Origin of the sequence: Vibrio sp. BS-M-Sm-2 (assembly GCF_041504345.1) — a bacterium.
Lineage (GTDB): Bacteria > Pseudomonadota > Gammaproteobacteria > Enterobacterales > Vibrionaceae > Vibrio > Vibrio satsumensis.
Genome location: NZ_CP167894.1, coordinates 1,845,487 through 1,903,157, shown reverse-complemented (window position 1 = coordinate 1,903,157; position 57,671 = coordinate 1,845,487). Strand labels below are relative to the sequence as shown.

The 57,671-nt window shown below is 45.5% G+C and carries 50 protein-coding genes, 4 tRNA genes, 3 rRNA genes and 1 riboswitch (2 of these 58 only partly in view); of the genes, 34 read left to right on the top strand and 23 right to left on the bottom strand.

What is annotated here, in order from left to right; genetic code table 11:
• The 10 genes from mnmG to AB8613_RS08540 form a co-directional block, all read right to left on the bottom strand.
• Nucleotides 1-1,084, bottom strand: the 5' portion of a protein-coding gene (gene mnmG, locus AB8613_RS08585) for a tRNA uridine-5-carboxymethylaminomethyl(34) synthesis enzyme MnmG (RefSeq protein ID WP_372383724.1). 812 nt of this gene lie to the left of the window's left edge; the window shows 1,084 of its 1,896 coding nt (coding positions 1-1,084); the start codon lies at nt 1,082-1,084; its stop codon lies beyond the left edge, outside the window.
• Between the two features lie 481 nt (nt 1,085-1,565).
• Nucleotides 1,566-2,000: an FMN-binding protein MioC gene (gene mioC, locus AB8613_RS08580; RefSeq protein ID WP_146492797.1), complete on the bottom strand. Its 435-nt coding sequence runs from the start codon at nt 1,998-2,000 to the stop codon at nt 1,566-1,568.
• Nucleotides 2,001-2,050: 50 nt separating this feature from the next.
• A complete protein-coding gene (gene mnmE / locus AB8613_RS08575) occupies nt 2,051-3,412 on the bottom strand; it encodes a tRNA uridine-5-carboxymethylaminomethyl(34) synthesis GTPase MnmE (RefSeq protein ID WP_029235098.1) in 1,362 nt (453 codons plus the stop codon).
• A gap of 130 nt (nt 3,413-3,542) precedes the next feature.
• Nucleotides 3,543-5,165: a membrane protein insertase YidC gene (yidC, locus tag AB8613_RS08570; protein WP_060983466.1), complete on the bottom strand. Its 1,623-nt coding sequence runs from the start codon at nt 5,163-5,165 to the stop codon at nt 3,543-3,545.
• Between the two features lie 2 nt (nt 5,166-5,167).
• The gene (gene yidD / locus AB8613_RS08565) at nt 5,168-5,425 is read right to left on the bottom strand and encodes a membrane protein insertion efficiency factor YidD (RefSeq protein ID WP_004735802.1); all 258 of its coding nucleotides are present in this window, start codon (nt 5,423-5,425) and stop codon (nt 5,168-5,170) included.
• Nucleotides 5,392-5,715 (bottom strand): ribonuclease P protein component, encoded by a 324-nt coding sequence (gene rnpA, locus AB8613_RS08560; protein ID WP_017055478.1) that lies wholly within the window; start codon nt 5,713-5,715, stop codon nt 5,392-5,394. Before rnpA ends, yidD begins: the two co-directional genes overlap by 34 nt.
• A 45-nt stretch (nt 5,716-5,760) precedes the next feature.
• Entirely contained in the window at nt 5,761-5,895 is a 135-nt protein-coding gene (gene rpmH / locus AB8613_RS08555; protein WP_004735800.1) for a 50S ribosomal protein L34, read from the bottom strand.
• Nucleotides 5,896-6,101: 206 nt separating this feature from the next.
• On the bottom strand, nt 6,102-6,839 hold the full coding sequence (locus AB8613_RS08550) for an amino acid ABC transporter ATP-binding protein (protein WP_048610829.1): 738 nt from the start codon (nt 6,837-6,839) through the stop codon (nt 6,102-6,104).
• Nucleotides 6,836-7,507, bottom strand: a complete 672-nt coding sequence (locus AB8613_RS08545) for an amino acid ABC transporter permease (protein WP_009848134.1) — start codon at nt 7,505-7,507, stop codon at nt 6,836-6,838. The genes AB8613_RS08550 and AB8613_RS08545 overlap by 4 nt, the downstream gene beginning before the upstream one ends.
• 135 nt (nt 7,508-7,642) lie before the next feature.
• Nucleotides 7,643-8,392: an amino acid ABC transporter substrate-binding protein gene (locus AB8613_RS08540; RefSeq protein ID WP_060983463.1), complete on the bottom strand. Its 750-nt coding sequence runs from the start codon at nt 8,390-8,392 to the stop codon at nt 7,643-7,645.
• A gap of 310 nt (nt 8,393-8,702) precedes the next feature.
• On the opposite strand from AB8613_RS08540, the gene dnaA reads away from it, so the two are divergent.
• From dnaA to AB8613_RS08515, 5 genes are all read left to right on the top strand, one after another.
• On the top strand, nt 8,703-10,124 hold the full coding sequence (gene dnaA / locus AB8613_RS08535) for a chromosomal replication initiator protein DnaA (RefSeq protein WP_086712393.1): 1,422 nt from the start codon (nt 8,703-8,705) through the stop codon (nt 10,122-10,124).
• 81 nt (nt 10,125-10,205) lie between these two features.
• On the top strand, nt 10,206-11,306 hold the full coding sequence (dnaN, locus tag AB8613_RS08530) for a DNA polymerase III subunit beta (protein ID WP_017058809.1): 1,101 nt from the start codon (nt 10,206-10,208) through the stop codon (nt 11,304-11,306).
• Between the two features lie 53 nt (nt 11,307-11,359).
• Nucleotides 11,360-12,439, top strand: coding sequence for a DNA replication/repair protein RecF (gene recF / locus AB8613_RS08525; protein WP_017632663.1), 1,080 nt, complete (start codon nt 11,360-11,362; stop codon nt 12,437-12,439).
• 17 nt (nt 12,440-12,456) lie between these two features.
• A complete protein-coding gene (gene gyrB / locus AB8613_RS08520; protein ID WP_057622113.1) occupies nt 12,457-14,874 on the top strand; it encodes a DNA topoisomerase (ATP-hydrolyzing) subunit B in 2,418 nt (805 codons plus the stop codon).
• 503 nt (nt 14,875-15,377) lie between these two features.
• The gene (locus AB8613_RS08515) at nt 15,378-15,812 is read left to right on the top strand and encodes an Hsp20 family protein (RefSeq protein ID WP_009848140.1); all 435 of its coding nucleotides are present in this window, start codon (nt 15,378-15,380) and stop codon (nt 15,810-15,812) included.
• 128 nt (nt 15,813-15,940) lie between these two features.
• On the opposite strand, the gene AB8613_RS08510 is transcribed toward AB8613_RS08515, so the two are convergent.
• A complete protein-coding gene (locus AB8613_RS08510; protein WP_372383723.1) occupies nt 15,941-17,194 on the bottom strand; it encodes a valine--pyruvate transaminase in 1,254 nt (417 codons plus the stop codon).
• Between the two features lie 323 nt (nt 17,195-17,517).
• Between AB8613_RS08510 and AB8613_RS08505 the strand changes: the two genes are divergently transcribed.
• Genes AB8613_RS08505 through AB8613_RS08440 form a run of 14 tightly spaced genes read left to right on the top strand, consistent with a single transcriptional unit; the run spans nt 17,518 to nt 28,948 of the window.
• Nucleotides 17,518-17,754: a Flp family type IVb pilin gene (locus AB8613_RS08505; protein ID WP_048662701.1), complete on the top strand. Its 237-nt coding sequence runs from the start codon at nt 17,518-17,520 to the stop codon at nt 17,752-17,754.
• Nucleotides 17,755-17,789: 35 nt separating this feature from the next.
• A complete protein-coding gene (locus AB8613_RS08500; RefSeq protein ID WP_372384808.1) occupies nt 17,790-18,188 on the top strand; it encodes a prepilin peptidase in 399 nt (132 codons plus the stop codon).
• Nucleotides 18,189-18,196: 8 nt separating this feature from the next.
• Complete coding sequence (locus AB8613_RS08495) at nt 18,197-18,985, top strand: RcpC/CpaB family pilus assembly protein (protein WP_372383722.1); 789 nt, start codon at nt 18,197-18,199, stop codon at nt 18,983-18,985.
• 7 nt (nt 18,986-18,992) lie between these two features.
• Nucleotides 18,993-20,318 (top strand): type II and III secretion system protein family protein, encoded by a 1,326-nt coding sequence (locus AB8613_RS08490; protein WP_372383721.1) that lies wholly within the window; start codon nt 18,993-18,995, stop codon nt 20,316-20,318.
• Nucleotides 20,315-20,788, top strand: coding sequence for a hypothetical protein (locus AB8613_RS08485; protein ID WP_143691556.1), 474 nt, complete (start codon nt 20,315-20,317; stop codon nt 20,786-20,788). The genes AB8613_RS08490 and AB8613_RS08485 overlap by 4 nt, the downstream gene beginning before the upstream one ends.
• Before the next feature lie 44 nt (nt 20,789-20,832).
• Nucleotides 20,833-22,056, top strand: coding sequence for a CpaE family protein (locus tag AB8613_RS08480; RefSeq protein WP_372383720.1), 1,224 nt, complete (start codon nt 20,833-20,835; stop codon nt 22,054-22,056).
• 5 nt (nt 22,057-22,061) lie between these two features.
• Nucleotides 22,062-23,345, top strand: coding sequence for a CpaF family protein (locus AB8613_RS08475; protein ID WP_372383719.1), 1,284 nt, complete (start codon nt 22,062-22,064; stop codon nt 23,343-23,345).
• Nucleotides 23,346-23,349: 4 nt separating this feature from the next.
• Entirely contained in the window at nt 23,350-24,264 is a 915-nt protein-coding gene (locus tag AB8613_RS08470; RefSeq protein ID WP_372383718.1) for a type II secretion system F family protein, read from the top strand.
• Entirely contained in the window at nt 24,264-25,181 is a 918-nt protein-coding gene (locus AB8613_RS08465; protein WP_372383717.1) for a type II secretion system F family protein, read from the top strand. The genes AB8613_RS08470 and AB8613_RS08465 overlap by 1 nt, the downstream gene beginning before the upstream one ends.
• Nucleotides 25,174-25,938, top strand: coding sequence for a lipopolysaccharide assembly protein LapB (locus AB8613_RS08460; RefSeq protein WP_048657800.1), 765 nt, complete (start codon nt 25,174-25,176; stop codon nt 25,936-25,938). The genes AB8613_RS08465 and AB8613_RS08460 overlap by 8 nt, the downstream gene beginning before the upstream one ends.
• Nucleotides 25,928-26,413: a TadE/TadG family type IV pilus assembly protein gene (locus tag AB8613_RS08455; protein WP_372383716.1), complete on the top strand. Its 486-nt coding sequence runs from the start codon at nt 25,928-25,930 to the stop codon at nt 26,411-26,413. Before AB8613_RS08460 ends, AB8613_RS08455 begins: the two co-directional genes overlap by 11 nt.
• On the top strand, nt 26,388-26,948 hold the full coding sequence (gene tadF / locus AB8613_RS08450; RefSeq protein ID WP_048657798.1) for a tight adherence pilus pseudopilin TadF: 561 nt from the start codon (nt 26,388-26,390) through the stop codon (nt 26,946-26,948). Before AB8613_RS08455 ends, tadF begins: the two co-directional genes overlap by 26 nt.
• Nucleotides 26,949-26,950: 2 nt before the next feature.
• Nucleotides 26,951-28,258, top strand: a complete 1,308-nt coding sequence (locus tag AB8613_RS08445; RefSeq protein WP_372383715.1) for a pilus assembly protein TadG-related protein — start codon at nt 26,951-26,953, stop codon at nt 28,256-28,258.
• Nucleotides 28,259-28,306: 48 nt separating this feature from the next.
• Nucleotides 28,307-28,948 carry an OmpA family protein gene (locus tag AB8613_RS08440; RefSeq protein ID WP_372383714.1) on the top strand — a complete coding sequence of 214 codons (642 nt, stop codon included), beginning with the start codon at nt 28,307-28,309 and terminating at the stop codon, nt 28,946-28,948.
• Between the two features lie 25 nt (nt 28,949-28,973).
• Here the strand turns inward: AB8613_RS08440 and AB8613_RS08435 are convergent, their stop codons facing one another.
• The 5 genes from AB8613_RS08435 to glyQ form a co-directional block, all read right to left on the bottom strand.
• Nucleotides 28,974-30,353 (bottom strand): ATP-binding protein, encoded by a 1,380-nt coding sequence (locus tag AB8613_RS08435; RefSeq protein ID WP_372383713.1) that lies wholly within the window; start codon nt 30,351-30,353, stop codon nt 28,974-28,976.
• 1 nt (nt 30,354) lies between these two features.
• Nucleotides 30,355-31,035 carry a response regulator gene (locus AB8613_RS08430; protein WP_048657794.1) on the bottom strand — a complete coding sequence of 227 codons (681 nt, stop codon included), beginning with the start codon at nt 31,033-31,035 and terminating at the stop codon, nt 30,355-30,357.
• 116 nt (nt 31,036-31,151) lie between these two features.
• Complete coding sequence (locus AB8613_RS08425; RefSeq protein WP_372383712.1) at nt 31,152-33,239, bottom strand: alpha-amylase; 2,088 nt, start codon at nt 33,237-33,239, stop codon at nt 31,152-31,154.
• A gap of 202 nt (nt 33,240-33,441) precedes the next feature.
• Nucleotides 33,442-35,508: a glycine--tRNA ligase subunit beta gene (glyS, locus tag AB8613_RS08420; protein WP_285953984.1), complete on the bottom strand. Its 2,067-nt coding sequence runs from the start codon at nt 35,506-35,508 to the stop codon at nt 33,442-33,444.
• 2 nt (nt 35,509-35,510) lie between these two features.
• Nucleotides 35,511-36,425, bottom strand: coding sequence for a glycine--tRNA ligase subunit alpha (glyQ, locus tag AB8613_RS08415; protein WP_372383711.1), 915 nt, complete (start codon nt 36,423-36,425; stop codon nt 35,511-35,513).
• A 210-nt stretch (nt 36,426-36,635) separates the two neighbouring features.
• A riboswitch (yybP-ykoY riboswitch) is annotated at nt 36,636-36,752 on the top strand.
• Nucleotides 36,753-36,845: 93 nt separating this feature from the next.
• Here glyQ and AB8613_RS08410 point away from each other — a divergent pair.
• Nucleotides 36,846-37,400 carry a TMEM165/GDT1 family protein gene (locus tag AB8613_RS08410; protein ID WP_017058817.1) on the top strand — a complete coding sequence of 185 codons (555 nt, stop codon included), beginning with the start codon at nt 36,846-36,848 and terminating at the stop codon, nt 37,398-37,400.
• 151 nt (nt 37,401-37,551) lie between these two features.
• Nucleotides 37,552-37,806, top strand: a complete 255-nt coding sequence (locus AB8613_RS08405) for a hypothetical protein (RefSeq protein ID WP_017058818.1) — start codon at nt 37,552-37,554, stop codon at nt 37,804-37,806.
• Between the two features lie 83 nt (nt 37,807-37,889).
• Here AB8613_RS08405 and tusA read toward each other — a convergent pair whose 3' ends face one another.
• Nucleotides 37,890-38,141 carry a sulfurtransferase TusA gene (gene tusA, locus AB8613_RS08400; RefSeq protein WP_004736675.1) on the bottom strand — a complete coding sequence of 84 codons (252 nt, stop codon included), beginning with the start codon at nt 38,139-38,141 and terminating at the stop codon, nt 37,890-37,892.
• Nucleotides 38,142-38,290: 149 nt separating this feature from the next.
• Here tusA and AB8613_RS08395 point away from each other — a divergent pair, with 149 nt between their 5' ends.
• Both AB8613_RS08395 and AB8613_RS08390 read left to right on the top strand, forming a co-directional pair.
• Nucleotides 38,291-38,476: a hypothetical protein gene (locus tag AB8613_RS08395; RefSeq protein ID WP_004736674.1), complete on the top strand. Its 186-nt coding sequence runs from the start codon at nt 38,291-38,293 to the stop codon at nt 38,474-38,476.
• Nucleotides 38,477-38,632: 156 nt separating this feature from the next.
• Nucleotides 38,633-39,574, top strand: a complete 942-nt coding sequence (locus AB8613_RS08390) for a LysR family transcriptional regulator (protein ID WP_285953982.1) — start codon at nt 38,633-38,635, stop codon at nt 39,572-39,574.
• Nucleotides 39,575-39,677: 103 nt separating this feature from the next.
• Here AB8613_RS08390 and AB8613_RS08385 read toward each other — a convergent pair whose 3' ends face one another.
• The 3 genes from AB8613_RS08385 to fadB all read right to left on the bottom strand — a co-directional run bounded on the left by AB8613_RS08385 (nt 39,678) and on the right by fadB (nt 44,261).
• Nucleotides 39,678-40,658, bottom strand: a complete 981-nt coding sequence (locus AB8613_RS08385; protein ID WP_372383710.1) for an MDR family oxidoreductase — start codon at nt 40,656-40,658, stop codon at nt 39,678-39,680.
• 241 nt (nt 40,659-40,899) lie between these two features.
• Entirely contained in the window at nt 40,900-42,063 is a 1,164-nt protein-coding gene (fadA, locus tag AB8613_RS08380) for an acetyl-CoA C-acyltransferase FadA (protein WP_123285571.1), read from the bottom strand.
• Between the two features lie 26 nt (nt 42,064-42,089).
• Nucleotides 42,090-44,261, bottom strand: coding sequence for a fatty acid oxidation complex subunit alpha FadB (gene fadB, locus AB8613_RS08375; protein ID WP_121603654.1), 2,172 nt, complete (start codon nt 44,259-44,261; stop codon nt 42,090-42,092).
• 227 nt (nt 44,262-44,488) lie between these two features.
• On the opposite strand from fadB, the gene AB8613_RS08370 reads away from it, so the two are divergent.
• The 10 genes from AB8613_RS08370 (at nt 44,489) to AB8613_RS08325 (ending at nt 53,298) form a co-directional block, all read left to right on the top strand.
• Nucleotides 44,489-45,112 (top strand): YigZ family protein, encoded by a 624-nt coding sequence (locus tag AB8613_RS08370; RefSeq protein ID WP_210447671.1) that lies wholly within the window; start codon nt 44,489-44,491, stop codon nt 45,110-45,112.
• A 34-nt stretch (nt 45,113-45,146) separates the two neighbouring features.
• Nucleotides 45,147-46,604: a TrkH family potassium uptake protein gene (locus AB8613_RS08365; protein WP_017077285.1), complete on the top strand. Its 1,458-nt coding sequence runs from the start codon at nt 45,147-45,149 to the stop codon at nt 46,602-46,604.
• A gap of 10 nt (nt 46,605-46,614) precedes the next feature.
• On the top strand, nt 46,615-47,142 hold the full coding sequence (gene hemG / locus AB8613_RS08360; protein WP_146492807.1) for a menaquinone-dependent protoporphyrinogen IX dehydrogenase: 528 nt from the start codon (nt 46,615-46,617) through the stop codon (nt 47,140-47,142).
• A gap of 532 nt (nt 47,143-47,674) precedes the next feature.
• Nucleotides 47,675-49,229: ribosomal RNA gene (locus AB8613_RS08355) — 16S ribosomal RNA — on the top strand.
• A 123-nt stretch (nt 49,230-49,352) separates the two neighbouring features.
• A tRNA-Glu gene (locus AB8613_RS08350) sits at nt 49,353-49,428 on the top strand.
• A 2-nt stretch (nt 49,429-49,430) separates the two neighbouring features.
• Nucleotides 49,431-49,506 (top strand) — tRNA-Lys (locus tag AB8613_RS08345).
• Nucleotides 49,507-49,539: 33 nt separating this feature from the next.
• A tRNA-Val gene (locus tag AB8613_RS08340) sits at nt 49,540-49,615 on the top strand.
• 364 nt (nt 49,616-49,979) lie between these two features.
• Nucleotides 49,980-52,873 (top strand): 23S ribosomal RNA (locus AB8613_RS08335).
• 112 nt (nt 52,874-52,985) lie between these two features.
• A 5S ribosomal RNA gene (gene rrf / locus AB8613_RS08330) occupies nt 52,986-53,101 on the top strand.
• The 16S, 23S and 5S rRNA genes sit together here with 4 tRNA genes alongside, the layout of an rRNA operon.
• A gap of 106 nt (nt 53,102-53,207) precedes the next feature.
• Nucleotides 53,208-53,298: transfer RNA gene (locus AB8613_RS08325), tRNA-Ser, on the top strand.
• A gap of 118 nt (nt 53,299-53,416) precedes the next feature.
• On the opposite strand, the gene ilvY is transcribed toward AB8613_RS08325, so the two are convergent.
• Nucleotides 53,417-54,307, bottom strand: coding sequence for an HTH-type transcriptional activator IlvY (ilvY, locus tag AB8613_RS08320; protein WP_372383709.1), 891 nt, complete (start codon nt 54,305-54,307; stop codon nt 53,417-53,419).
• A gap of 146 nt (nt 54,308-54,453) precedes the next feature.
• Between ilvY and ilvC the strand changes: the two genes are divergently transcribed.
• Complete coding sequence (ilvC, locus tag AB8613_RS08315; protein WP_086711540.1) at nt 54,454-55,938, top strand: ketol-acid reductoisomerase; 1,485 nt, start codon at nt 54,454-54,456, stop codon at nt 55,936-55,938.
• A 313-nt stretch (nt 55,939-56,251) separates the two neighbouring features.
• Here ilvC and AB8613_RS08310 read toward each other — a convergent pair whose 3' ends face one another.
• Both AB8613_RS08310 and AB8613_RS08305 read right to left on the bottom strand, forming a co-directional pair.
• The gene (locus AB8613_RS08310; RefSeq protein WP_146491943.1) at nt 56,252-56,503 is read right to left on the bottom strand and encodes an accessory factor UbiK family protein; all 252 of its coding nucleotides are present in this window, start codon (nt 56,501-56,503) and stop codon (nt 56,252-56,254) included.
• 119 nt (nt 56,504-56,622) lie between these two features.
• On the bottom strand, nt 56,623-57,671 hold the final stretch of the coding sequence (locus AB8613_RS08305) for a multidrug efflux RND transporter permease subunit (protein WP_146491944.1). 2,074 nt of this gene lie beyond the right edge of the window; 1,049 of the gene's 3,123 nt are visible here — the last part of the coding sequence; its start codon lies off the right edge, out of view; it ends in the stop codon at nt 56,623-56,625.

Genomic DNA, 57,671 nt, shown 5'->3' with positions numbered 1-57,671 from the left:
TAAACTTAGTTTCGTAAGTCAGCTTAAGGTCGCGAGGATCAAAGAAATCGTACTCAATCGCATAGCCAGGGCGAACGATATGAGCATTTTCAAAACCCTTCATCGAACGAACAATTTGAACTTGTACATCAAAAGGCAGACTGGTAGAGATACCATTCGGGTATAGCTCATGAGTCGTTAGACCTTCAGGCTCAATAAAAATCTGGTGGCTGTTCTTGTCAGAAAAACGCATCACTTTGTCTTCAATCGAAGGACAGTAGCGAGGGCCAATACCTTCAATAACACCTGCATACATTGGGCTACGATCGAGATTAGCGCGAATTACGTCATGCGTATTTTCATTGGTATGCGTGATGTAACATGGAATTTGACGAGGTTGTTGAGCTCGGCTACCCATGAACGAGAAAACAGGCGTCGGGTTATCACCGTGCTGAACCTCAAGCTCAGAAAAATCAACGCTACGCGCATCGATACGAGGAGGTGTACCTGTTTTCAGGCGATCAACTCGGAATGGAAGATCACGAAGACGGTCAGCCAGTGCGATCGATGGTGGATCGCCAGCACGACCACCAGAAGAACTTTCCATACCTATATGGATCTTTCCACCTAGGAATGTGCCCACAGTCAGAACCACAGCTCTTGCGCGGAACTTAAGACCCATCTGTGTTACCACACCCACCACTTGATCCTGTTCAACGATCAAGTCATCAACCGACTGTTGGAACAAAGTCAGGTTTGGTGTGTTTTCAAGAACGTTACGAACAAAAGCTTTGTAAAGTGCGCGGTCAGCTTGTGCACGAGTAGCACGAACTGCTGGGCCTTTTGATGCGTTCAATGTTCTGAACTGAATACCTGCATGATCAATAGCTTGCGCCATTAATCCACCCATTGCATCGACCTCTTTTACCAAGTGGCCCTTACCGATCCCGCCAATAGCTGGGTTACAAGACATTTGTCCTAATGTATCGATATTATGAGTAAGTAATAACGTACTTTGACCAGTACGTGCAGATGCGAGTGCGGCTTCCGTTCCTGCATGGCCACCACCAACAACGATGACGTCAAATTTTTCGTGATAAAGCATGAACCGACCTCAGGTATTCAAACGTTTTCTAGATTGATAAAAAGGAGCGATATTCTACCTGTTTTCATAGCCTGAGAAAACGTTTTTGGGATTTTTCGAAAAAGCTGTTTTTAATTAATATAGATAAGATCTTTAAGGAGATCTTTTATTAGATCTATTATTAGGATCGAGGTCATCTGTGGATAACTCGAAAATGATCAACGAGATCATGGATCTTTTTTGGATCAAATGATGTGATCTAACTTTGATCAGGATGAGGATTAGCTGGGATCAAAATAGCTACTTATTCACAGGAGGAAATTAGCCTAAAACTTGTTATTTGGATAACTATAGGTTAATCACCGTATATGTATGATCTTATCCACAGAAGAAATTGAAAATAGATCGCTAATTTTCGATGTTTTTGAAAAAAGTTATTCACAATCGCGTTGTTCAGAGACAAAAAAAGCGGCATAAGCCGCTTTTTGAGAGAAGGTAGAGGTTAAAACTGGTCGCTATGATCGTTAAACCACGCTTCTGCAGCGTCTTCTGGTACCGGAGTTTCCAATACATCGATGGTAAAACAGTCACAAATAGGTTGAGCACCGAGCTCTTTCATCTGGCTGTGGGCTGATTTACCCGCCAAGCAGAAGGTATCGTAACTCGAATCTCCAAGCGCCACGACAGCAAAGCGAACCTGGCTTAAATCTGGAGATTGCTGGGTCAGTCCGTCGATAAATGGCTTAATATTATCTGGAAATTCGCCAGCACCATGAGTAGAAGTCACCAGCAACCAAAAACCTTGTTGGGGGATGTCATTGTATTCAGGTTGATTATGAAGGCTTATCTCATGACCTTGTTCTTCAAGAAGATCATTAAGGTGATCGCCAACGTACTCAGCACCACCTAAGGTGCTACCTGTAATAATGTGGATCATTAAGCTGTCCTTACTAAAGAAAAAGGCCAGCATGAGCTAGCCTTTAAAGGTTATTTACCAATACAGAAAGAGGTGAAGATACGGCCGAGTAGGTCATCGGAGCTGAACTCACCAGTAATCTCGTTAAGGTGTTGCTGCGTTATACGTAGCTCTTCTGCCAAGATTTCACCTGCCATATAGCCTTCGAGCTGTTGCTGACCAATATCTAGGTGCTCAGATGCGCGTTCTAGGGCATCTAAGTGGCGACGACGTGCCATGAAGCCACCTTCATTACCGCCAGCAAAGCCCATGCAATCTTTTAAGTGATTACGTAGTGCATCAACGCCTTGTCCCGTTTTTGCTGACAGTCGAATCAGAGTTGGATCATTAACATGGCAAATTCCAAGATCTTCACCTGTTTGATCGGCTTTGTTACGAATCACGGTCATTCCGATATTATTCGGTAGACGATCAACGAAATCGGGCCAGATATCTTTCGGGTCGGTTGCATCGGTAGTGGTACCATCGACCATAAATAAAACGCGATCGGCTTGGGCAATTTCTTCCCAAGCGCGTTCAATACCGATTTTTTCTACTTCATCCGAGGCTTCACGCAGGCCTGCGGTATCAATAATGTGCAGTGGCATACCATCAATATGGATATGTTCACGCAGTACATCACGCGTGGTACCAGCAATATCAGTCACAATCGCGGAGTCTTTACCCGATAATGCATTCAGTAAGCTCGACTTACCGGCATTAGGACGACCTGCAATCACCACCTTCATGCCTTCGCGCATGATGGCACCTTGATTGGCTTCTTGGCGAACCGCTTCGAGGTTGTCGATGATAGCTTGTAAGTCAGCACTTACTTTACCGTCAGCAAGGAAATCAATCTCTTCTTCTGGGAAGTCGATAGCGGCTTCAACATAGATGCGTAAGTGAATCAGAGAATCCACCAGCGTATTAATGCGTTTTGAAAACTCACCTTGCAGCGATTGCAGGGCTGATTTCGCCGCTTCTTCTGAACTGGCATCAATGAGGTCGGCAATGGCTTCTGCTTGGGTTAAATCCATCTTGTCGTTCAAGAAGGCACGCTCCGAAAATTCACCTGGGCGTGCTGCGCGTAGCCCTGGAATCGCGAGGATGCGTTTGATGAGCATATCCATTACCACAGGGCCACCGTGGCCTTGTAGCTCTAATACGTCTTCACCGGTAAACGAGTGCGGGTTAGGGAAGTAAAGCGCGATGCCCTGGTCTAGCTCTAAACCATCGTGAGATTTAAAAGGGGTGTACTCAGCGTAACGTGGTTTCAGCACTTTGCCGGTAACTTCAAGCGCAACTTGGGCTGCTTGTGGGCCTGAAACGCGAATAATACCGACGCCGCCACGGCCGGGTGCAGTCGCTTGAGCAACAATCGTATCTGTAGTCATAGTTGTGCCTGCTAGCATGTGAAAGCCAAAAAGGGGCGCTCACGATTAATCAATTAGCTGAATTGTAATCAGCTAAAAACAAAAAGGCGACCTTTTGGTCGCCTTTCTTTATCTCTTTCTATTATCGAACTTACTTAGAATGTAAGCCTTTCTTTTCCAGCGCGCGGTAGATAAGCGTTTGCTGAATCAGAGTTACGATGTTCGATACTAGCCAGTAAAGAACCAGACCTGAAGGGAAGAACAGGAAGAAGAATGTGAACATAACCGGCATAAAGGTCATGATCTTCTGCTGCATTGGATCCGTTACAGTTGTCGGGCTCATCTTCTGGATTAGGAACATTGAAGCACCCATCAGAAGTGGCAAGATGTAGTATGGGTCTTGTGCTGAAAGGTCAGTAATCCAACCGAAGAACGGTGAGTGACGCAGTTCAACAGACTCCATTAGTGCCCAGTATAGCGAAATGAAGATAGGCATTTGTAGAAGGATAGGTAAACAGCCACCTAGTGGGTTTACTTTCTCTTTCTTATAAAGCTCCATCATTTCTTGGCTCATGCGTTGACGGTCGTCGCCAATACGCTCACGCATTGCAGTCAGCTTAGGCTGAAGCATACGCATTTTCGCCATAGACGTGTACTGAGCTTTCGTTAGTGGGTACATAGCACCACGAACGATGAAAGTTAGACAGATGATTGCCAGACCCCAGTTCACAACGATGCCTTGAATGAATGAAAGCAGAGTATGAAGTGGTTTAGCAATAAACCATAACCAACCGTAGTCAACTACTAGGTCTAGGTTTGGTGCAACAGCAGCCATTTGGTCTTGAAGTTTAGGACCAACCCAAAGCGTTGCTTTGAAGCTTGCTTCGTCGCCAGTAGCAATGGTCTTGTTCGGCATGCGAACACCGATATCGCCAAGGTTACCAATTACACGAGTGTAAAGGTTGCTGCCTGCTTCGTCGCGTGGAATCCAAGCACTTGCAAAGTAGTGCTGAATCATCGCTGCCCAACCTTGACCGTTTGCTAGGTTAAGAGACAGGTTGCGATCTTGCATATCGTCGAAGCTGTATTTTTTGTAACGCGTATCTTCCGTAGAGTAAGCACCACCACGGTAAGTTGGCATTGTTAGGCTACCACCGTCATCCATAACGTTTTGACGTAGGTGAGCGTACATGCCGAATGTTGCGTTATTGCCAGAGTTGTTGATTACATCGTATTCAACGTCAATCGCGTAGCTGCCGCGTTTAAGTACGAATGTTTTTGTGTAATCAAGGCCGTTCGCTTGGTAAGTCATTGGGATGCGTAGTTCATCTTGACCTTCAGCTAGCGTAAAGCTATCTGCTGAAACCGTGTAGCTAGGGCGGTTAGTGCTGCTTAAATCGATACCTTGAGGACCCACTAGACCGCTTTGAGCGATAAATTGGTGACCTGGTTCATTTTTAAGAAGAACAAACGTATCTTCAGAATCGAACTCAGCAGAGTAATCGTTTAGGTTTGCTTTAACGACATCACCACCAACCGTATCAATTGACAGAGTCAGTACATCAGTTGTTACTGTGATAGTTTTAGCAGAAGAAGCAACTTGACCAGGAGCCGGGTCTAGATCATCTGCATAAGATGGCGCTGGTAGGGTGCTGCCAGATTGTGCCTGCTCAACCGCTTGTGGTGCTGGATTCTGAGCTACGTTCCATTGTTGGAACAGTAGGAAAGAAACCAAAGCCAATGCGATTAACAGGATATTACGTTGAGAATCCATCGTTATTTATCTCTGTCTTGTTTTTGGACTGGTGGAACGGGGTCAAAGCCCCCTTCGTTCAAAGGATGGCATTTTAATAGACGTTTGCCTGATAACCAACACCCTTTTACAAAACCGTGAGCTTTCAACGCTTCTATCGCATATAAAGAGCAGGTTGGAGTAAATCGGCAGCGTGGGCCGATGAGTGGACTAATAAACCATCTATAAAAATAGATGGGTATTAGCGCTATCCACGCGAAGGGCGAGACAGGCGAAGCCATAATTTGTCGAGTAGCTTGAACATTTCTTCATTGCTTAAATCTTGCGCGCTCTTCTTAGCGATTACAACAAAATCTTTGTTAGGAAGTTTGTGTTGAGTGTTACGAAAGCTTTCACGAGTAAGACGCTTGAATCGGTTACGACCCACGGCGGTTTTAATCTGCTTTTTCGGAACGGCTAATCCAAGACGAGGATTTGAAAGAGAGTTATTTCGGGCAATGATGGTGAAATGAGGGGAGCCTGCTCGATGAGCTTGCTTGAAGACATTTTGATAATGTTCGGGAGTTAACAAGCGTAACTCCCGACCGAAGGCTAGCTTATTCAAAATAATCAAAGATTACTTAGAAAGACGCTTACGGCCTTTTGCACGACGTGCATTGATTGTTGCGCGACCGTTCTTAGTAGCCATGCGAGCACGGAAACCGTGAGTACGCTTACGCTTTAGAACTGTAGGTTGAAAAGTGCGTTTCATTGTAATTACCTTACTGATCAGTAGTTTTAGGTTTTTGTTAAACCCGGCGTGGGCATTTTTTCTCTTCTTTATATAAGAAAGGAAAACCGACGCCTCTCAACAAAGAGGCGGAATTGTAATCACTGTCACAAAAAGTGTCAATGATTGGGTTAACTAAAATTCCGGTCGGGGGATTATACGTAGAATAACTAAAATCACAAGGATCCTTAGTCGATCCCAACCTTATTTAAGAATTTTTTTAATTTAGGATCCTGTGGATTACCAAAAATATCCTGTGGAGATCCCTGCTCGACAATATGACCGTCAGCCATGAAGATCACTCGGTCTGCGACCTCTCTAGCGAACTGCATTTCATGGGTAACCACCAGCATGGTTTGGTGCTGATTTGCCAGCTTTTTCATTAGGTTAAGCACTTCGCCAACCCACTCAGGATCGAGCGCTGAAGTCGGCTCATCAAACAATAATAGCTCTGGTTGTAGTGCCATTGCACGGCCAATACCCACCCGTTGTTGTTGGCCACCTGAGAGAGCGGCTGGGTAGCTATCACCTTTGTCACCTAAGCCAATATCATCAAGTATTTGTTGTGCTTTTTCATGGGCTTGCTGCTTTTTCCAACCACGAACAGTAATTAAACCTTCAGCAATATTCTGTCTTGCGGTTTGGTGAGCGAACAGTGCATAGTTTTGGAACACAAAACCGGTCTTACGACGCAGTGCAAGCACCTCTGCCTTAGTGTGTTTCTGAGTATCAACCTTGATGTCATCAATCGAAATCGTGCCTTGATCGGCTTGCTCTAGAAAATTCACACAACGCAGTAGGGTAGACTTACCAGTGCCACTTGAACCTATGATGACAATTATCTCACCTTGTTTGATTTCTAGGTCGATCCCTTTCAAAACTTCGGTGTCACCAAACTGCTTGTGGATATTTTGTAATTTGATCATCGTACATATGCCTTATTCAGTTTCACTTCGGCCCAGATTTGAATACGAGTGAGGATAACCACCACGCCCCAGTAAATCAGCGCCACCGCTAAGAAAGCCTCGAAGAAGCGGAAACTTGAAGAAGCCTCCATCTGAGCTTTAGCCATGATTTCGGCGACACCTAGGGTGAATGCAAGTGAAGTCGATTTAATCATGTCGATGAAGTAGTTCATCAATGATGGCAGTGCCACGCGAGTTGCTTGTGGCAAGATCACGCGACGCATTGCTTGACTGGTGGTCATACCTACCGAAAGGCTGGCTTCCATCTGGCTGCGATCAATACCGATAATCGCGGCACGAATACTTTCTGCCATATACGCGGCAAAGTGCAGGGTTAAGCCAATCACAGCAGCGCTGAATGCATCCAATCCAACCATCCACGGGAATACTTGTGGTAAGCCATAATAAAGGAGGAACAGCTGTACCAACAATGGTGTTCCTCGGAAGAAGCTAATGTACAGTTGGCTCAATTGGTCGAGTACTGGGATTTTGAATACACGAATATTCGCCAGTATCAGAGACAGGATCAGAGCAAAGAACAAGCCCCAAGTCGCCATCTCCATCGTGGTGCCTAAATACTTCAGTAGTATCGGCAACAGCTCTAGCATGTAATTAAAGTCAAATCCCATAATCTATCTCGTATTTTTATTGGAAGTGTTGTTCTATTTGGAAGTACTGTTTTATCAGGTTTTTTAATCAGTGCACAAAAGCAAAAAGCCCACCGCTGTATAAAGCAGTGGGCCTTGAATGGTGAAAGTGAGTGATTACTTCTGAGTAATGTCTGCACCAAACCATTTCTGAGAGATACTTTCTAGCGTACCATCTGCGCGCATTGCTGCTAATGCTTCGTTTACTTCGGCTTGCAGTTTTTTGCCGTTATCGTTGTCCACGAAAGGCCAAGCGTTTTCAATGGTTTCGAATGGCTGTCCTGCTAGTTGTAATGGTAGACCAGTCTTCTTGATAAGCTCTAGTGCTGATAAGCGATCCATTACGAATGCATCGGCACGGCCCAGTGCGACATCATGCTCAATACCTGTATCGTAGGTTTTTACATTGATCTTGCCATCTTTGTCGTAGCTGCGAAGCAGTTGTTCAAAGTTTGAGCCTAGGTTTACTGCAACCGTCTTGCCTTCAAGGTCTTCGATACCCTTAATGCTGTCATTACCTTTACGAACGGTAATTTGTGCGCCGTCTACTACGTATGGGTCTGCGAATAGGTATTTCGCTTTACGTGCATCCGTCATTGTAATTTGGTTTGAAATGGTGTCGATGCGACCCGTTTCAAGAAGACCAAACAGACCAGAGAAGTTAGCTGTTACGTATTCAACTTTGTAGTCGTTACGTTTACCGATCTCATCCCATAAATCCACTTCAAAACCTTGTAGCTGGTCTTGTTTAACGAAAGTAAATGGGAAGTAGCGACCAGACATGCCGACTTTAACTTCAGTCGCAGCTTGAACAGTAGCAGCAGAGAGTGCGATAGCCGCAATTGCAGCCTTAATCCAGTTATTCATTTGGTAACTCCTTATATTTATGGGATTGGATGTTACTGGGAAAATGCTTAATAGAATAAATAACCAGATGTTATTAACCATAACCAGATTGAATTCCCGATTTGGGGATAACTAGTAAGGATCCGGGCATAAGTGGATCATTGTGTGAGTAAAGTAGGGGCAAGATGTGTGGATCCACCGATAAATTACAAATTTATTGTGAATAACTTGGATCTTATTCACTGGATCTGTGATCAATTGCTGGTGATCTGACTTATCAACAGGTAAAATTAGCAGTCATTTCATATTACTTAAATAGAGTGAGGGCACCGTGTCATCTTCGCTTTGGTTGCAGTGTTTGCAACAGCTTCAAGAAGAGTTACCAGCTACAGAATTCAGTATGTGGGTTCGTCCGTTACAAGCGGAACTCAATGACAATACTCTGACTCTATTTGCCCCGAACCGTTTCGTACTCGATTGGGTTCGTGATAAGTATCTAAATAGCATTAACCGCTTACTGCAAGAATATTGCGGTAACGATATCCCACATCTTCATTTTGAAGTGGGAAGCAAGCGTGTGATTGCACCAAAGCCTGCGACACCGGCCCCGACTCGCACTCGCACTGCAGCCGACGTGGCCGCTGAGTCTTCGGCACCTGCGCAATTACAAGCTCGCAAGCCTGTCCATAATAACTGGCGTGATGAAGAGCCTGTAGCGGTTGACCTTAACCACCGCTCAAACGTGAACCCAAAACATAAGTTCAACAACTTTGTTGAAGGTAAGTCTAACCAACTAGGTTTGGCTGCGGCACGTCAGGTTTCTGATAATCCAGGAACAGCCTACAACCCGTTGTTCTTATACGGCGGCACTGGTCTAGGTAAAACGCACTTGTTGCATGCGGTGGGTAACGCCATTGTTGATAATAAGCCGAATGCGAAAGTGGTTTACATGCACTCAGAGCGTTTTGTTCAGGATATGGTAAAGGCACTGCAAAACAACGCGATCGAAGAATTTAAGCGCTACTACCGTAGTGTTGATGCATTGCTTATCGATGACATCCAATTCTTTGCTAATAAAGAGCGTTCTCAAGAAGAGTTTTTCCATACATTTAATGCGTTGCTTGAAGGCAACCAACAGATCATCCTCACTTCAGACCGTTATCCAAAAGAGATCAATGGGGTAGAAGATCGTCTTAAATCTCGCTTCGGTTGGGGTTTGACGGTAGCGATTGAGCCACCAGAGCTTGAGACTCGTGTTGCGATCTTGATGAAGAAAGCAGAAGACCACCAAATTCACCTTGCGGATGAAGTGGCGTTCTTTATTGCCAAGCGTTTACGCTCTAATGTTCGTGAACTGGAAGGCGCATTGAACCGTGTTATTGCAAATGCAAACTTCACTGGCCGCCCGATCACGATTGATTTTGTGCGTGAAGCACTGCGTGATCTACTTGCACTGCAAGAGAAGCTGGTCACCATTGATAACATTCAGAAGACAGTAGCCGAGTACTATAAAATCAAAGTCGCTGATCTATTGTCTAAACGTCGCTCTCGTTCAGTTGCTCGTCCACGTCAATTGGCGATGGCATTGGCTAAAGAGCTAACAAACCACAGTTTGCCTGAGATTGGCGATGCATTCGGTGGTCGTGACCACACAACTGTGCTGCATGCTTGTCGTAAGATTGCTCAGCTGCGTGAAGAGAGTCACGACATTAAAGAAGATTATTCGAACTTGATTCGTACCCTTTCTTCTTAATACACAGTATTCTTAACCTTAATAAGCAGAATCTTGGCCACGTACTATTACGCAGTGCCATTTAGACCGTAAGAGCAAGATATGAAATTTACCATTGAACGTAGTCATCTGATTAAGCCATTACAACAAGTATCTGGCGCACTCGGTGGCAGGCCAACGCTTCCAATTCTAGGAAACCTACTGATTAAAGTAGAAGATAACGTGTTGTCGATGACAGCGACGGATCTAGAAGTTGAACTGATCAGCCGTGTAACGCTTGAAGGTGATTTCGAAGCGGGCAGTATCACCGTACCTTCACGTAAGTTTCTGGATATCTGTCGTGGATTGCCAGATAACTCAGTGATTACTGTGGTATTGGATGGTGACCGCATTCAGGTTCGCTCTGGTCGTAGCCGCTTCTCATTAGCAACATTACCTGCGGCAGATTTTCCAAATATTGAAGACTGGAGCAGCGAAGTTGAAGTGTCAGTGACACAAGCTGAACTTCGCGGTCTTATCGAGAAAACACAATTCTCAATGGCGAACCAAGATGTTCGTTACTACCTCAACGGTATGTTGTTTGAGATTGAAGGTTCTATCTTGCGCAGCGTGGCGACCGATGGCCACCGTATGGCAGTATCTCAAGCACAGCTAGGGGCAGATTTTGCTCAGAAGCAGATCATTGTTCCTCGTAAAGGTGTTCAAGAGCTAGTGAAGTTATTGGATGCACCTGAACAACCAGTAACGCTGCAAATTGGTAACTCTAACGTGCGTGCTGAAGTGAACAACTATGTCTTCACTTCTAAGCTGGTTGATGGTCGTTTCCCTGATTATCGCCGCGTAATGCCGCAAAATACCACCAAGACGCTTGAAGCGGGTTGTGATGAATTACGTTCAGCATTTTCTCGTGCTGCGATTCTATCCAATGAAAAATTCCGTGGTGTTCGCGTTAACCTTGCTGATAGTGAGATGCGTATTACCGCGAACAACCCAGAGCAAGAAGAAGCAGAAGAAGTACTCGATGTTAACTTCGACGGCGACGCACTAGAGATTGGCTTCAACGTAAGTTACGTATTGGATGTTCTGAACACACTGCGTTGTGAACAGGTTCGCATCTCAATGTCAGACGCCAATGCGAGTGCTCTTATCGAAAACGCACAAGATGACAGCGCGATGTACGTTGTTATGCCTATTCGCTTATAAGCTGCCAAATGTTGACCTATCGAGTCGTGATTGAAGATTAATATGAAGACGTTATGCCTTTATCGCGCTTAATCGTTAAGCAGTTTAGAAATATTGAAGCCTGTGACATTCAACCGTCATCAGGCTTTAACTTTCTTATAGGGGCTAACGGAAGCGGCAAAACCAGTGTCCTTGAAGCGGTGTATCTGCTCGGACACGGTCGCTCATTCAAGAGTTCACTCACCGGTCGTATTATACAAAATGAGTGTAGTGAGCTGTTTGTGCATGGCCGTTTTATGACCTCGGATCAATTTGAGCTGCCAATTGGCATTAATAAGCAGCGCGATGGCACGACAGAGGTTAAAATAAGCGGTCAAACTGGGCAAAAGTTGGCTCAGTTAGCTCAAGTCTTACCTTTGCAGTTGATTCACCCCGAAGGGTTTGATTTACTGACAGATGGGCCTAAGCATCGCCGAGCATTCATTGACTGGGGAGTTTTCCACAGTGAGTCGGGCTTCTATGATGCTTGGGGTAGGGTAAAGCGCCTCAATAAGCAGCGAAACGCCTTATTGAAAACGGCAACGCACTATCGAGAGCTGAGCTATTGGGACCAAGAACTGGCCCGTTTAGCCGAAAGCATCAGTCAGTGGCGTGCCACCTACGTTGATCAGCTCAAAGAAGTCGCCGAAGAAATCTGTGCGACCTTCCTTCCTGAGTTTGAGATAAAGATTAACTATTATCGTGGCTGGGACAAAGACACCCCATACGCTGAGATATTAGAAAAGAATTTTGAAAGGGATCAGCAGCTTGGTTACACCTTTAGTGGGCCAAACAAAGCGGATCTGAAGATAAAAGTGAACGGCACTCCAGTGGAAGATGTCTTGTCACGAGGTCAATTGAAGTTGATGGTGTGCGCGCTACGAGTAGCACAAGGGCAACACCTCACTCAAATGACAGGTAAGCAGTGTATCTATTTAATAGATGACTTCGCTTCCGAATTAGATAGCCAACGCCGCGCACGTCTTGCTGAGTGCTTAAAGGCGACCGAGGCTCAAGTTTTTGTAAGCTCTATTACCGCTGATCAGATTGCAGATATGCATGACGAAAATAGCAGGATGTTTCATGTGGAACATGGCAAAATAGAGCAAGGATAATTAGTCAGAGAGTAACTATGTCAGATAATTACGATTCATCGAGTATTAAAGTACTGAAGGGTCTGGATGCGGTACGTAAGCGTCCTGGAATGTACATTGGCGACACGGATGATGGTACCGGTCTGCACCACATGGTTTTTGAGGTGGTAGATAACTCTATTGATGAAGCGCTAGCTGGTCACTGTAATGACATCATTGTAACTATCCATGAAGATAGTTCTGTGTCTGTGAGCGATGACGGCCGTGGTATTCCAACAGAATTGCACCCAGAAGAAAACGTATCAGCAGCAGAAGTAATCATGACGGTTCTTCACGCTGGTGGTAAGTTCGATGATAACTCGTACAAAGTATCTGGTGGTCTGCACGGTGTTGGTGTTTCAGTAGTTAACGCACTTTCTAAGCAAGTTACTCTTACTATCCACCGTGGTGGTAAAATCCACACTCAAACCTACAGCCACGGTGAGCCTCAAGCGCCACTAGCAGTTATCGGTGACACGGATAAAACAGGTACAGAGATTCGTTTCTGGCCGAGTGAAGAAACCTTCACTAACATCGAGTTCCATTACGACATTTTAGCTAAGCGTCTACGTGAGCTATCATTCTTGAACTCAGGCGTGTCAATTAAGCTAATTGACGAGCGCGAAGAAGACAAAATGGATCACTTCGAATACGAAGGCGGTATCCAAGCGTTTGTTGAACACCTTAATACCAACAAAACGCCAATCATCCAAAAAATCTTCCACTTCAACTCTGAGCGTGAAGACGGTATTACCGTTGAAGTTGCGATGCAGTGGAATGACGGCTATCAAGAAAATATCTACTGTTTCACCAACAACATCCCTCAACGTGATGGTGGTGCTCACTTAGCAGGTTTCCGTGCGGCGCTAACGCGTACTCTGAACAGCTTCATGGACAAGGAAGGCTTCTCTAAGAAAGCGAAGACTGCGACCTCTGGTGATGATGCTCGTGAAGGTTTGACGGCGATTGTTTCTGTTAAAGTGCCTGATCCTAAGTTCTCAAGCCAAACTAAAGATAAACTGGTTTCTTCAGAAGTGAAGTCTGCCGTTGAATCTACAATGGGTGAGAAGTTGTCTGAGTTCCTGATTGAGAACCCAGGTGAAGCGAAAACAGTTTGTTCTAAAATTATTGATGCAGCACGTGCTCGTGATGCAGCGCGTAAAGCTCGTGAAATGACTCGTCGTAAAGGCGCATTAGATTTAGCGGGTCTTCCAGGTAAGCTTGCTGACTGTCAGGAAAAAGACCCTGCACTGTCTGAACTATACATTGTGGAAGGAGACTCTGCTGGCGGTTCAGCTAAGCAGGGGCGTAACCGTAAGAACCAAGCAATCCTACCGCTGAAAGGTAAAATTCTTAACGTAGAGAAAGCACGTTTCGATAAAATGCTGTCTTCTCAAGAAGTAGCAACGCTAATCACAGCCCTTGGTTGTGGTATTGGCCGTGACGAATACAACCCAGATAAATTGCGTTACCACAACATCATCATCATGACCGATGCCGATGTCGATGGTTCTCACATCCGTACTCTGCTATTGACGTTCTTCTACCGTCAAATGCCAGAGCTGATTGAACGCGGCTACATCTACATTGCTCAACCACCACTTTACAAAGTGAAGAAAGGTAAGCAAGAGCAGTACATTAAAGATGAAGATGCGATGAACCAGTATCAAGTATCTTTAGCTTTAGACAATGCAGAACTGCACGTAAACCCTGAAGCGCCAGCATTTGCAGGTGAAGGTTTAGAGAAGCTTGTTCAGCAATACAATGCAGGCATCAAGCTCGTTGATCGTATGAGCCGCCGTTACCCACGCGCATTGGTTCACGAACTGATTTACGTTCCTCGTCTAACTGCTGAGCAGTGTCATGATGACGCGGCAGTTGAAGCTTGGGGTAAGCAGCTTGTTGAGCAGCTAAATGCGAAAGAAGTAGGTGCAAGCCAATACAGCCTTGAAGTTGAAAAACACGAAGAATTAGGTTTAAGCGTTCCTAAGATTGTGGTTCGTACTCATGGTGTGACTCATGAACACGTACTGAGCATTGACCTGATTAACTCTAAAGAGTTTGCGAAGTTAGCTGATTTGTCTGAAGCTCTTGATGGCTTGATTGAAGAAGGCGCTTACATTAAGCGTGGTGAGCGTACTCAAGAAGTGTCTAGCTTCGTTGAAGCTCTGAACTGGTTAGTGAAAGAGTCTCGTCGTGGTCTAAGCCTACAGCGATACAAAGGTCTAGGAGAGATGAACCCAGATCAACTTTGGGAAACCACCATGGATCCTGAAACTCGCCGTATGATGCAAGTAACGATTGAAGATGCTGTTGGTGCTGATCTATTGTTTACGACGCTAATGGGTGATCAAGTTGAGCCTCGTCGTAACTTCATCGAAGAGAACGCACTTAAAGTAGCTAACCTAGACGTTTAGTACCTTTGATACTTCGCTCTTTCGCTTAATTTCTGTGTCAGAGGTGCTCACATACATTCGTATGCTCCGCGCCTCTTCCTTGAACTAAAACGAAATAGCTTCGTCTCAAAAAACTAAAATTTTAAAAAGCACTGTCCTTTGGATAGTGCTTTTTTGTATTTGTAAGGTATTGAAAAATATTGGATTGGAAAAATAATTGAAAATAATCCCTTGAAACTATTTTGCTCAATCCACATATCTAGTTGTGAAGAGGATGACTGTCTTGCTCTACAAGAGAAGAAACAGAACCTTCATAACCGTTTCTAGAGTGTCGCTCAATAGAGGATAACTTTGGCAGCACACAACTTAAAAATTGATTCATTGCCATGTCCCAGTGTTGTCGCCAATAGAGGTGAAACCCGAGGAATGCGAATTGAATCTCTTAGCTGTTTACTGGGTCATACACAGGTTCGATCTAAGTAAAGTTCACAGCTAAGACTATTGCTTACTAAAAGGATAGCATTATGAGAACTGTAGATTTCACTCCACTTTACCGCAACGCAATCGGCTTCGATCGTCTATTCAACATGATGGAAGCGAACACATCGAAGAACTCTTCTGGCGGTTACCCTCCATACAACATCGAGCAAAAAGACGAGAACAACTACCGTATTACTATGGCCGTTGCTGGTTTTGCTGATGACCAATTAGATCTAACTCAAAAAGAGAACATGCTAATTGTGAAAGGTGAGCGTAAAGCAGAAGCAGAGAAAACCTTCGTATATCAAGGTATTGCAGAGCGCGATTTTGAGCGCAAATTCCAACTGGCTGACTACGTAAAAGTGGTAGGTGCAAGCATGGAAAATGGTCTTCTTCACATCGACCTAGAACGCGAAATCCCAGAAGCGATGCAACCACGTAAGATTGCTATCAATGGTAATAGCCTACTAGAAGGTTAATTACTGTTAGCTCCTTAGAGCTAAAAACTATCGGGAAGTAAAAGTGAAAGAGCACCTCATGAGGTGCTCTTTTTGTTTGTCCTTCTAACGTCATTCCATAGAGGGAGGAACGACCGATTAGGAAATCTCTATTTGCTTTCGCTGTAAGCCTTTTTCACTTCTTCAGCAATGATCGCAATACCTTTTTGCATTGCTTCATCGTCTTGTACGTAGTTCATACGCAGGCACTGATGAGCATGATCCCACTCGTCTTCTTGGCCGATAAAGAAGTATTCACCCGGAACAATCAATACACCACGAGCTTTTAATCTGTCGTACAGTTCCATTGTGGTGATCGGCAGTTCATCAAACCATAGCCATAAGAAGATAGCGCCTTCAGGTTTGTGAATACGGAAACGTGGGTCATCGATCGCTTGTTGTAGCAGCTCAACCGCGCGCAAAGACTTCTCTTTATAGAAAGGTTTAATCACTTCGCTGCTTAAGCGCAGCAGGTCACCGTTCTCAATCATGTGGTTGGCGATTGCAGGCCCAACACTGCTTGGTGCTAAGCTGATGATGCCATTCATGTTAGTTAGCGCTTGGGTAACCTCTTCGCTCGCAATCACGATACCGCAGCGTACGCCTGGCAAACCAAGCTTAGATAGGCTCATGCACAGAATTGTATTTTCATTCCAGAACGGTTCAACGTCTTCAAAGATGATGTTTGGAAATGGCAGGCCGTAGGCGTTATCGATCAGCAGTGGGATGTTGTTCTCACGCGCCAGCTTATCCAGTTTACGTACTTCTTCGTCGGTCAGTACGTTACCGGTTGGGTTGGTTGGGCGAGACGCACAGATAGCAGCTACTGAGTCATCGACTTTTAGCTGTTCGAAATCGACGTGGTATTTGAACTGTCGGTTTTCTAGCAGCTCGATCTCCGGGTGGTAAGAGATAAAGATGTCGTCATCAATCCCTGCGTCACCGTAGCCGATGTATTCAGGAGCGATCGGCAGCAAGATTTTCTTGTGTGAGCCGTCAGGTTGTTGACCAGCTAGCAGGTTGAATAGGTAGAAGAAACCACTTTGGCTGCCGTTAGTCAGGCTGATGTTCTTCTCGCTGATGTCCCAGCCATAGGTCTCTTTTAGCATTGCAGCTAATGACTTAATGAAGCTGTCTTTGCCCTGTGGGCCATCGTAGTTGGCGAGGGCGGCGATGAGTTCTCCACTGGCGAGCATGTCGGCACTGGCTTGGTTAAAGTAATCGAGCATGGCAGGGATAGCGGCTGGGTTGCCACCACCAAGCATGATTGCGCCAGGAGTGCGCAGGCCATCATTCAAATCATCCATTAAACGAGTGATTCCAGAGTAACGATTAAACTTTTCACCAAACTTAGAGAACTGCATTACTTATTTTACCTAATTCATTGTGATTGCTTGTTACGTGTCATTAAGGCAGACCTTATGTCTGCCATCAGTGTATTCCTTGAACATACCGCAATGTTTTTGCGACGCATAGCGCCAAATGCTCTAACACGGAAAAAACTTTTCTTGTTACCTAGGCTAAATATCACGATTTAACACCCTCAAACTGAACCCAAACTGAATAGAACGACAGTAAACGCCAGAACAACGTGAAGTTGGTCACTCTTTTATTGCTCAAAAATAGCGCAATGAATATTCTCTCTCCCGAAGACAAAACAACCTATTTATCTTTTTTGGAGAAAGTAATGATTACTCAATTATTTGTTAAAGCTCAATTGTTTACTGCGGCATTTAAAAACGACCAACGTGGTGTTACTGCGATTGAATACGCAATTCTTGGTGTGTGCATGTCTGCAATCGTGCTTGCTGTATTTGGTGACGGTTTAACAGCAGCTCTGAACGATGCTGTTGCTGCTATTTCTCAAAACATTACAGATGCAAATACAGTTGAACTTTCTACTGCTGGCTCTGAAGGCTTTTAGTGGAAAACTTATGGTGGCTAATTATTTTAGCCGCCATGGCAATCTACGCCTGTTATACGGATTGTCGATACCGAGAGATCAGCAACCGCTTGGTGTTGTGCATGGCGTTATGGACCTTATCGCGACTGGAGTTTCACAGTGAGGCTCAACACCTAATACATCCGATTGCCGTGCTACTTGCTGGTGGTGTGTTATTTCAGATGAATATACTCGCGGCAGGCGACAGCAAACTATTCGCGGTACTGAGCTTAGCGATCGACTCTAAGTTTATAGCCGTTACGCTGCTGCTTATTGGCTTTTTAGGTGGTGTATTAGCAATTAGTCAGTGGTGGTTAGGACGAATGACTGCCGATATTCGATGGACACAGCGTGGCGTCCCCTATGCAGTACCAATCTGTTTGGCAAGCTTATTAGCTATAGCTGCATCATTATAGGTTAAACAATGAATTCAAAAATCATTCTTGGTCTAGCAGTTGTTGCTATATCTATTGGGCTTTATGGCGTGACACAAACGCCTGCTACGAAAGAAATTCCTGCGCAGTCAGTAAATCAAGTAGAAACGAAGATACTTGCTTGGCAATTGAAGCGGGACGTCGCTCAGGGTGACAAGCTTGTCCGTCGCGACGTTGAAGCCGTTTACTTTACGCGTCAACAAGCTGGTTCACACGGCTTAACTGAAGATACTCGTTTTAATTGGCAGCAAAGTTTGTTTGCCAAACAGGCCTTGCAACAAGGTGGCATTGTGACACCTGAGTTATTGACCTCCCCAGGTCAAGCCGATTACTTGAATACAGTGATTGAGCCAGGGTTTGTGCCTTTTAACGTGACGGTTCCGGGAGAGGATGTCGTTGGTGGCACGATCAGTGTTGGCGACTTGGTCGATATTTCAGTGTTGTCGGCACCTAAGCAAAACTTGGCCAATGATAAGAGAGTCGATGACATTCAACACCTGACTATGGCCCCGTTGCTCGCTCAGGTTCCTGTTTTGGATATGGTCAGTCGACAGCGTTCGGTGAGTACTTTAAGCAGTGAAAAAGTGACCGAGGTGACCTTGGTACTGCAAGTTACCAATAGGCAGGTTGCTCAATTGACGATTGCTAAGCGCATTGCAGAGATTGAAGTGCATAAGTCAATTGGTAAAGAATTTTCGGACGATCTGGAAGCTGACTCAAGTGATGTGATCAGTTTATCTGGTCAACGTGACGAGATACGCGAATATCGGTTTAAGTAGGGCAATCATGATGACTAAACGAATATTAGCCTTTGCTGGGCTGTGGCTGCTATCGCCGCTAGCAGTAGCGGCTAGCCTAATCAACCTTGCTGAGGGGCAGGCTACAACCGTGAATGTTTCCGGTGATGTGGCTTCTGTCTTCATTTCTGACCAAAAGGTCGCGGACTATCAGGTGATAGACGAACACAAAATTGTGGTGTTTGGCCGCCATCTAGGAACCACGACTTTCATCGCCTTTGATCAACAAGGCAACGAACTGGTGAATCAACAACTGGTCGTGAATCGCAGCTATACCGATGTCGAACAGCAGATAAAAATTCAGTATCCACAAGCCAAAGTGACTGTTTATGGCATTGGTGAAAACATCATCTTGAGTGGCCCTGTATCTTCCGAACTAGAGAAAGACAATATTTACCAGATGGTCGGTGAATTATTGGGAAAGGAAGAGGTTGAACAGAACTTCTCTTCTGAAAACGAAGCGCCAGTTGATGACTTAAGCATTGAGTTTATGACCAAGCGTCGCTATCGAGGGGTGGTGAATAACATTGAAGTGAACGCTACCAAGCAGGTCAATGTAAAGCTGACTATCGCCGAAGTATCTCACTCTTTTATCCAAGATTTCGGCATCAAAGTGGGCACTGCTGGTAACGCAGGAATGTTTGTTGATCAGCTTACCCATTTTAGTGCTAGCGATATTGTCTCTGTGATTTCTGCGGTGGGATCGGATCAGGTTGGTCAGATTCTAGCGGAGCCTAATCTATCGGTGATCTCTGGTGAGAAAGCGAGCTTTCTTGTCGGTGGAGAGTTACCGGTCGTGACCAGTAATGATGGTGGCACCAATGTGGACTATAAAGAGTTTGGTGTTCGATTGGAGTTGATGGCGAAGGTGCTAAGAGACGACAAAATTAAGCTAGCACTGACCCCTGAGGTGAGCTCTTTAGATGCTCAATACAGTAACGAACTCTACGATTTACCGGCTCTAAAGACTCGACGCGCACAAACGACGGTTGAGCTGGGGGATGGGCAAAGTTTTGTACTGGGTGGTTTGCTGAATAGTGAAGAGCGCGAATCGCTGACTCGAATCCCGTTTATTGGCGATATCCCGATTCTTGGTGCGTTATTCCGACACACAGGAACGGAACGTAATAAGACCGAGCTCGTGATAGTGGCGACGGTCAACTTAGTTCAACCCGTTAAAGCGAATCAGATCCAACTGCCGATAATGGAAAAAACGGGTACTTTGAAGCGCTTCTTAGCGCTAGACAGTGAATATGACAAAGCCGAACAGCGTTGGGCGAGCGAAATTTTATCTGCCGGAGGCTTTAAACAGTGAAACGTTATTTACTAGGAATGTTATGTGCCTTTGGCATCACCGGATGCGCTGACCATGTCGTTGAACCTGAAGGTACCTCTATCGAAGTGGTGCCGATTCACTATCAATTTAATGCACAGAGTCAGGATCACACTGTAGTTGAGCAGCGCTTTGAAGCCTTTATTCAGCGTTATCAATTAGAGGGCAGTACTGCTCAGTGGCAAATTATCGTGAATGGCTCATCACCTCAGCCGCTAGTGTCAGTGCTGGATGAGGTACTTGCCAATAACCATATTGCTCAGTCGCAGGTGGAGCATCAAGTTAACAACACATCAAATCGTTTTAGCGTGTCTGTGATTGCAACGGATATGCAGGTTCGTCTAGAGGTCTGTCAGCAACAAAAGGTCGGGCATTATGGGTATAGCAAACTTGGTTGCTATACCGACGGTAACCGCTGGCAATCAATGGTTAACCCTGAAAAGTCACTGTAACTCCGTTTACTACAGCTCCTTCAACAAGTTTTAGGTTTACGAATATGTTTAATTTAGTCGATAAGTTGAGTGCTAAGGATGAGCAAACTCCTCAAGTAGATAACCATTGTGCCGTGCTTTTTCAGAGTGAAGATTGCCGAGCTCATTTATACAAAGCCTTTCGTTTTGAAGGCCTGCCTGAGCCTGTCGCTTTTGAAAACCAACCGGCAAGTGCTTTAAAGCTGGCTGAATTCGTGAATTTAAAAGTGGTGATGATTGATCTCAACGATAGCGACAATGTGGTTCGAGATGCTCAGCAGATCGCCTTACAACTTCCGACACACTTGTCGGTTGTGGTTATTGGTAGTGAAGATTCGATCACCACTATCCGTGCTTTAAAGGACTTAGGTTTCTACTATCTATTTTGGCCTGCCAGCGAAGTCGAGGTGACCGATTTTTACCGAAGTGTTTTGCACAATCATATGCAGCGTCAAGGTGTGGCTCGAAACCGTAAGGCTAAGCAAATTGCTTTTGTTGGGGTGAAAGGCGGAGTGGGCACCTCATTGATTGCGAGTGAAGTTTCTCGTTGTTTAGCCAAGCAGCACTCACTACCAACTTTGTTGGTTGACCACACCTATACCGGCAGCAACCTAGACGTAATGCTCGGTTTGAAAAAATTCCAAAAGCGTAACGTACAAAAAGGGACGTTAGTTTCTGCGGTTGATACGGCTTTGGCTTCGAATTTGGTGCAGAGCTTAGAGAACAATCTTTCTATTTTGGCGGTCGAGTCCCAAGACTTCAGTCGTGGCGAATTGCATGAATACACTCAAGCACTGACTAAGCAAGTAGAGCAGAACAGTTCATTCATCATTGAAGACTATTCGCACAGTGCGCTGACCCAACAAGAGTTGTCTCGAGCACTGGCTGATGTTGATTCATTAGTTTTGGTATTTGATGCTACCGTTTCATCGTTGAGAGAGCTCAATCGAATTGTTGGCAGTGTACAAGCTGAATTGCCAACAATGACCATAGTGACGGTAATGAATCACACTCGTCCGAGTAATGCCGCCTCGGTATCAAAAGCCGATGTTGTGAAGCACTTTGGACAAGCCGCTAATTGCCACGTTGAGTTCGATCACAAGGCCAATCAATACCTTCTTCAGGGCGAATTGATCACTGAAACTCGATCTGAGATGCAATTGGGGTTAACGCAGTTGGTGGCGATACTTCTTGGTGAGCAAGTCGTCCAGAAAAGCAAAACGTCATGGCTCTCTTGGCTTAAGAGGTAGTTCGCATGCAACAGTCAAAACAAGTCTATCTTCAACTTCGTCAGCAAATATTTGAAGCTTTGGATGCGAGTGCCATTGAGTCTTTATCCACTCAAGAGTTAGAGAAGCAGCTGAGCCACGCGATTGAGGTGTTGGTTAATCGTGAACAGCTTCCTGTTTCAACATTGGCTAAGCAAGAGTATGTCACCAGTTTAATCAATGAGCTCGTTGGTTTAGGGCCACTTCAAGTGCTGATGGATGACGACAGCATCAGCGATATTATGATCAATGGCCATCAACAGGTCTTTATTGAACGTAATGGTTTGGTAGAGCGTGCACAGGTGCAGTTTATTGATGAACAACAGTTAATCGAGATTGCTAAGCGCATTGCAAGTCGAGTAGGGCGTCGTATTGATGAGTCTTCACCAACATGTGATGCCCGCTTGGAAGATGGCAGTCGCGTTAATATCGTGATCGCGCCGATTGCTCTTGATGGAACCTTGATTTCTATTCGTAAGTTTCGCCATCAAGTGATTAACTTGGACAAGTTAACGGAGCTAGGAGCGCTTAGTGAAGAGATGGCGCAACTATTGGCATTGGCTGCTCGTTGTCGCTTGAATATCTTAATCTCTGGCGGTACGGGTTCTGGTAAAACAACCTTGCTCAATGCGTTGTCACAGCACGTCTCTGAGGTTGAGCGAATTGTCACGATTGAAGATACCGCAGAACTAAGATTACAGCAGCCTCATGTTGCTCGAATGGAAACTCGACTTGCAGGAACCGAAGGCACTGGTGCCATCACTTCTCGAGATTTGGTGATTAACTCACTGCGTATGCGTCCTGATCGCATCATTGTTGGTGAGTGCCGTGGCCCGGAAGCTTTTGAGATGCTGCAAGCGATGAATACGGGACACGATGGTTCGATGTCGACATTGCATGCCAATAGTCCTCGAGACGCAATATCACGTGTTGAGGCGATGGTAATGATGGCGACCAACAATTTGCCTATCGATGCGATTCGTCGCTCTGTGGTGAGTGCAGTCGATATCATCGTGCAAGTTACTCGATTGCATGATGGCTCAAGAAAAATTATCAGTATCTCCGAAGTTGTAGGCCTTGAGGGAGAGAGCGTGGTTCTTGAAGAACTATTTACCTTCCAAATCGAGGGTGCGTTGAGTGATGGAAAGTTGTCGGGACGCTATGTCACTTCAGGGGTCATGAGCCGCTCGGTACTCTTTAAAAAAGCGCACTTTTTTGGGTGTGAACAACAACTACAGCAGTTGATTCATGCGATCGAATTAGTGGGGTAGCAGTGTGTATTGGCTATTAATGTTTTGGGGCGTTGTCCTGCTGCTGGTTGTAATTTTTTCTAATAAGAGTCACTCAATTGATGATTATTTTCCATCAAATGATAAGACAAAAACAGCGTCAACAGCCCCTCGCCAAGCGATTCAACTTAGTCAGATATCCAATGGCTTAGGTTGGTCTTCGATAGCAAGCCTTTTTCATCAAGTTAAGCGACAGTTGGGCTCTTTTGCTGGTGTAAAGGTGGTTTTATTTAGTGGCTGTGTGAGTGTTTTAGCTGGTGCAGTGAACCGCTACCTATTCGGTTTCCCAGCTTGGCTAGTCCTTGGTAGCGCATTGGTTGTAACTTGGGTATGGGGCTTCTTGTGGTTAAAACAGCGTGACCGTAAGCAATTTGAAGAGAGCTTTCCTGATGCATTGAACATGTTGGCTAGCTCTCTATCTGCCGGAGAGAGTATTGGTCGAGGAATTGGTTTTGTCGGCAACAAGCTTCCTGGTGAGGTTGGCAAAGAGTTTAAAAGAATGGCAGAACGCTTGAAGCTAGGTGAGCCGCTGGACGATGTTTTTCGTAAGTCTTGCCAGCGATTTCCTTATCCGTCATTTCATTTCTTTGTGATTACCCTACGTGCCAACATGCAGCGTGGTGGGCAATTGAAAGAGGTCATGTCGCGTCTGAACCGTCAGATGTTCGAAGCTAGAGCGATGGAAAGAAAGAAGTTTGCGATGACTTCAGAGGCGCGTATTTCAGCAAAGATAGTCAGTGCAACGCCGTTTGTCTTTATCTCAATGCTGCCAATACTGAGCCCTGAGAATTTTGATTTCTTGATGTTTACCGACGAAGGTCGCCCGGTTCTATATTACCTGTTGATCAGCGAAAGTATTGGTTTAGCGATCATTTGGATGTTGATGAAGAGGGTGAGGTAATGGCCAATATTATTTCGATTTTAATCGAGCCTCAGTTGCAGTCATTGTTGATTTGGACTTGCCTGTCATTTGGTGTGTTGTTGCTCTGTTATTGGTTAATCACGCAGTACATCGCGCAGCAAAAGCTGGCTAGTATCGCTAGCCAGTTTAAATCGATGACTCAACAACGCAGTCAACGACAGTTACAAATCGATAGCCTCTTATGTCCGCTGACACAATTGGTTAATGCGTCCGACCAACAGATGCAGCAGCGCTTTATTGGTGCGGGTATTTATCAAACACGCTATAGCTCCATGTATATGCCACTCAAATATCTGGTTCTTGCGATAGGTGAAGTGGTGGTCATTGGTGTGTGCTGGTGGTCCGGTGTCGCTATTAATCAGGCTGTCGCTCTGATATGTGGTTGGGCAATGGTTTCTATTGCGCTGCCCGATATGGTACTCGCTCAGCGAACTAAGTGGCGACATCAAAAATTAGTGGGTCAGTTGCCTTACTTGATCGACCTAACGGCGATCTGTGTGCAAAGCGGGATGACGATTGAAGCTTCACTGAAGTATTTAGCACAAGAGATGCAAGGCTTTGATCGTGACTTGGCTTATCTACTGAATAAAACCAATCATCGCGCTCGAGTTGTTGGGATGGAAGAGGCGCTTGAAGAGCTTTATCAACAGGTGCCAAGCAGTGAAATGCGTAGCTTTGTGATGACGTTGACTCAAAGCATTCAACACGGCTCGTCGATTTATCGCATGTTAACTGTATTGGCGAGTGATGTGCGTGAAGTACAAATGCTAGAACTGGAAGAAAAGATAGGGAAGTTAGCCGCCAAGATGTCGATACCATTGATTGTCTTCATCTTGATTCCGATCGTATTCGTTATCGCCGCTCCTGGGGTGATGAGGTTAATGCAAAGTGTTTAAACAATTTCTGATATGTATGCTGCCATTGTGGTTAATGGCATGTAGTTCAACTGCTAATAACTGGCAGCAAGAAGAATCGAAGGAAGCGATTTACCAACAAACCAATAATCACACAAAACTGGTTGCTCTGTATAAAGTTCAGCTCCAACGTGAAGATATCGCCGAAATTAGGCAAAAACTGGCGAGTAGCTATTTAAAATTGGCCGATGCAGAATCCGCTCTTTTTTACATAACTCCTGTTATAGAGAGTGAGAAAGCCTCACTTGAAGCTTACCAAATCCAAGCGCAGGCATACGGTGATATGGGCCAATATCCAGCAGCAATCGCTGCAGCGAAACTGGCATTGGAGTTAGATCCGAGTAATAGCCGCACTGAGAATTTACTCGGCACCTACTATGGTTACAGCTTTCAAACGATGCTAGCGAGACGCTACTTTGAACGCGCTCGTGATCACTTCTATGACGGTGTCACAGTAAACAATAACCTTGCTGTACTGGACATCGCTGAAGGTGATTATCTTACTGCGGCCAAGCGTTTAATGCCGTTGTATAAGAGTCACCAAGCGGATGAAATGGTTATGGCAAATCTGACGCTTAGCATGGCTAAACAAGGCCATTATGCGTTTGTACAACAGGTCTTAAGTGATACCTACAGTCAGCACCAAATAGAAAAGATCTATCGTTCACTGCAGAAGTTCGAACCTATGAGTGCTGATAGCCGCTTAGATACGCTGTCGAGCATTCAATATGAAAAATAAGCAGCGTGGTGTCGCTAGCATAGAGTTTGTTATGGGCTTCTTTGCCTTCTGGCTGATGTGTATGGCGTGGGTGGAGATGAGCTATATGTCTTACATTTCATCTATTAACGATCTTGCTATATCGGAAGTTGCCCGTGAAGCCAAGAAAGGCTCACACGATTATTTGGCTACGGTAGAGCAAGTTTTACATAGAGACGGCAGCATGTGGAATAGTGTGATTGATGGTGATGATTTTCAGGTAACCATTTACTATCTCACATCGGTGGATGAGTTGGTGAAAGTCACCAATCAGTGCCAGATAGCACCGGGTGAGTCCTATAAAGAGTGTGGTGATGAGCAGAACTCGTCGTTGGCTATTTATCGACTCACCTATCCATTCACCCCAATTTTTAGTTACTTCTTAGGTCTAGACGGATTACTAAGCCGAGAAATGGTCGTGGTTCAAGAGTATGAAAGATCTAAGTTTGAAGTCTAACTCGCGAAAGTGTCAGCAAGGCATATTCAGTATCGAGTTTGCCATTGTAGGGTTCTTTTTTAGTTTGCTGTTGGTATTCAGTGGTGACGTGATCATCAAGCTTTCCGTTAAAGGTAAGTTGGATCGTTTGTCCTATTCGCTGGTGAATGTTGTCAAAGAACGCACGCAGCTTTATGACTCTAGTGTGCTCTTAACCTCTAAGCAGGTTGATGAAATAGACACGATAGCTCGTCACTCCTTACAACGTACCTTTGGTAATTATGACGCTTCGCGTTATGGCTTGTTGGTTGAAGAGCAAAGCTTTACTGGGATTGGCCAAGCTTCACCGAGCATTCGGGAACGTCGTGGAGATCTAAGCTGCAGTGTTGCCAAGCCCATTAGTGAATTACAGCATCTGTCTGTGGTGAGTGTTTGGGGGCACCAGATGCCTCTTTATCGTGTAACGCTCTGCTATCGAACTAATAATTGGTTTGGTGAACTGGTTGGTACTGACTTTACCGACGTGATGTCAGATTCTGTCGTGATTGGGAGGTAAACATGAGTCTATCTTTGGCTAAACAGTCTGGCCATGCTGCGATCTTGTTCGCGATATGTATCCCCGTGTTATTTGGTGTGTTTATGTTGGGCTCTGATGGCGCACGTGCTTTACAGACAAAAGCGAGATTAGAAGAAGCAGCAGAAGCGGCAGTATTGGCGGTATCTGCAGAAGACAGTGAAAACCACTCGTTGGCTCAGTCTTATATCGATCACTACCTCTACGATATGGATACCTTGCTTGATGTTGAGGTTAATAAGCTATCGTGCGATCAAATTGCAGATTGTACCCAGCAGGCTGAACAAGGTGGAGCTCGCTATTTTGAATACCGAGTTGCCGGTCGAACGCAGCACCAATCGTGGTTTCCGGGGCAAGGTGTGATCGTGGGATTTGGTGACACCTTTGATGTGACTGGTTCTTCAAAGGCTCGAAAGTTTCAAAGCAAGATTGTTGATATCACCTTTGTCGTCGATTTCTCTGCATCAATGAACGATGACTGGAGTGGCGGTAAAAAAAGTAAGATTGAAGACCTCAAAGACACGCTAGAACTGGTGACTGATGAACTAGGAAAATTTAATGCGGTGACGCCAGGTATAAAGCACCGAGTTTCTCTCACAGGGTATAACCGACGTACCGTGAACGCTAATACTGCTGGCAAACTGGTATTTCGAGATCAACGCATCGTTACCAAAATGGGTGAGTATGACAAAGATGATGTCGTGAACTTTAACAAGACAATTGAGCAACAATTCAAGGTGAAGGGAGCTGCCAAACGAATTCCGAACGGAGATGAAGACGCGGTATTTACCGATATTTTCTATACCGAGGATTTTGATGGGTTTATGAAAAAAGTCAGAACCTTCAAGGCATCTGGTGGTACTGCTTCGTTACAAGGAATTATTCGCGCAGGGCAGATTGTGACGTCATTGGCGAAGAACCCGAACCAACTGATTATCATCTTGTCGGATGGTGAGGATTGGAATCACTACGCTGGACAAACCAACAAGTTAGTGAATAAAGGTATGTGCACCAACATCAAGAATATGATCAATGGTGGCAAGGTTTCAGCAGATAATCTTAATGATGATATCGCTGTTGTCGATGGAGTGAGCCCAGGGAAGTTTACTAGTTGGGGCGAGGCGATGAACGCTCGTATGTCGGTGATCGGCTTTGATTATGATTTACATGCCAACACAGGGCTACTTAATTGCGTAGGTAAAGACAACGTTTTTAAGGCTGAAAATAAGCAAGACATCTTGAATAAAATCTTAGCCCTAGTCACCGAAGAAGTTGGTCACTTAGCACAGTAACCTGTGTTAATGATTCGAGACAATAGAATGAATACCGAGAGAATGAACATGAAAAATTTTGTATTGATAGCGCTTTTAGTGGCGTTACCTTTTTCAGCAATCGCATCGCCATCTAACTTGGATACCAACGAGTTACTTTACCAATATTGTGATACTGGCCGCTCCGAGTTTGAGCAGTCGGTTACGGTTGGGCAAGGTACTAAGGTTATGTACCATCAGGGGCCTTTCATGCAGGTATCGGCAACGGTTGATAATCAGGCTCTGGTTGAGTTAATTCAAGGCAAGCTTACTCAATCTGATCTCAGCAATAGCTGTACTCAGTTTCTGTTGAGCAGAGCCGTCATCGAAGATGAAAATCAAACCAGTGACCTGGTTGCCAGAGTGTTGTTTGATTTTGATAAGGATGAACTGAATAAACAGTCGCGCTATTTGTTACTTAAGCTCGGAGCGAAGTTAGAGCAACAGGTGCCCGAATTGAGTGTTGTGGGTAACACCGACTCGAAAGGATCGGGGAAATACAATTTGAGCTTGGGTTTAAAGCGTTCAGAGTCAGTTGTTACGTATCTGCGTGAGCATGGGGTTCCTGTTGAACAAATTACGGTAACCTCGCAAGGTGAGAAAGCTCCGATTCAAAGTAATGACTTGGAGACTGGCCGTCATCTGAATCGTAGAGTCGATATTCAATCTTAACCTATCTTTAATTTATGGCTTATAGCTAGGGCTGCGGAAGTAAAATCCTCAGTGAGACACCCATGGATGGGTCTTCTGGTGTCTCAAACCAAATTGCCCCTTTGTAGCTGTGAATTATCTCATCACATAGTGCCAAGCCTAACCCTGTGCCTGGGTTTTGTTGGTCAGCTCTTACACCTCGTTGAAATAAGCTCTGGCTAGTATTACTGTCGATAGCTGGGCCATCATTACTGATCTCAACCATAATCTGATTATCAATATTAGTAACCTTGAACAAGATCGACTGATCAGCAAAACGGTAGGTGTTTTCTAATATGTTACCCATTATTTCCATTAGGTCATCTTTACTTAATGGCAGGGTTTGGTTATCTGGATAGTCAGAGACAAATTGGATCGACTTGTCAGTATAAATTTTGGTGAACATACCAACCAAGCTATCTAATACAGGCTTAAGTAGGGTGTCATTGGTGGTGATACCTTTCACTCCTAATGATGCTCGCTTTAACTGACCTTGGATAAGGCTATCCATTTCGAGTAATTGTTGATTGATTTGATGGTTTTTAGTGGGTGATGAATCGTCTAGTAGTGCTTGGGATACAGCAACACGAGTCTTCAAGCTATGGGCGAGATCGTTCAGTGACCGTTTATAACGTTCCTGATTTTCCTTTTGCTGGAACAATAGCTCATTCAGTGCACTAGTCACATTGTGCAGGTCTTCTGGGTAGCTTTCTGCTAGCTGGTTCTGCTTACCCTGTTTTATTTCGTGCAGCTCTTTTTCTAAGCGAGCAAAGGGGGCAAAGCTGATGCGATAGAAGAGTAAAAGCAGGGCACTGATTAATGTCAGGGCTACTATCAATACACCTATCGTGGTGTATTTTAGTTGCTTTATTGGTTCCATCTCATGTTCGACTCTTTGAGTAAGGATTACCTTTCCATCTTCTTGATCTTTAAAACCTTTCCATAGCATTGTGTGGACGATAAACGCGGCTCCACTCGGTTTCTCTACTAGCCGAATTGTATCGATTGGAAAATTGAGATCAGTACACAGGTTGTCTATTTGAGGACGTGAGATACCTAACTTTGCCAGCTGTTTGGTTCTTCGCTCAACGTCGATTGAAGTCCAAACTTGATGGCTGTTGTGGTCACATAAGATGACGCTGGTATTAGGTGACTCTTTGGCATAAAAGCGATTCCACTCAGTGAGTGGCGGGATCTCACCCGAGGAGAGGAGTTCGTTGACAATTGAAGGTAACTCTCGGAGCGTGTTTTTAGAATAGTCTTCAAACAGCTGGTGTTTTTGGGTGTTGTAATAGAACCAAGTGCTAGTCAGTACCATAGTAAAAAGAATGGAAGCAGCAGTGGCAAAGGTACGTCGTCTAAACTGGGTTTTATACAGTCTTTTCATATCATTTCGCTTCTATTTCGAATCGATAGCCTTGTCCTCGAACCGTGCTGATCAGTTTTTCTTCGGTATGTTGAGCAAGCTTTTTACGCAGCCGCGAAACGATCACTTCAATGTTATTAAGCTGAATGCCTTCTCCTTGGTCGTACAGCGAGTCCAAGATTTGTTGCTTGGAGACGATCTTCAAACTATGACGAATTAGATACTCGAAGATTTGGTATTCGAGTGCCGTGAGGTCGAGCAGCATTTCATTGTAGGTAATGCTTTTGGCTTGAGTATCAAGAGTCAGTGATTGCGCCTTGATTTGAGAGGCTGCAAATCCTTGATTTCGACGTACAAGTGCTTCAAGTCTGGCGAGCAGTTCTTCAAATTGAAATGGCTTGGTTAGGTAATCGTCGGCGCCACAGTTGAGCCCTTCAACTTTATCCTGCCAGTCACCGCGAGCGGTTAAAATCAGAATAGGAACTGTAATCTCTTTGCGGCGTATCTGCTTAATCAGCGTAAAGCCGTCGAAATCTGGCAGGCCAAGATCGATGATCATGACATCGGTATTGGGTTGTTTTTGAATGGTTTGTAGACAGGCCGATGCAGTTTTCTCTGCGTAAATGGTATGGCCAAGATCACCAAGTTGAGACGAGAGGTGATGATTTAATATCTCATTATCTTCAACCAAAACAACCAGCATTCAATATCCCTATATACAATAAGATTCAACTACATAGAGCTTACACTAGCTTAGGATAAAAAAAGGAGAAGCCTAAGCTTCTCCTTGAGTTTCTGCTGTTTTATGTCACTCGGCGTTTACTTAGAACCGGTATAAACAACCAATACTTTGTCATCTTGGTATTGGCGTTCGAACGCATAGTAGCCCTTACTATTGCGGATGATGTGCTTGCCTTGAGCAACCGCTGGGTGGCGTTGGCGGAATTGACCAAGCGCTTGCCAGTGTTCCAGCAACTCCGCTCGTTCGCCTATAATTTTATCCCAAGGCATATCTGAACGAGTACCTTGCATTGGGTCCGATCCTGTTGGGCCGAAACCGCGCGCAATCTCATCCCCGTAATAGATCTGCACTGCGCCGGGAGCCAGCATTAATGCATTCGCTGCTTTGGTCTGTTTGGCAAAGTCACTGCCGTGCTGCGTCCAGAATAGCGAGGTGTCGTGAGACGATAGGTAACTCAACACGTTGAACTCGCTGTCATTGTTGATCTTCTCAGCGTAGCGAAGGTAATCAGCATCAAGATCAGATAGGCACTTAAGCGCCTTAGGGGCGATGTCGCTCTGGAATTCAAAGTTGATGATCGAATCAAAGCCGTTAGCGAAGTAATCGGATTTAACCACGCTGTGTGCCCATACTTCACCTGTCATCCAAAATGGTAGGTCATCCAAGGCTTTGTCTGGGTTGTTTTGCTTCCATTCTGCAAGCGCTTGATTGGTGCTCTCCTTCAATTCAGCCCAAGCGTCCAGTTCAACGTGCTTGGCGGTATCAACCCTAAAGCCATCAACGCCGTATTCACGCACCCAATCAGATAACCAAGTGATTAGGTGGTCGCGAGGTGTTTTGAGTTCATCAATCGCGCTGGTGGACTTATTGCGGTAGAAGTTCGGTAGTCCGGTGGTTTCTGTCGATTCTGTTTTGATATCGGGCAGGTGCGCCAAAGACATGGTTAGGTTGTTGTAACCCGGAGAGTCATAAGCGCCGATATCGCTGCGCAGCCATGCCTTGCCCCACCATTTTTCCCACGCTTCTTTATCGCTGTATGAGATGTAGTTATTGAAGTAGTGCCAGTTCTGGCCTTTAGAGGGTTGCCAGTCTGTCCAGTTTTCGCCAAGTGTTTTTTTGGCTTGTTCATCGGTGAGGTTGAGCTTACCAAAGTCGAACTCTTGCATATCAGCAAGTGTGGCGTAGCCAGTGTGGTTCATTACCACGTCCCAAACGACACGAATGCCTTTGCTATGCGCGGTATCGATGAAGGTTTTCAGTTCGTCTTCGGTACCCATGTTGTCATCAAGCTTAGTCCAGTCTTGATGGTAGTAACCATGGTAGCCATAGTGTTTGAAATCACCGCGATCACCACCGCCAACCCAGCCGTGGATCTGCTCTAACGGAGACGTTATCCAGATAGCGTTAGCACCGAGTGATTCAATGTAGTCGAGCTTTTCGGTTAAGCCTGCTAAGTCACCACCGTGGAAGGTGCCGATTTCATCTTGTCCGTCTTGGCTGCGACCGTAGCTGTTGTCGTTGTCAGGGTTACCGTTGTGGAAGCGGTCGGTCATCACGAAGTAAACCGTGGCGTTATCCCAACTAAATTCAGCTTTGGTTTCGGGCTCAACCTTTTCTAGCAACAAGACACCTTGGCTATTTTCTGCTGGCTGCATGGTGACGCTGCCGTTAGCGACAGTCGCTTGTGTTCCGGAAAGGGCATCTCTCACCAAGGTGCCATCATCAAAGGTTTGAGCAACGTCGATGGTCGTTGGCTCGTCACTAGGAACCGGACAAGCAAAGCTTTGTACTTGTTGTTGCTTTGGCTTTATCTGAACCGTCAGCTCATTGGTTTGTGGGTTGAGCGTAAACTGGTAGGTGTTAGCGCGAAAGACCTTGATATCTAATTCAGACTTCTCGGCGCAGTCGTCTAGACGAAGGGGTTTATTGAATTTGATGCGGTTTTCTTCAGCCAGCGCATAGTTGGTGCCACAGGTATTTTGAGTATCGCTGATAGAGAAGGTATAGCTACCTTTGGCGAGTTCCTGTTCAGCAATAACAGTGCCTTTTCCTGTCGATTCAAATATGACAGTGTTGTTATCAATCGTCAGCAATAAGCTGTCATCACTGGTTTGGCTGCATGCGCTGAGTGCGAGTATTGAAAGCGCGAGTACTGTTTTTCTCATTGTTCCCTTCCCCTGAATAAACAGGTCAGTTATAGCAAACAATGCCCTCTACAGTCTGAGCGCTGATTCATTCAGATAATCAATAACACCTCTACAAACAAATGCTTGGTTCACAAAAACAAAAAGGGAAGCTTTCGCTTCCCTTTGGGTGTTTACCTTTGGTTACTCTGAGTTGGACTTAGAGCACCTGTCTCACTCGTGCTTATTTTTGCAGTAGAGAGATGTCAGCAATTTGTAGGAACAGGTTACGTAGGTTGTTCAGTAGCGTTAGACGGTTCTTCTTAAGCGCTTCGTCATCAGCCATCACCATTACGTTATCGAAGAATGCATCAACAGGTTCACGTAGGTCAGCAAGTTTGCTTAGGGCTTCTTGGTAGTTGCCTGTTGCGAATGCAGGCTCTAGTGCTTCTGTCATTACTTCAACGTTTTCAGCCAGTGCTTTCTCTGCGTCTTCTTGAAGAAGCGTTAGGTCTATTTCAGCTGGTAGCTCGCCATCGAATTTCGCAAGGATGTTACCTACACGCTTGTTCGCTGCTGCTAGTGCTTCTGCTGCTTCCAGTTCACGGAAGTGAGAAACCGCTTTAACGCGTTGGTCAAAGTCAGCTGGCTTAGTTGGACGACGTGCTAGTACCGCTTGGATGATATCAACGCTGAAACCAGCATCTTGGTACCATGCGCGGAAACGACCTAGCATGAAGTCGATAACGTCAGCTTCTACGTTTTCGTTAGTCAGCTTGTCGCCTAGTAGCTCTTTCGCTTTACCGATCAGATCGGTTAGGTCTAGGTTGTAGCCGTTTTCAACGATGATACGTAGTACACCTAGTGATGCACGACGTAGCGCGAATGGGTCAGAACCTTTTGGTGCTTGGCCTATACCGAAGATACCTACGATAGTGTCTAGCTTGTCTGCCATTGCAACTGCAGAAGAGATACCTGTGCTTGGTAGATCGTCACCAGCGAAACGAGGCATGTACTGCTCGTAAAGTGCTAGTGCAACTTGCTCGTCTTCACCATCATGAGTCGCGTAGTGCATGCCCATTACACCTTGTGTATCCGTGAATTCGAATACCATAGATGTCATTAGGTCACACTTCGCCAGTAGACCTGCGCGCTTAGATTTCTCAACGTCAGCATCGATTTGCTCGGCGATGTAGCCAGCAAGTTCTGTGATGCGGTCTGTTTTGTCTTTGATAGTACCAAGCTGCTTCTGGAAGATAGCTTGGTCTAGCTCAGCAAGACGATCGATTAGCGGACGCTTACGGTCGGTGTTGAAGAAGAACTCAGCATCAGCAAGACGCGGACGTACCACTTTCTCGTTACCTTCGATAACGTGACGAGGCTCTTTAGACTCGATGTTTGATACGAAGATAAAGTTAGGAAGTAGCTTCTTGTTTTCGTCGTAAACAGGGAAGTACTTTTGGTCACCCTTCATGGTGTAAACCAAAGCTTCAGAAGGTACTTTTAGGAACTCTTCTTCAAACTTCGCTGTAAGTACTACTGGCCATTCAACTAGAGACGTTACTTCTTCAACAAGGTCATCTTCTAGGTCAGCTTTACCGCCAACCGCTGCTGCCGCTTTTTGAGAGTCAGCAAGGATGATCGCTTTACGCGCTTCGTAGTCTGCCATTACTTTACCGCGCTCTTCTAGGATCGCAGGGTATTGGTCAGCAGAATCGATTGTGAACTCTTGTTCGCCCATGAAACGGTGGCCACGGATAGTACGAGCAGATGCTACGCCAAGGATTTCGCCTTCAACAAGTTCATCACCTAGTAGTACTGTCAGTGTTTTCACTGGACGGATAAATTGAATGTCTGAGTTACCCCAGCGCATTGCTTTAGGGATTGGTAGGCCTGCTAGTGCTTTCGCAGCGATGTCCATCACCAATTCTTGAACAGGTTTACCAGCCACTTCTTGTTTGAAAAGAAGCCACTCGCCTTTGTCTGTTTTTAGACGGTCAGCTTGATCAACAGTAATGCCGTTACCACGAGCCCAACCTTGTGCTGCTTTAGTCGCGTTGCCTTCAGCATCGAATGCAACAGAAACAGCAGGACCACGTTTTTCAACGACTTTGTCTGCTTGTCCTTCAGCCAGTGCTGTTACTTTAAGTGCTAGACGACGAGGTGCTGCGTACCACTTGATGCCTTCGTGAGAAAGCTCAGCCGTTTTAAGACCTGCTTCAAAGTTAGAAGCAAATGCTTCTGCTAGAGAACGAAGTGCTGTTGGTGGAAGCTCTTCCGTACCCAGTTCAATTAGAAAATTCTTCGCCATGATTATTTGTCCTTCTTACACATTGGGAAGCCAAGCGTTTCACGTGACGCGTAGTACGCCTCAGCAACTGATTTAGTCAGGTTGCGGATACGAAGGATGTAACGTTGACGCTCTGTTACAGAGATAGCTTTGCGCGCATCAAGGATGTTGAATGCGTGACCTGCTTTTAGAATGCGCTCGTAAGCTGGAAGCGGAAGTGGCTTCTCAAGCTCAAGTAGCTCTTTACACTCTGTCTCGCACTGGTCGAAGAAAGTGAATAGGAAATCTACGTCTGCGTGCTCGAAGTTGTAGGTTGATTGCTCAACTTCGTTTTGGTGGAAGATGTCACCGTAAGTTACGTTAGAACCGTCTGGTGCTATGTTCCATACTAGGTCGTAAACAGAATCTACTTCCTGGATGTACATTGCTAGACGCTCGATACCGTAAGTGATCTCACCTGTTACAGGCTTACACTCAAGACCGCCAACTTGTTGGAAGTAAGTGAATTGAGTCACTTCCATACCGTTTAGCCATACTTCCCAACCAAGGCCCCATGCGCCTAGTGTTGGGTTTTCCCAGTTATCTTCAACGAAGCGAATGTCGTGAACAAGCGGGTCGACACCAAGAACTTCAAGAGAGCCTAAGTACAACTCCTGGATGTTATCTGGAGAAGGTTTTAGAGCTACTTGGAATTGATAGTAGTGCTGCAGGCGGTTCGGGTTTTCACCGTAACGACCATCGGTCGGACGACGAGAAGGTTGAACGTATGCCGTAGACATTGGCTCTGGGCCAAGTGCACGTAGACATGTCATTGGGTGAGAGGTGCCAGCACCTACTTCCATATCTAGTGGTTGAACAATGGTACAACCGTTTTGTGCCCAGTAATCCTGCAGCGCGAGGATCATTCCCTGGAAGGTTTTGATATCGTATTTTTGCATAGTCAGGTTCGCGCGATTCTTTTAAATGAATGATAAAAATAACCTCTGAGTATACCGAGATATTGGTAAAGCGAGTAGGGGTAATCTTGTTTAATTAGTGGTCTAAAATGTCGTTTAGTGGATTTTTTTGCCTTTAATCTTTGTTTTTCGGCACAAGTGGATATTTTGATAACTTTGACACTTGTGTTTGAAAGCATGGGCTATTAAAATCTCGCGGTCTTTGGGGAGTAGCTTACTTATTCATATCCTATTGAATGAGTTCGTTCGTCAACATAATTGATGCAAAATCATCATGGCGTTCGAGGCAACCACCACCTTGGTGGTGCTTAGCAAGACCATAGACAAGCATCGTGAACCGGGATGGGGCGCGAGGTTTGTCTTTGGTTAAATATAATAATCCCCATCCCAAATGAGCATGTCGTGAGCGTTTTAGCAATTTCAATTACAACTGTCGCCTTAGCCGAGATCGGTGATAAGACTCAGTTGCTATCACTTTTATTAGCCAGTCGATATCGCAAGCCGATACCTATCATCGCAGCTATCTTCTTTGCCACCATTGCCAATCATGCCCTTGCAGCATGGCTCGGGGTCGTGGTTGCTGATTATCTTTCACCTGAAGTATTAAAGTGGGTGCTGGTGGTCAGTTTCATTGCGATGGCTGGCTGGATTTTGATTCCCGATAAGTTAGATGACGATGAACAGATCTCAAACCGAGGACCGTTTGTCGCCAGTTTTATCGCTTTCTTTATTGCTGAGATCGGCGATAAAACCCAAATTGCGACCTCTATCCTAGGGGCTCAATATGCGGATGCATTAGCGTGGGTGATTCTGGGTACAACCATTGGTATGTTGCTGGCAAATGTGCCTGTGGTGATCATCGGTAAGCTGTCTGCTGATAAGATGCCTCTTGATCTGATTCGTAAGATCACAGCCTTGTTATTCGTGGGTTTAGCTATCGCTGCGGCTTTCTATTGATAGGTGGTATTGAGTCTTATTATACTCAATCAGTAGAGTAATGTGTTGTAGGTCATACTCTTACAGTATTGTGGGGTTTATCGAGCGAACGGACATATAACTGTCATACTTGTCATGATATTTTAATCTTGTGAGTTAAGAACACGAGGGCATGATTATGTTGACGCGTTATATGGGTATTACTCCACAAAGCCAAAGTTATCTATTTACCTTTGGTCTTGCACTTACATTATTAGGCATGGTGTTGACGGACATGTGGCTGCCAATGGTCGCGGGTGCCATCATCATGACTGCGCTTGCGGTAGAGGCTTGGATTCGGGTCGCGCATATTATTCCGATGCGCAAAGATATCCGAGAAATTCAGCATCAGCTGGAGCATCTGCAAAACAAGTCTAGAAGCGAATAAACAAAAAGCCGCTGGTACTCTGAGTTCTGTTTAAGAACATAAGGTACCAGCGGCTTTTTTGATACTTGATAGTCGGTGGGGCGCTACGCCTCCAATCCCTTTCTGATCAAATACTGGTAAGGCAACGTTTCTGTTGCTTGGCCTACCAACTGGTGATCCATGAATCGACAAAAGCTCGGAATATCTCGAGTTGTCGAAGGGTCGTCAGCTTTTACCAGTAACACATCGCCATCCTGCATGTTTCTAATTGTCTTCCTGACCATCATTACTGGCTCTGGGCAACGCAGGCCTTCAGCTTCTAAAGTATGGGTTGCCAGTTCAGGTTTGAATGTCATGGTTTGTATCTCTATATCTATCTAACGAGTGAATAATACGTCTGCAGAAAAAATATGCAATAAGTGCTTGGCAAACAGAATCATTTCCTATAACTTAGTTAACAAGTTGATAACAACTTGAAACAAAGGCAACTAGCTAAGGAGTGGCGATGTTGACAGGATTAGATAGATTAACAATTTATTCGGTTCTCTGTTTTATTTCTTTTTGTGCGTTAGTACTACGCTCATCGACAGAGACCTCACTGATGCCAATCTTTGGCATAGTAGCAACGATTATTGGTATTTGGGTAGAGATGCGCCGTTGGCAAGGCATAGCCGAGGAGCAAGAGCACTAACCCGGATACAACAAGCAAATTCCGATACGACAACATTCCGACACTATCCCCAGATTTTCTTGGGCTTCCCCGCGTAATTGCGGGATTTTTTTTATCTAAAGCATGCTATAAACAACTTAGTGACCAATGATAATTGTATACAGCTAGGTAAGTGGCGTGGAATTAGAAGACATCTATCGTAGAGACCTGAATTTACTGGTCGCCTTAAAAGTATTGATTGAAGAGGGCAGTGTTAGCCAAGCCGCGCTTCGTCTTAACTTAAGTCAATCGGCAACCAGTCGAGTGTTAGGGCGCTTAAGAGAACTACTTAACGATCCGCTGTTTACACGCCAAGGTCAGCACCTTATTCCTACCAAGAAAGCCCTCGAGATCAGTCAGCGCATTGATCAACCTTTGGAGTCTTTTCGCCAATTACTTAGCCCGAGTGATTTTGACCCCTATTACTGCAGTGAGCGCTTCCTGATTGCGACCACTGACTACGCGATGCAAACCATATTGCCTTATGCCCTGCCGAAAATTTACGAGCAAGCGCCTAATATCTCTTTGGAATTTGCACCGCTGCAGCATGAGCATTTGTTTAAGCAGCTCAGTACCGAACGTGTTGATATGGCGATTTGTCGTCCGAGTGGCAGCATTGCACCACTTCATCAAGAGGTCTTGGGACCGGTTGGTGTATCGTGTTTGTTATCTAAAAAACACCCATTGGCCGAGCAGCCTTTAAGCCTTGAGGATTATGTTTCTTTACCTCATGCGATGATTGCGATCAGTGATGGTGTTAAATCTTTATTAGACAACGCTTTAGCTAATCAACAGCCTCGTAAAATGGTGCTGCGCGCTTATCATCTTGAAGCGGCATTAGCGATTGTCGATAGAATGCCATTAGTGATCACAGTACCTGCTGATTTGGCTTATTTGGTAGCAGAGCGTTATGACTTAGTCGTTAAACCGTTGCCATTTGAGTTTATGCCGTTTGATTACTCACTGATCTGGCATGCTCGTTGCGACTCTTCTGCTTCACAGCAATGGTTAAGAAGAGTGGTCAAAGAAGAGTGTGGCGAGCTGATTCAAAAACGGATTGCGGATGTAGGTTTGGGTTAATTGAGACTTAGTTTGGACTCACTCGACCTAAATGACAAAAACGCAAAAGGGCTGATTACTATCAGCCCTTTGTTATTTTGGGTTACGGGAGTTTAATTCACAATTACAGTTTAATAACAACGCGACCAGTGATTTGACCGTTAGTGATGTCTTCTGCGGCTTGAATTGCACCGTCTAAAGACACTTCTGTGGTTGCTTGAGCGTAGAAAGATTCTGGTAGTAGCTCAGCCAGCTGTTCCCACGCTTTAATGCGTTTTTCACGAGGGCACATTACAGAATCAACACCTTGTAGACGAACGTTACGTAGAATGAATGGCATTACTGTTGTTGGTAAGTCAAAACCGCCTGCTAGACCACACATCGCAACTGCACCGTTGTAATCAATTTGCGCCAATACTTTTGCAAGTACTTTGCTACCTACAGTATCGATAGCACCAGCCCACAGTTGTTTTTCTAGTGGTTTAGCTGGTTCTTCTAGTTCAGCACGTTCAACAATGCGTGTCGCGCCTAGTGATTTTAGTAGTTCACCGTTTTCTGAAGCTCGGCCTGTTACTGCTGCTACTTTGTAACCTAGTTGGTTTAGTAGAGTGATAGACACACTGCCTACGCCGCCACTTGCACCTGTTACTAGGATTTCCCCGTCTTCTGGCTTGATGCCTGCATCTACGATTGCTTGCACACAAAGCATAGCGGTGAAGCCAGCAGTACCGATTGCCATTACTTTTTTCGCGTTTAGACCTTTAGGCATAGGCACTAACCAGTCACCGTTTAGGCTTGCTTTCTCAGCCATGCCACCCCAGTGACCTTCACCAACACCCCAACCAGTCAGAACTACTTCGTCGCCCGCTTTGTAGCGAGGGTCATCAGATTGTGAAACCACACCAGAAAGGTCGATACCAGGAACCATCGGGAAGTTGCGAACAATGCGCCCTTTACCTGTAATCGCCAAACCATCTTTGTAGTTCAAAGAAGAGTAGCTTACATCGATCTTCACGTTGCCTTCTGGTAATTGAGACTCTTCAATTTGAGAAACTGATGCGATAGTTTTTTTGTCTTCTTGGTTTAGTACAAGTGCTTTAAACATGATCTGCTCCATGGGAGAAATATTAGGAAACTGAAGTAACTGTAGTTGAATCATCCGAGAAAAAATAATGAAACATCAACATTGAATCTATGCGTTTTGTGCATAGATGTAAGTAGTGATTTTCTTTCGCTAAATTCGGTGAACGAATCTATGTATTGTTGGATGTCGAGTAATAAAAAGTGCAGCTATATAAATATAGCTGCACAAAAGATTACTCTTCAAGTATTACCGTCAGTGATCGCTATGGGCGTTCAAATACCGTTGCAATACCTTGACCTAAACCAATACACATGGTCGCTAAGCCGTATTTCACATCTTGTGCTTCCATTAGGTTGATTAGGGTCGTCGAGATACGAGAGCCAGAACAACCCAGTGGGTGACCAAGAGCAATCGCACCGCCGTTAAGGTTTACTTTATCATCAACCACATCCAGTAGACCTAGGTCTTTCGCACACGGAAGAGATTGAGCGGCAAACGCTTCGTTTAGCTCAATCACACCCATATCTTCAATGGTTAGGCCTGCACGTTTAAGTGCTTTTTGTGTAGCTGGGACAGGGCCGTAACCCATGATTGAAGGATCGCAACCTGCGATAGCCATCGACTTCACGCGAGCACGAATCTTGAGGCCAAGTGCGTTGGCTTTCTCTTCGCTCATGATTAGCATTGCAGAAGCACCATCAGACAGAGCTGATGACGTACCTGCTGTTACTGTGCCGTTTGCCGGGTCAAATACCGGGCGAAGCTGAGATAGGCCTTCAACCGTTGTCTCTGGACGAATGACTTCATCGTAATCCAGAGTGAACAGTGAACCGTCTGCCGCGTGAGCTTCTGTTGGTAGGATTTCATTTTTGAAACGACCTTCAACTGTTGCTGCTTGAGCGCGAGCATGTGAGCGCGCTGCGAATGCATCTTGGTCTTCACGGCTAATACCGTGCATTTTACCTAGCATCTCAGCCGTTAGGCCCATCATACCGGCAGCTTTCGCTACGTGTTTAGACATGCCTGGGTGAAAATCAACACCATGGTTCATTGGTACATGACCCATGTGTTCGACACCACCTATCAGGCAAATTTCAGCATCGCCAACCATGATAGAGCGGGTTGCATCATGCAGAGCTTGCATAGATGAGCCACATAAACGGTTGACCGTTACCGCACCAATCTCAATCGGTAGACCAGCAAGCAAAGCAGCGTTACGTGCCACGTTGAAGCCTTGCTCTAGCGTTTGTTGCACACAACCCCAGTAAATGTCTTCAATTTCGACAGGGTTTACTTCTGGGTTGCGCTCTAAAATGCCTTTCATCAAATGTGCAGATAGATCTTCAGCACGAGTGTGACGGAAAGCTCCACCTTTGGAACGTCCCATTGGGGTACGAAGGCAATCAACAACAACTACATTTTTCATTTTGCTATTCCTTTTCCAAATGTGGGTTACAGAGAACTGGCTTGTTGACCGTCGTAAAAGCTTTCGCCCTTCGCTGCCATATCAAGCAATAGTTGAGGAACTTGGTACATTGCACCTAAGTCTTGGTAGCTCTTCGCCATTTCAACGAAGTTACCAATACCCACACTGTCTAAGTAGCGGAATACGCCGCCTCTGAATGGAGGGAAGCCTAAACCATAAACCAGTGCCATATCCGCTTCTTGCGGTGTCGCGATGATGCCTTCTTCTAAACAAAGCACCACTTCGTTGATCATAGGAATCATCACACGTTGGATAATTGTCTGGTCATCAAAGTCTTGTGGCTGTTGGCATACGTCAGCCAAGATAGGAAGAATGTCTTCAGAGAAAGTTTTCTTCGGACGACCGCGTTTGTCTACGCTGTACGTGTAGAAACCGCTGCCGTTCTTCTGGCCGTATTTTTCAGCGACATAAAGCGCGTCAATCGCATCACGCTCTTCTTTACCCATACGCTCAGGGAAACCTTGCGCCATTACTGCTTGGGCATGGTGTGCTGTGTCTAAACCAACAACGTCTAGTAGGTATGCTGGGCCCATTGGCCAACCGAACTTACGCTCCATGACTTTATCGATTTTAGTGAAGTCAGCGCCGTCACGTAGCAACATGCTGAAACCGCCAAAGTAAGGGAAAAGTACACGGTTTACGAAGAAGCCAGGGCAGTCATTAACAACGATAGGGGATTTGCCCATTTTCGCTGCGTAAGCGACTACGCGATTAATTGTTTCTTCTGAAGTATGCTCACCACGGATGATCTCAACCAAAGGCATGCGGTGTACTGGATTAAAGAAGTGCATGCCACAGAAGTTTTCTGGGCGCTTTAAAGATTTCGCTAACAGGTTGATTGGAATCGTTGAGGTATTTGATGTTAGAACCGTGTCTTCACCAACCAAACCTTCCACTTCGCTCAGTACCGCTGCTTTTACTTTAGGATTCTCTACAACTGCTTCCACAATCACATCTGATTGCTCAACACCTGCATAGTGTAGACTTGGAGTAATAGAAGACAGAATTCCTGCCATCTTGAATCCATCTAGGCGACCGCGTGATAAGCGTTTATTCAACAGCTTAGAAGCCTCGTTCATACCAAGATCAAGAGACGCTTGTGCGATGTCTTTCATCATCACTGGCACGCCCTTTAACGCTGACTGGTAAGCAATTCCGCCACCCATGATGCCAGCGCCAAGTACTGCTGCGCGTTCAGTTGCTTTATTCGCAGACTTACCAGCTTGTTTTGCTAAGCCTTTAATGTATTGGTCATTCAAGAATAAACCGACAAGGGCTTTTGCTTCTTCAGATTTTGCTAGCTTAACGAAGTGTTTGCGTTCGATGTCTAACGCCGCATTGCGATCGCTGCGCGCTGCTTCTTCAATTGCAATCACAGAAGTAATCGGAGCTGGGTAGTGAGGCCCTGCTTTTTGAGCCACTAAGCCCTTAGCCATGGTAAAGCTCATCATCGCTTCTAGTTTGCTTAGTGAAAGCGCTGACGTTTTTTGTTTGCGGCGTAGCTGCCAATCAAGTTTCTCATTGGCTGCCAAAGAAACCGTGTTGATCGCTGATTCTAGTAGTTGGTCTGTTTCAACAATCGCATCTAACAAGCCAACTTTAAGCGCTTCATCTGCACGGCATGCTTTGCCTTGAGTGATAATTTCCATCGCGCTGTCAGCACCGATAACACGAGGTAGGCGCACACAACCACCAAAACCAGGCATGATGCCAAGTTTGGTTTCTGGTAGACCTATGCTGGTGGTCTTGTCACCGATACGGAAATCGGTAGCGAGTACACATTCACAGCCGCCGCCAAGGGCATGGCCACGCATCATTGAAAGAGTTGGGACAGGAAGGTCTTCGAGCTTGCTGAAGATTGAATTAGCGAATCTTAACCATTCATCAAGTTCTGCTTCTGGCTTAGCAAATAGGCCAAGAAATTCAGTGATGTCTGCGCCCACAATGAACGCGTCTTTGTTTGAAGTTAAGATTAAACCACGTAATCCTGCGTGAGCATTAAGGGCATCTAACGCTTTATCTAGTGATTCTAAAGTTGCAAGGTCGAGTTTGTTTACAGATGCCGGTGCACAGAAGTTTAATTCCGCAATACCATCTTGTAATTCCTTTACCTGTAGGGTGTTAGCTTGGTAAATCATTGTCTATCTCCATGACATACAATCCACGATTGTTTGAGAGAATCTTGTTATCTTTCTATTATTGTAGAATACCTGGTAAGACCAGTTATCTTAGTCTGTACCTGTGGTTGATTAATTTCAATACATTTTTTAAACAATTGTTTAACATTGTGCGATAGCACAGATCCTCTAACCCTTATTATTCACGCGTGATACACTTCTCCGCTCTTATTTACTAAGTTAACGATATGAATGAACAGCCCTATTTAATACCGTCAGCTTCAGCTCTGTTTGAAGAAGAGATAAAAAAGAGCGTCTTTATTACGCACCTTGCTCATACACCAAGTATAGAAACTGCTAAACAATTCGTAGAGCAGGTAAAAAAAGAGCACTCTTCAGCGCGACATAACTGTTGGGGCTTTGCTGCAGGGCGACCTGAAGACTCGATGAAGTGGGGCTTTAGTGATGATGGCGAACCCTCGGGTACTGCGGGTAAGCCTATCTTGGCGCAACTGTCTGGTTCGGGTGTTGGCGAGTTAACGGCTGTAGTCACTCGCTATTCAGGTGGAATTAAGCTTGGTACTGGTGGTTTAGTTAAGGCTTATGGTGGTGGAGTACAACAAGCTCTCAAGCTGCTTCAAACTATCGAGAAAAAAATAACCACAAAATTACGGCTAGAGTTAGACTATGGCTTTGTGCCGATTGCACAATCCATCATGGCTCAGCATCAGGCTGTTGAAGTCCAAGCGGATTATGGTGTTCAAGTTGAGCTTATTATTGAAATAGAGCTCCTTCAGGTAGATTCGTTTACCCAAACCATGATCAATAAAAGCGGTGCTAAGGCACTGGTAACGAAAGTCAAAGACAACTAGGAAGTGTGAAGCATTTCGCTTCGTTCAATAGCTCATGCAATTTCGCTCAATTATTCGAATCGTCGGATTATTATTAGCACTTTTTAGTGTATCAATGCTCGCGCCTGCGCTCGTCGCACTGATCTATCGAGATGGTGCGGGTGTGCCATTTGTGACGACCTTTTTTGTTCTCTTATTCTGTGGAGCAACCTGCTGGTTTCCAAACCGGCGTTATAAGCATGAATTGAAAGCGCGTGATGGCTTCTTGATTGTTGTTTTATTCTGGACGGTAATCGGTAGTGCTGGTGCGCTGCCGTTTTTGATCGCCGATAACCCCAATGTGTCGGTAACCGATGCTTTCTTCGAATCCTTTTCTGCATTAACAACCACGGGCGCGACCGTTATTGTCGGCCTCGATGATCTGCCTAAGGCGATTCTGTTTTACCGCCAGTTCCTGCAATGGTTTGGTGGTATGGGTATCATCGTATTGGCGGTAGCCATCCTTCCGGTTCTGGGCATCGGTGGTATGCAGCTATATCGTGCAGAAATCCCGGGCCCTGTAAAAGACAGTAAGATGACTCCGCGTATTGCTGAAACGGCAAAAGCGCTTTGGTACATCTATCTGAGTCTAACGATTGCTTGTGCGGTGGCGTTTTGGCTTGCAGGGATGAGCTTTTTTGATGCTATAAGTCATAGCTTCTCTACTATTGCGATTGGTGGCTTCTCGACTCACGATGCGAGTATGGGCTATTTCAACAGCCCTGCTATCAACATGATTACGGTCGTGTTCCTTCTTATCTCTGCGTGTAACTATTCGCTTCACTTTGCTGCATTTGCTTCTGGTGGTGTGCATCCTAAGTATTATTGGAAAGATCCTGAATTCCGCGCCTTTATCTTTATTCAAGCAGTCTTGTTCTTAGTTTGTTTCTTATTACTGCTTAATCACCACTCTTATGACTCGTATTACGATGCTTTTGATCAAGCCTTGTTCCAAACGGTGTCTATTTCAACAACCGCAGGCTTCACCACCACAGGTTTCTCTGAGTGGCCGTTATTCTTACCTGTGCTGCTCCTGTTCTCTTCTTTTATAGGGGGCTGTGCAGGTTCAACGGGTGGCGGTATGAAAGTCATTCGAATATTACTGCTTACCTTGCAAGGTGCTCGTGAAATGAAGCGCCTTGTCCACCCGCGAGCTGTCTATACCATCAAGGTTGGCGGTTCGGCACTACCACAGCGTGTCGTCGATGCGGTTTGGGGCTTCTTCTCTGCATACGCATTGGTTTTTGTGGTTTGTATGTTGGCTCTGATTGCAACTGGTATGGATGAGCTGAGTGCTTTCTCTGCCGTAGCGGCAACATTGAATAACCTTGGCCCGGGCTTAGGTGAAGTGGCAATGCACTTCGGCGATGTGAATGACAAGGCTAAGTGGGTGTTGATCGTATCTATGCTGTTTGGTCGTTTAGAGATATTCACCTTATTAATTTTATTGACCCCTACGTTTTGGCGTAGCTAAGGACAACATTTTGGCAAAAGCTCTATTTTTGTATTCAAGCCGTGAAGGGCAGACCAAGAAAATCTTGAACTATATAAAAGAAGAAATGAATGAGTTCGAATGTGAGCTTCAAGATCTGCACACCATTGGTAATGTCGACTTTGCTCAATACGACAGAGTGTTGATTGGCGCATCTATTCGCTATGGGCATCTCAATAAGAAGCTATATCAGTTCATTGATGCCAACCTTGATCAGCTGCAATCAAATAAGGTTGCCTTCTTTTGCGTTAACTTAACAGCGCGTAAAGAAGACCAAGGAAAAGATACCCCTGAAGGTAGCGCCTATATTAAGAAGTTTCTTCTAAAGTCCCCATGGCAGCCGACTCTAATCGGTGTGTTTGCTGGCGCACTCTATTATCCACGTTATAACTGGTTCGATAAAACCATGATTCGCTTCATTATGAATATGACAGGTGGTGAAACGGATACAACCAAGGAAGTCGAATACACAAACTGGGAAAAAGTCTCTTTATTCTCTAAGAAACTGCAAGATATGTAAGAGAAAAGCCTACTTTTGAGGCGTTTTGTGCTCTTTTTAATCGAACGAATAAAAAAACGAGAAAAACTTCAAAAAGGGCTTGCCAGTGTGATCGAAATCTCTATAATGCGACCTCGTTGAAACGGGAAGGCTTCGTAAGAAACCAAAACGAATCAGCAGGTCAAATTAGCCAAGCTAAGCGCTTGAAAAAAGTTTTGAAAATAGTGGTTGACACTAAAACTTAAATCGCTAAAATGGCCGTCCGATTTGAGCGAAGCTCAAAAAGGAAAAGCTCTTTAACAATTTAAACCTATCAATCTGTGTGGGCACTCGTTGATGAATATCAAAACGTTTTATCGTTAGATAAAACAGATTCTTCGGAATTAAAATTGATTTCAATGAACTGAGTGACCAATACAAAGTTAAGTTTACTTAATTTTGGCACAGTCAATTCATTACCATTCTGTTGGAATGGTAATAGCTTTAGAATTACATGTTCATGTTTACATGAATATTAGTTTTGAAGTCAGTATTCGTTGAGTCACAAAATCTTAAATTGAAGAGTTTGATCATGGCTCAGATTGAACGCTGGCGGCAGGCCTAACACATGCAAGTCGAGCGGAAACGACACTAACAATCCTTCGGGTGCGTTAATGGGCGTCGAGCGGCGGACGGGTGAGTAATGCCTAGGAAATTGCCTTGATGTGGGGGATAACCATTGGAAACGATGGCTAATACCGCATAATGCCTACGGGCCAAAGAGGGGGACCTTCGGGCCTCTCGCGTCAAGATATGCCTAGGTGGGATTAGCTAGTTGGTGAGGTAATGGCTCACCAAGGCGACGATCCCTAGCTGGTCTGAGAGGATGATCAGCCACACTGGAACTGAGACACGGTCCAGACTCCTACGGGAGGCAGCAGTGGGGAATATTGCACAATGGGCGAAAGCCTGATGCAGCCATGCCGCGTGTATGAAGAAGGCCTTCGGGTTGTAAAGTACTTTCAGTTGTGAGGAAGGGGGTAGTGTTAATAGCGCTATCTCTTGACGTTAGCAACAGAAGAAGCACCGGCTAACTCCGTGCCAGCAGCCGCGGTAATACGGAGGGTGCGAGCGTTAATCGGAATTACTGGGCGTAAAGCGCATGCAGGTGGTTCATTAAGTCAGATGTGAAAGCCCGGGGCTCAACCTCGGAACTGCATTTGAAACTGGTGAACTAGAGTACTGTAGAGGGGGGTAGAATTTCAGGTGTAGCGGTGAAATGCGTAGAGATCTGAAGGAATACCAGTGGCGAAGGCGGCCCCCTGGACAGATACTGACACTCAGATGCGAAAGCGTGGGGAGCAAACAGGATTAGATACCCTGGTAGTCCACGCCGTAAACGATGTCTACTTGGAGGTTGTGGCCTTGAGCCGTGGCTTTCGGAGCTAACGCGTTAAGTAGACCGCCTGGGGAGTACGGTCGCAAGATTAAAACTCAAATGAATTGACGGGGGCCCGCACAAGCGGTGGAGCATGTGGTTTAATTCGATGCAACGCGAAGAACCTTACCTACTCTTGACATCCAGAGAAGCCAGCGGAGACGCAGGTGTGCCTTCGGGAGCTCTGAGACAGGTGCTGCATGGCTGTCGTCAGCTCGTGTTGTGAAATGTTGGGTTAAGTCCCGCAACGAGCGCAACCCTTATCCTTGTTTGCCAGCGAGTAATGTCGGGAACTCCAGGGAGACTGCCGGTGATAAACCGGAGGAAGGTGGGGACGACGTCAAGTCATCATGGCCCTTACGAGTAGGGCTACACACGTGCTACAATGGCGCATACAGAGGGCAGCAAGCTAGCGATAGTGAGCGAATCCCAAAAAGTGCGTCGTAGTCCGGATTGGAGTCTGCAACTCGACTCCATGAAGTCGGAATCGCTAGTAATCGTAGATCAGAATGCTACGGTGAATACGTTCCCGGGCCTTGTACACACCGCCCGTCACACCATGGGAGTGGGCTGCAAAAGAAGTGGGTAGTTTAACCTTTCGGGGAGGACGCTCACCACTTTGTGGTTCATGACTGGGGTGAAGTCGTAACAAGGTAGCCCTAGGGGAACCTGGGGCTGGATCACCTCCTTATACGAAGATACTCACGATAAGTGTCCACACAGATTGATTAGGTTTAGAAAAGCAAAGAGATGAAGAACTCCCAAGTTCTTCAAAGTTTGTTTCTACTTTTTTTAGTGGAGATAAATTAGCAGTGTCCCGTTCGTCTAGAGGCCTAGGACACCGCCCTTTCACGGCGGTAACAGGGGTTCGACTCCCCTACGGGATACCATTGGGTCGTTAGCTCAGTTGGTAGAGCAGTTGACTTTTAATCAATTGGTCGCAGGTTCGAATCCTGCACGACCCACCATTCTTTCTCCACGAAGGAATTAAAACTTTTAGTGGGCGATTAGCTCAGTTGGGAGAGCACCTGCCTTACAAGCAGGGGGTCACTGGTTCGAGCCCGGTATCGCCCACCATTCTCTAAATATTCTTGGAAGTTAAAACTCCAAACCACTTCTTATGTCGCTGGTTTGATTTTTCGACTGTGAGAGTCTTTAGAAAATGTGAATTTTAGAACACTGGTTCTTAAAGTCTCATGCTCTTTAACAATTTGGAAAGCTGACTGATTGATTACTTACGAGTAATTCAATCAAATTTAAAAGTTCTCAATGTTTATCTTTCATTAGATAAACACAACAAACACATTCAAGTGTCTTGTATTCGATTCAAACTTATTTGAATCACATTGAGTCCGGCAAACAGTTATCAAGAATTAACCCTTCTTGATGACAACCAAAAACCTTGGTTAGTTGCCATACATAAGACCCTTTCGGGTTGTATGGTTAAGTGACTAAGCGTACACGGTGGATGCCTTGGCAGTCAGAGGCGATGAAAGGCGTAATAACTTGCGATAAGCCCAGATTAGGTAGTAATAACCTTTTGAGTCTGGGATTCCTGAATGGGGAAACCCACTTACATAAGTAAGTATCCTGTTGTGAATACATAGCAACAGGAGGCAAACCGGGGGAACTGAAACATCTAAGTACCCCGAGGAAGAGAAATCAACCGAGATTCCGAAAGTAGCGGCGAGCGAAATTGGATTAGCCCTTAAGCTTTTAATGAGACAGATGAAGGCTCTGGAAAGTGCCGCAATAAAGGGTGATAGCCCCGTAATCGACATCTCATCATCAGTGAAAACGAGTAGGGCGGGACACGTGATATCCTGTCTGAATATGGGGGGACCATCCTCCAAGGCTAAATACTACTGACTGACCGATAGTGAACCAGTACCGTGAGGGAAAGGCGAAAAGAACCCCTGTGAGGGGAGTGAAATAGAACCTGAAACCGTGTACGTACAAGCAGTAGGAGCACCTTCGTGGTGTGACTGCGTACCTTTTGTATAATGGGTCAGCGACTTAATTTTAGTAGCAAGGTTAACCGTTTAGGGGAGCCGTAGGGAAACCGAGTCTTAACTGGGCGTACAGTTGCTAGGATTAGACCCGAAACCAGGTGATCTAGCCATGGGCAGGTTGAAGGTTGAGTAACATCAACTGGAGGACCGAACCGACTAATGTTGAAAAATTAGCGGATGACTTGTGGCTAGGGGTGAAAGGCCAATCAAACCTGGAGATAGCTGGTTCTCCCCGAAAGCTATTTAGGTAGCGCCTCGGACGAATACTACTGGGGGTAGAGCACTGTTAAGGCTAGGGGGTCATCCCGACTTACCAACCCTTTGCAAACTCCGAATACCAGTAAGTACTATCCGGGAGACACACGGCGGGTGCTAACGTCCGTCGTGGAGAGGGAAACAACCCAGACCGCCAGCTAAGGTCCCAAAGTATAGCTAAGTGGGAAACGATGTGGGAAGGCTCAGACAGCCAGGATGTTGGCTTAGAAGCAGCCATCATTTAAAGAAAGCGTAATAGCTCACTGGTCGAGTCGGCCTGCGCGGAAGATGTAACGGGGCTAAGCTATACACCGAAGCTGCGGCTACGTACCTTAGGGTATGTGGGGTAGGGGAGCGTTCTGTAAGCCGTTGAAGGTGGTCTGTAAGGGCTGCTGGAGGTATCAGAAGTGCGAATGCTGACATGAGTAACGATAAAGGGAGTGAAAAACTCCCTCGCCGGAAGACCAAGGGTTCCTGTCCAACGTTAATCGGGGCAGGGTAAGTCGACTCCTAAGGCGAGGCCGAAAGGCGTAGTCGATGGGAAACGGGTTAATATTCCCGTACTTCTTACAATTGCGATGGGGGGACGGAGAAGGCTAGGTGGGCCTGGCGACGGTTGTCCAGGTTCAAGTACGTAGGCGGGTGGTTTAGGTAAATCCGGACCGCTACTAACGCTGAGATACGATGTCGAGCTACTACGGTAGTGAAGTCATTGATGCCATGCTTCCAGGAAAAGCCTCTAAGCTTCAGATTGTAAGGAATCGTACCCCAAACCGACACAGGTGGTCGGGTAGAGAATACCAAGGCGCTTGAGAGAACTCGGGTGAAGGAACTAGGCAAAATGGTACCGTAACTTCGGGAGAAGGTACGCTCTTATCAGTGAAGTCCCTTGCGGATGGAGCAGACGAGAGTCGCAGATACCAGGTGGCTGCAACTGTTTATTAAAAACACAGCACTGTGCAAAATCGTAAGATGACGTATACGGTGTGACGCCTGCCCGGTGCCGGAAGGTTAATTGATGGGGTTAGACTTCGGTCGAAGCTCTTGATCGAAGCCCCGGTAAACGGCGGCCGTAACTATAACGGTCCTAAGGTAGCGAAATTCCTTGTCGGGTAAGTTCCGACCTGCACGAATGGCGTAATGATGGCCACGCTGTCTCCACCCGAGACTCAGTGAAATTGAAATCGCTGTGAAGATGCAGTGTACCCGCGGCTAGACGGAAAGACCCCGTGAACCTTTACTACAGCTTGGCACTGAACATTGAACCTACATGTGTAGGATAGGTGGGAGACTTTGAAACCGCGTCGCTAGATGTGGTGGAGTCGTCCTTGAAATACCACCCTTGTAGTTTTGATGTTCTAACGTTGGTCCCTGAATCGGGATTACGGACAGTGCCTGGTGGGTAGTTTGACTGGGGCGGTCTCCTCCCAAAGAGTAACGGAGGAGCACGAAGGTGGGCTAAACACGGTTGGACATCGTGTGGTTAGTGCAATGGCATAAGCCCGCTTGACTGCGAGAATGACAATTCGAGCAGGTGCGAAAGCAGGTCATAGTGATCCGGTGGTTCTGAATGGAAGGGCCATCGCTCAACGGATAAAAGGTACTCCGGGGATAACAGGCTGATACCGCCCAAGAGTTCATATCGACGGCGGTGTTTGGCACCTCGATGTCGGCTCATCACATCCTGGGGCTGAAGTCGGTCCCAAGGGTATGGCTGTTCGCCATTTAAAGTGGTACGCGAGCTGGGTTTAGAACGTCGTGAGACAGTTCGGTCCCTATCTGCCGTGGGCGTTGGAAAATTGAAAGGGGCTGCTCCTAGTACGAGAGGACCGGAGTGGACGAACCTCTGGTGTTCGGGTTGTCATGCCAATGGCATTGCCCGGTAGCTAAGTTCGGAATCGATAACCGCTGAAAGCATCTAAGCGGGAAGCGAGCCTTGAGATGAGTTTTCCCTGACGCTATAAGCGTCCTAAAGGGTTGTCGTAGACTACGACGTTGATAGGCAGGGTGTGTAAGTGCTGCGAGGCATTGAGCTAACCTGTACTAATTGCCCGTGAGGCTTAACCATACAACACCCAAGGGGTTTTGTGGACTCAAAGACAGACCTTGAATGAGTTTGAAGAGAATAACTTTTATAGCTCTATTAAATAGAGAAGCAGCTTTCCGAATTTTAAAATTTGCTTGGCGACCATAGCATTGTGGACCCACCTGATTCCATGCCGAACTCAGAAGTGAAACACAATAGCGCCGATGGTAGTGTGGGGCTTCCCCATGTGAGAGTAGGACATCGCCAGGCTTTAATTTATTTTCACTTTTTTAAAAGTGAAGACAAAAAGGTATCGTTACCTGTACATACATGTAACAACATCTACAGTGTACTAATCTGTTGATGACAATTTGTTGGAGGGATGGCTGAGTGGTCGAAAGCACCGGTCTTGAAAACCGGCAACCGTTAATAGCGGTTCTAGGGTTCAAATCCCTATCCCTCCACCACCATTAGAAAGCCCGCTGAGAAATCAGCGGGCTTTTTTCTTATCTGAGATATACATAAATGAAAAGAGGGAAGAGCACTGACGTGCTCTTCCCTCTTTTGTATTGAAAATAACGACTATTAGTCTGTTAAATATTTCCCTTCTGCAACTTGCCAGAACGCTCGAATTAGAGGGTTATCTAATTGTGCTCGCTTACAACATACACCCAATTCAAACGGTTTGATGGGTTCTATCTTTAAACGGTCTACTTTATCTCTTACTGGACTGTTGTTAATGACCACATCTGGCGCGATACCAACCCCACAACCAAGGGCAACCATGCTCACGATTGCCTCATGCCCTGAAACCTGAGCGTAAATATTGGGTTTTATCTTCATCTTTTTGAACCATGCGTTTGCACGCTCTCGGGCCGTTCCTGCTTCTGGGATGATAAAAGGTACTTCATTCCAGTTTGGTTTATCAGATTGTAGTTGTTGGCTAAAGCTACTCACTCCTGATGGGATGATAACGGAAAGTGGTATATCGCTGATGGTCTCGAATTCTAGCCTTGAAGGAAGGATGTCTGGCTTTGCAGAGATCGCGATATCCGCCTCATCATTTAAGATCTTGTCGATGGATTGAGCCGGATCGCCAGTAGAGAGCTTAAATTCAATATACGGATGAATAGCCCTAAATTCGGTTATGAGTTCAGGTAGGTGACTGTAGCTAGCTGTCACAGAACAAAATATACGTATTTCACCTTTAAGCTCTTGTTCTCCGCCCTTCAGATGAAGGTTATATTGTTGCCATTCGCCAACGATGTTCAATGCCACAGGTAATAGATGTTTACCTGCTGGGGTCAGATCAACACTGCGGTTGTCTCTGATAAGCAGCTCTTGTCCCGTTTCCTCTTCAAGCTTTTGTATCTGACGGCTCAGCGCTGAAGGGCTGACATGCATAGCAGCAGCGGTTTTACTGAAACTCTTGCTGTCACATAAATGTATAAATAATTGTAGAGATTTTATGTTCATGTTCTGCGATCGTTTCCATGTTGCATTTATTGCAATAACTAATTGTGAATATATCACTTTCAGCAACGGAGTGTCTGTTTTAGTATGAAGTCATTCGATAGAGAAATATCGACCTTACGGACTTATTTTTAAAGGAGTGCCCTAGAATGGCTAACTATTTCAATACATTAAACCTTCGTGAACAACTAGACCAATTAGGTCGTTGCCGCTTTATGGATCGTGAAGAATTTGCGACAGAAGCTGAATATCTTGAAGGTAAGAAAATCGTAATTGTTGGTTGTGGTGCTCAAGGCCTAAACCAAGGTCTAAACATGCGTGATTCTGGTCTAGACGTATCTTACGCCCTACGCCAAGCGGCAATTGACGAGAAGCGTCAATCATTCAAAAATGCTGATGAGAACGGCTTTGTTGTGGGTAGCTACGAAACACTAATCCCTCAAGCAGACCTAGTAATCAACCTGACTCCAGACAAGCAACACACAAACGTTGTTGAAACTGTAATGCCTCTAATGAAAGAAGGCGCTGCACTTGGTTACTCTCACGGCTTTAACGTTGTTGAAGAAGGCATGCAATTACGTTCTGACCTTACGGTAGTAATGGTTGCACCTAAGTGTCCTGGTTCTGAAGTTCGCGAAGAGTACAAGCGTGGTTTCGGTGTACCAACACTGATCGCTGTTCACCCAGAAAATGACCCTAAAGGCGAAGGCTGGGATATCGCTAAAGCTTGGGCTGCTGGTACCGGTGGTCACCGTGCAGGTTGCCTAGAGTCTTCTTTCGTAGCGGAAGTTAAATCTGACCTTATGGGCGAGCAAACTATCCTTTGTGGCATGCTACAAGCAGGTTCTATCGTATCTTACGAGAAGATGATTGCTGACGGCATTGAACCAGGTTACGCAGGCAAGCTTCTACAATACGGTTGGGAAACAATCACTGAAGCACTTAAGTTCGGTGGCGTAACTCACATGATGGATCGTCTATCTAACCCAGCTAAAGTTAAAGCGTTTGAGCTTTCGGAAGAGCTTAAAGACCTAATGCGTCCGCTTTACAACAAGCATATGGATGACATCATTTCTGGTCATTTCTCTAGCACTATGATGGCTGACTGGGCGAACGATGATGTGAACCTACTAGGCTGGCGTGAAGAAACAGGCGAAACTGCATTCGAAAACTACCCAGCTTCTGACGTAGAAATCTCAGAGCAAGAGTACTTCGATAACGGTATTCTTATGGTTGCTATGGTTCGTGCCGGTGTTGAGCTAGCATTCGAAGCTATGACTGCATCAGGTATCATCGATGAGTCTGCTTACTACGAATCTCTACATGAGCTTCCACTAATCGCAAACACAGTTGCTCGTAAGCGTCTGTACGAAATGAACGTAGTAATCTCTGATACAGCTGAGTACGGTAACTACCTATTCGCTAACGTAGCAACACCGCTATTACGTGAGAAGTTCATGCCTTCAGTTGCAACTGACGTAATCGGTCGTGGTCTAGGTGAAACATCTAACCAAGTAGATAACGCTAAACTAATCGAAGTTAACGAAGCTATCCGTAACCACCCTGTAGAGTACATTGGTGAAGAGCTACGTAGCTACATGAGCGACATGAAACGTATCGCTGTAGGCGGTTAATTCGTCGCTTAGATTAGATATTGCGAATTTGTAGAAAAAGCAAAGCAGTATCAATAACTCCTTACAGGTTGGAGTTATGAATAAGCAACACAACATCTAATGAAAAGGCTTGGTCGCCGTTGACCAAGCCTTTTTTGTTTTTCAGAGGTGGAAGTCGAGAATGTTTTGCGTACCAGAGGACGATAGCTTTTAAACTAAGTCATTCCTGAAAGTGGCGAAGAAACGTGGCCGGGAATCTCTCCTTATTATTCTCGCTCGCATAAAAAAGGGCTGACGTTTTCACGTCAACCCTTCTATGTTTTTCGCTGATAACTTACTTGTCAGCAAACTTAGCTTCTAGATCTGCTAGCTTCTGTTCCATTTCAGTTAGCTTTTGGCGAGTGCGAAGCAGTACTTGTGTTTGAACATCAAACTCTTCACGGCTCACAACGTCTAGCTTGTTTAGCTGGCCTTGGATAACCTGGCGAACTTTTTGGTCTACGTCTGAACCAAGCTCTTTTACTGGTTGAGGCATAGAATCGTGGATCTGCTTAGCAATCTGCTCTAATTTTTTTGGATCAAACATATCAATTAAAACTCCTGAATATTTACTACTATTCTATTTAATCACACTTGAGATGTCGCCTATGGCGTATAAAAAAAGGCCACCGAAGTAGCCTTTTTATTGTTAATACGACTTAGCGATTACTTATTATCAGCTAATTCTCTGTGTGCCGCTTTTGCTTCATCGACACGAGCTAGCTTTTCTAGGTCTTTGTCTTCAACAAATACAGGTAGAGGTTTGTGTTTTTCAGCCAGGTAGCTGTAAATCACGGGCAGTACAAATAGCGTGAAGAGAGTACCAATCGCTAAACCAGCAACGATTACGATACCAATACTAAAGCGCTGAGCCGCACCCGCACCACTTGCGTACATCAGTGGGATTAGACCTGCGATCATCGCCGCCGTTGTCATCAGGATTGGACGAAGACGAACCTTCGCAGCTTCCATTACCGCTTCGATACGAGTCTTGTGATGATGTAGCTGCTCTTCTTTTGCAACTTCACAGATCAAGATACCGTGTTTGGTAATCAGACCAACCAAGGTGATCAAACCTACCTGCGAGTAGATGTTCATCGTTGCCGCACCCCAAGCTAGAGCTATTAGAGCACCACAGATCGCCAGTGGTACAGATACCATGATAACCAATGGATCCTTAAGAGATTCGAATTGAATCGCAAGTACCAAGAAGATGATAGCCAGTGCTAGACCAAAGGTCGCGTAAAGTGCGCTACCTTCAGTTACGTATTGGCGCGCTTCACCCATGTAATCGTGGTTGTAGCCACTTGGTAGTTTATTTGCTGCTGTATCTTCAAACCAAGCAATTGCATCACCCATTGCCGCACCTGGTGCAGGTACCGCACCAATCGTCGCTGAGTTCAATTGGTTGAAGTGAGGAAGAGAACGAGGTTCTGCCACAACATCAATCGTAATTAAACTGCCTAGTGGAACGGCGTTACCATCAGCTGCTCGAACGTAGTAGTTGTTCATCGACTCTGGGTTCAAACGGAATTTACGTTCAACCTGAGGAATTACCTCGTAAGAACGTCCATTCAAGTCAATACGGTTGACGTAGCCATCTGACATCATGGTACCTAGCGTGATACCGATATCTTGCATGGTCACACCGTATGCGCCTGCTTTATCCTTGTCGATGTTGATCTTCATGGTTGCTGAGTCGTAGTTCAGGTCGA

What these genes read in the sequence shown, in the direction of transcription:
- yidC (WP_060983466.1), bottom strand. Translation starts at nt 5,165, where the DNA reads ATGGATTCTCAACGTAATATCCTGTTAATCGCATTGGCTTTGGTTTCT.
- AB8613_RS08480 (WP_372383720.1), top strand. Translation starts at nt 20,833, where the DNA reads ATGTTTAATTTAGTCGATAAGTTGAGTGCTAAGGATGAGCAAACTCCT.
- AB8613_RS08385 (WP_372383710.1), bottom strand. Translation starts at nt 40,658, where the DNA reads ATGTTTAAAGCACTTGTACTAAACCAAGAAGACAAAAAAACTATCGCA.
- recF (WP_017632663.1), top strand. Translation starts at nt 11,360, where the DNA reads ATGCCTTTATCGCGCTTAATCGTTAAGCAGTTTAGAAATATTGAAGCC.
- mnmE (WP_029235098.1), bottom strand. Translation starts at nt 3,412, where the DNA reads ATGACTACAGATACGATTGTTGCTCAAGCGACTGCACCCGGCCGTGGC.
- AB8613_RS08465 (WP_372383717.1), top strand. Translation starts at nt 24,264, where the DNA reads ATGGCCAATATTATTTCGATTTTAATCGAGCCTCAGTTGCAGTCATTG.
- AB8613_RS08545 (WP_009848134.1), bottom strand. Translation starts at nt 7,507, where the DNA reads ATGGGATTTGACTTTAATTACATGCTAGAGCTGTTGCCGATACTACTG.
- ilvC (WP_086711540.1), top strand. Translation starts at nt 54,454, where the DNA reads ATGGCTAACTATTTCAATACATTAAACCTTCGTGAACAACTAGACCAA.
- AB8613_RS08495 (WP_372383722.1), top strand. Translation starts at nt 18,197, where the DNA reads ATGAATTCAAAAATCATTCTTGGTCTAGCAGTTGTTGCTATATCTATT.
- AB8613_RS08370 (WP_210447671.1), top strand. Translation starts at nt 44,489, where the DNA reads ATGAATGAACAGCCCTATTTAATACCGTCAGCTTCAGCTCTGTTTGAA.
- rpmH (WP_004735800.1), bottom strand. Translation starts at nt 5,895, where the DNA reads ATGAAACGCACTTTTCAACCTACAGTTCTAAAGCGTAAGCGTACTCAC.
- fadB (WP_121603654.1), bottom strand. Translation starts at nt 44,261, where the DNA reads ATGATTTACCAAGCTAACACCCTACAGGTAAAGGAATTACAAGATGGT.
- AB8613_RS08455 (WP_372383716.1), top strand. Translation starts at nt 25,928, where the DNA reads ATGAAAAATAAGCAGCGTGGTGTCGCTAGCATAGAGTTTGTTATGGGC.
- gyrB (WP_057622113.1), top strand. Translation starts at nt 12,457, where the DNA reads ATGTCAGATAATTACGATTCATCGAGTATTAAAGTACTGAAGGGTCTG.
- AB8613_RS08475 (WP_372383719.1), top strand. Translation starts at nt 22,062, where the DNA reads ATGCAACAGTCAAAACAAGTCTATCTTCAACTTCGTCAGCAAATATTT.
- AB8613_RS08515 (WP_009848140.1), top strand. Translation starts at nt 15,378, where the DNA reads ATGAGAACTGTAGATTTCACTCCACTTTACCGCAACGCAATCGGCTTC.
- glyS (WP_285953984.1), bottom strand. Translation starts at nt 35,508, where the DNA reads ATGGCGAAGAATTTTCTAATTGAACTGGGTACGGAAGAGCTTCCACCA.
- mioC (WP_146492797.1), bottom strand. Translation starts at nt 2,000, where the DNA reads ATGATCCACATTATTACAGGTAGCACCTTAGGTGGTGCTGAGTACGTT.
- AB8613_RS08395 (WP_004736674.1), top strand. Translation starts at nt 38,291, where the DNA reads ATGTTGACAGGATTAGATAGATTAACAATTTATTCGGTTCTCTGTTTT.
- dnaN (WP_017058809.1), top strand. Translation starts at nt 10,206, where the DNA reads ATGAAATTTACCATTGAACGTAGTCATCTGATTAAGCCATTACAACAA.
- AB8613_RS08550 (WP_048610829.1), bottom strand. Translation starts at nt 6,839, where the DNA reads ATGATCAAATTACAAAATATCCACAAGCAGTTTGGTGACACCGAAGTT.
- AB8613_RS08510 (WP_372383723.1), bottom strand. Translation starts at nt 17,194, where the DNA reads ATGCAGTTCTCTAAGTTTGGTGAAAAGTTTAATCGTTACTCTGGAATC.
- AB8613_RS08490 (WP_372383721.1), top strand. Translation starts at nt 18,993, where the DNA reads ATGATGACTAAACGAATATTAGCCTTTGCTGGGCTGTGGCTGCTATCG.
- glyQ (WP_372383711.1), bottom strand. Translation starts at nt 36,425, where the DNA reads ATGCAAAAATACGATATCAAAACCTTCCAGGGAATGATCCTCGCGCTG.
- AB8613_RS08365 (WP_017077285.1), top strand. Translation starts at nt 45,147, where the DNA reads ATGCAATTTCGCTCAATTATTCGAATCGTCGGATTATTATTAGCACTT.
- ilvY (WP_372383709.1), bottom strand. Translation starts at nt 54,307, where the DNA reads ATGAACATAAAATCTCTACAATTATTTATACATTTATGTGACAGCAAG.
- AB8613_RS08430 (WP_048657794.1), bottom strand. Translation starts at nt 31,035, where the DNA reads ATGCTGGTTGTTTTGGTTGAAGATAATGAGATATTAAATCATCACCTC.
- AB8613_RS08310 (WP_146491943.1), bottom strand. Translation starts at nt 56,503, where the DNA reads ATGTTTGATCCAAAAAAATTAGAGCAGATTGCTAAGCAGATCCACGAT.
- tadF (WP_048657798.1), top strand. Translation starts at nt 26,388, where the DNA reads ATGAAAGATCTAAGTTTGAAGTCTAACTCGCGAAAGTGTCAGCAAGGC.
- AB8613_RS08500 (WP_372384808.1), top strand. Translation starts at nt 17,790, where the DNA reads ATGGCAATCTACGCCTGTTATACGGATTGTCGATACCGAGAGATCAGC.
- tusA (WP_004736675.1), bottom strand. Translation starts at nt 38,141, where the DNA reads ATGACATTCAAACCTGAACTGGCAACCCATACTTTAGAAGCTGAAGGC.
- AB8613_RS08405 (WP_017058818.1), top strand. Translation starts at nt 37,552, where the DNA reads ATGATTATGTTGACGCGTTATATGGGTATTACTCCACAAAGCCAAAGT.
- AB8613_RS08540 (WP_060983463.1), bottom strand. Translation starts at nt 8,392, where the DNA reads ATGAATAACTGGATTAAGGCTGCAATTGCGGCTATCGCACTCTCTGCT.
- fadA (WP_123285571.1), bottom strand. Translation starts at nt 42,063, where the DNA reads ATGAAAAATGTAGTTGTTGTTGATTGCCTTCGTACCCCAATGGGACGT.
- AB8613_RS08445 (WP_372383715.1), top strand. Translation starts at nt 26,951, where the DNA reads ATGAGTCTATCTTTGGCTAAACAGTCTGGCCATGCTGCGATCTTGTTC.
- AB8613_RS08505 (WP_048662701.1), top strand. Translation starts at nt 17,518, where the DNA reads ATGATTACTCAATTATTTGTTAAAGCTCAATTGTTTACTGCGGCATTT.
- AB8613_RS08440 (WP_372383714.1), top strand. Translation starts at nt 28,307, where the DNA reads ATGAAAAATTTTGTATTGATAGCGCTTTTAGTGGCGTTACCTTTTTCA.
- yidD (WP_004735802.1), bottom strand. Translation starts at nt 5,425, where the DNA reads ATGGCTTCGCCTGTCTCGCCCTTCGCGTGGATAGCGCTAATACCCATC.
- AB8613_RS08435 (WP_372383713.1), bottom strand. Translation starts at nt 30,353, where the DNA reads ATGAAAAGACTGTATAAAACCCAGTTTAGACGACGTACCTTTGCCACT.
- AB8613_RS08425 (WP_372383712.1), bottom strand. Translation starts at nt 33,239, where the DNA reads ATGAGAAAAACAGTACTCGCGCTTTCAATACTCGCACTCAGCGCATGC.